40 protein-coding genes (2 of these 40 running past the window's edge) are annotated in these 57,671 nt (G+C 41.1%); 18 read left to right on the top strand and 22 right to left on the bottom strand.

Translation table 11 applies throughout. The annotated features are described in order from the left end of the window. The 6 genes from ACXZ1K_RS18870 to ACXZ1K_RS18895 all read right to left on the bottom strand — a co-directional run. Positions 1-600, bottom strand: the beginning of a protein-coding gene (locus ACXZ1K_RS18870; protein WP_458971239.1) for a RagB/SusD family nutrient uptake outer membrane protein. It extends 771 nt beyond the left edge of the window; only the first 600 of its 1,371 coding nucleotides appear in the window; it begins with the start codon at positions 598-600; the stop codon falls past the left edge of the window. A 55-nt stretch (positions 601-655) separates the two neighbouring features. Beyond that, positions 656-3,745 (bottom strand): SusC/RagA family TonB-linked outer membrane protein, encoded by a 3,090-nt coding sequence (locus ACXZ1K_RS18875; RefSeq protein ID WP_458971240.1) that lies wholly within the window; start codon positions 3,743-3,745, stop codon positions 656-658. A 370-nt stretch (positions 3,746-4,115) separates the two neighbouring features. Next, the gene (locus ACXZ1K_RS18880; protein ID WP_458971241.1) at positions 4,116-5,039 is read right to left on the bottom strand and encodes a cyanophycinase; all 924 of its coding nucleotides are present in this window, start codon (positions 5,037-5,039) and stop codon (positions 4,116-4,118) included. Between the two features lie 7 nt (positions 5,040-5,046). Then, the gene (locus ACXZ1K_RS18885) at positions 5,047-6,018 is read right to left on the bottom strand and encodes a cyanophycinase (RefSeq protein ID WP_458971242.1); all 972 of its coding nucleotides are present in this window, start codon (positions 6,016-6,018) and stop codon (positions 5,047-5,049) included. Between the two features lie 29 nt (positions 6,019-6,047). Continuing rightward, a complete protein-coding gene (locus tag ACXZ1K_RS18890; protein WP_458971243.1) occupies positions 6,048-7,385 on the bottom strand; it encodes a RagB/SusD family nutrient uptake outer membrane protein in 1,338 nt (445 codons plus the stop codon). An 11-nt stretch (positions 7,386-7,396) separates the two neighbouring features. Next, positions 7,397-10,495 carry a SusC/RagA family TonB-linked outer membrane protein gene (locus ACXZ1K_RS18895; protein WP_458971244.1) on the bottom strand — a complete coding sequence of 1,033 codons (3,099 nt, stop codon included), beginning with the start codon at positions 10,493-10,495 and terminating at the stop codon, positions 7,397-7,399. Positions 10,496-10,898: 403 nt separating this feature from the next. On the opposite strand from ACXZ1K_RS18895, the gene ACXZ1K_RS18900 reads away from it, so the two are divergent. Both ACXZ1K_RS18900 and soxC read left to right on the top strand, forming a co-directional pair. Continuing rightward, the gene (locus tag ACXZ1K_RS18900; RefSeq protein WP_458971245.1) at positions 10,899-11,438 is read left to right on the top strand and encodes a c-type cytochrome; all 540 of its coding nucleotides are present in this window, start codon (positions 10,899-10,901) and stop codon (positions 11,436-11,438) included. Positions 11,439-11,444: 6 nt separating this feature from the next. After that, entirely contained in the window at positions 11,445-12,662 is a 1,218-nt protein-coding gene (gene soxC / locus ACXZ1K_RS18905; RefSeq protein ID WP_458971246.1) for a sulfite dehydrogenase, read from the top strand. 35 nt (positions 12,663-12,697) lie between these two features. Here soxC and dcp read toward each other — a convergent pair whose 3' ends face one another. After that, the gene (dcp, locus tag ACXZ1K_RS18910) at positions 12,698-14,842 is read right to left on the bottom strand and encodes a peptidyl-dipeptidase Dcp (RefSeq protein WP_458971247.1); all 2,145 of its coding nucleotides are present in this window, start codon (positions 14,840-14,842) and stop codon (positions 12,698-12,700) included. Between the two features lie 204 nt (positions 14,843-15,046). On the opposite strand from dcp, the gene ACXZ1K_RS18915 reads away from it, so the two are divergent. The 8 genes from ACXZ1K_RS18915 (at position 15,047) to ACXZ1K_RS18950 (ending at position 24,778) form a co-directional block, all read left to right on the top strand. Further along, complete coding sequence (locus ACXZ1K_RS18915) at positions 15,047-16,312, top strand: sensor histidine kinase (RefSeq protein ID WP_458971248.1); 1,266 nt, start codon at positions 15,047-15,049, stop codon at positions 16,310-16,312. Between the two features lie 104 nt (positions 16,313-16,416). Next, positions 16,417-17,262 (top strand): SDR family oxidoreductase, encoded by an 846-nt coding sequence (locus ACXZ1K_RS18920; RefSeq protein ID WP_458971249.1) that lies wholly within the window; start codon positions 16,417-16,419, stop codon positions 17,260-17,262. Positions 17,263-17,279: 17 nt separating this feature from the next. Continuing rightward, positions 17,280-18,179 (top strand): helix-turn-helix domain-containing protein, encoded by a 900-nt coding sequence (locus ACXZ1K_RS18925; protein WP_458971250.1) that lies wholly within the window; start codon positions 17,280-17,282, stop codon positions 18,177-18,179. 39 nt (positions 18,180-18,218) lie between these two features. Further along, on the top strand, positions 18,219-18,995 hold the full coding sequence (locus tag ACXZ1K_RS18930) for an SDR family NAD(P)-dependent oxidoreductase (RefSeq protein WP_458971251.1): 777 nt from the start codon (positions 18,219-18,221) through the stop codon (positions 18,993-18,995). A gap of 267 nt (positions 18,996-19,262) precedes the next feature. Next, a complete protein-coding gene (locus ACXZ1K_RS18935) occupies positions 19,263-20,069 on the top strand; it encodes a phytanoyl-CoA dioxygenase family protein (protein WP_458971252.1) in 807 nt (268 codons plus the stop codon). Positions 20,070-20,286: 217 nt separating this feature from the next. After that, positions 20,287-20,676, top strand: a complete 390-nt coding sequence (locus ACXZ1K_RS18940) for a BlaI/MecI/CopY family transcriptional regulator (protein ID WP_458971253.1) — start codon at positions 20,287-20,289, stop codon at positions 20,674-20,676. A gap of 25 nt (positions 20,677-20,701) precedes the next feature. Then, positions 20,702-22,516 carry a M56 family metallopeptidase gene (locus ACXZ1K_RS18945; protein WP_458971254.1) on the top strand — a complete coding sequence of 605 codons (1,815 nt, stop codon included), beginning with the start codon at positions 20,702-20,704 and terminating at the stop codon, positions 22,514-22,516. 30 nt (positions 22,517-22,546) lie between these two features. After that, positions 22,547-24,778 (top strand): outer membrane beta-barrel protein, encoded by a 2,232-nt coding sequence (locus ACXZ1K_RS18950; protein WP_458971255.1) that lies wholly within the window; start codon positions 22,547-22,549, stop codon positions 24,776-24,778. On the opposite strand, the gene ACXZ1K_RS18955 is transcribed toward ACXZ1K_RS18950, so the two are convergent. Both ACXZ1K_RS18955 and ACXZ1K_RS18960 read right to left on the bottom strand, forming a co-directional pair. Next, positions 24,775-26,973, bottom strand: a complete 2,199-nt coding sequence (locus ACXZ1K_RS18955) for a multicopper oxidase domain-containing protein (RefSeq protein WP_458971256.1) — start codon at positions 26,971-26,973, stop codon at positions 24,775-24,777. The two genes, ACXZ1K_RS18950 and ACXZ1K_RS18955, sit on opposite strands and share 4 nt — an antisense overlap. A 3-nt stretch (positions 26,974-26,976) precedes the next feature. Continuing rightward, entirely contained in the window at positions 26,977-27,447 is a 471-nt protein-coding gene (locus tag ACXZ1K_RS18960; protein WP_458971257.1) for a DUF3347 domain-containing protein, read from the bottom strand. Between the two features lie 155 nt (positions 27,448-27,602). Here ACXZ1K_RS18960 and ACXZ1K_RS18965 point away from each other — a divergent pair, with 155 nt between their 5' ends. Beyond that, a complete protein-coding gene (locus ACXZ1K_RS18965) occupies positions 27,603-28,163 on the top strand; it encodes a YeeE/YedE family protein (RefSeq protein WP_458971258.1) in 561 nt (186 codons plus the stop codon). Next, entirely contained in the window at positions 28,163-28,576 is a 414-nt protein-coding gene (locus ACXZ1K_RS18970) for a DUF6691 family protein (RefSeq protein WP_458971259.1), read from the top strand. Before ACXZ1K_RS18965 ends, ACXZ1K_RS18970 begins: the two co-directional genes overlap by 1 nt. A gap of 41 nt (positions 28,577-28,617) precedes the next feature. Here the strand turns inward: ACXZ1K_RS18970 and ACXZ1K_RS18975 are convergent, their stop codons facing one another. The 8 genes from ACXZ1K_RS18975 to ACXZ1K_RS19010 form a co-directional block, all read right to left on the bottom strand. Next, positions 28,618-29,517, bottom strand: coding sequence for an AraC family transcriptional regulator (locus ACXZ1K_RS18975; RefSeq protein ID WP_458971260.1), 900 nt, complete (start codon positions 29,515-29,517; stop codon positions 28,618-28,620). 128 nt (positions 29,518-29,645) lie between these two features. Continuing rightward, on the bottom strand, positions 29,646-30,893 hold the full coding sequence (locus ACXZ1K_RS18980) for an NAD(P)/FAD-dependent oxidoreductase (RefSeq protein WP_458971261.1): 1,248 nt from the start codon (positions 30,891-30,893) through the stop codon (positions 29,646-29,648). 10 nt (positions 30,894-30,903) lie between these two features. Then, positions 30,904-31,905 (bottom strand): 4-hydroxyproline epimerase, encoded by a 1,002-nt coding sequence (locus ACXZ1K_RS18985; protein WP_458971262.1) that lies wholly within the window; start codon positions 31,903-31,905, stop codon positions 30,904-30,906. Beyond that, positions 31,906-33,444, bottom strand: coding sequence for an aldehyde dehydrogenase (NADP(+)) (locus ACXZ1K_RS18990; protein ID WP_458971263.1), 1,539 nt, complete (start codon positions 33,442-33,444; stop codon positions 31,906-31,908). After that, complete coding sequence (locus tag ACXZ1K_RS18995) at positions 33,441-34,376, bottom strand: dihydrodipicolinate synthase family protein (RefSeq protein ID WP_458971264.1); 936 nt, start codon at positions 34,374-34,376, stop codon at positions 33,441-33,443. The genes ACXZ1K_RS18990 and ACXZ1K_RS18995 overlap by 4 nt, the downstream gene beginning before the upstream one ends. Before the next feature lie 42 nt (positions 34,377-34,418). After that, positions 34,419-36,116, bottom strand: coding sequence for a M1 family metallopeptidase (locus ACXZ1K_RS19000; RefSeq protein WP_458971265.1), 1,698 nt, complete (start codon positions 36,114-36,116; stop codon positions 34,419-34,421). Positions 36,117-36,126: 10 nt separating this feature from the next. Next, complete coding sequence (locus tag ACXZ1K_RS19005) at positions 36,127-37,524, bottom strand: aminopeptidase P family protein (RefSeq protein ID WP_458971266.1); 1,398 nt, start codon at positions 37,522-37,524, stop codon at positions 36,127-36,129. Positions 37,525-37,566: 42 nt separating this feature from the next. Continuing rightward, entirely contained in the window at positions 37,567-40,272 is a 2,706-nt protein-coding gene (locus ACXZ1K_RS19010; RefSeq protein ID WP_458971267.1) for a DUF5695 domain-containing protein, read from the bottom strand. 208 nt (positions 40,273-40,480) lie between these two features. Between ACXZ1K_RS19010 and ACXZ1K_RS19015 the strand changes: the two genes are divergently transcribed. The 6 genes from ACXZ1K_RS19015 to ACXZ1K_RS19040 all read left to right on the top strand — a co-directional run bounded on the left by ACXZ1K_RS19015 (position 40,481) and on the right by ACXZ1K_RS19040 (position 51,281). Continuing rightward, positions 40,481-42,745, top strand: a complete 2,265-nt coding sequence (locus tag ACXZ1K_RS19015) for a S9 family peptidase (protein ID WP_458971268.1) — start codon at positions 40,481-40,483, stop codon at positions 42,743-42,745. Between the two features lie 273 nt (positions 42,746-43,018). Beyond that, the gene (locus ACXZ1K_RS19020) at positions 43,019-46,198 is read left to right on the top strand and encodes a SusC/RagA family TonB-linked outer membrane protein (protein WP_458971269.1); all 3,180 of its coding nucleotides are present in this window, start codon (positions 43,019-43,021) and stop codon (positions 46,196-46,198) included. Positions 46,199-46,209: 11 nt separating this feature from the next. Further along, a complete protein-coding gene (locus tag ACXZ1K_RS19025; protein ID WP_458971270.1) occupies positions 46,210-47,742 on the top strand; it encodes a RagB/SusD family nutrient uptake outer membrane protein in 1,533 nt (510 codons plus the stop codon). A gap of 33 nt (positions 47,743-47,775) precedes the next feature. Beyond that, positions 47,776-48,459: a hypothetical protein gene (locus ACXZ1K_RS19030; protein ID WP_458971271.1), complete on the top strand. Its 684-nt coding sequence runs from the start codon at positions 47,776-47,778 to the stop codon at positions 48,457-48,459. A gap of 15 nt (positions 48,460-48,474) precedes the next feature. Then, the gene (locus ACXZ1K_RS19035) at positions 48,475-49,464 is read left to right on the top strand and encodes a hypothetical protein (protein ID WP_458971272.1); all 990 of its coding nucleotides are present in this window, start codon (positions 48,475-48,477) and stop codon (positions 49,462-49,464) included. Positions 49,465-49,574: 110 nt separating this feature from the next. Continuing rightward, positions 49,575-51,281, top strand: a complete 1,707-nt coding sequence (locus tag ACXZ1K_RS19040; RefSeq protein WP_458971273.1) for a DUF885 family protein — start codon at positions 49,575-49,577, stop codon at positions 51,279-51,281. A gap of 10 nt (positions 51,282-51,291) precedes the next feature. Here the strand turns inward: ACXZ1K_RS19040 and ACXZ1K_RS19045 are convergent, their stop codons facing one another. From ACXZ1K_RS19045 to ACXZ1K_RS19065, 5 genes are all read right to left on the bottom strand, one after another. Further along, entirely contained in the window at positions 51,292-52,710 is a 1,419-nt protein-coding gene (locus ACXZ1K_RS19045) for an APC family permease (RefSeq protein WP_458971274.1), read from the bottom strand. Between the two features lie 112 nt (positions 52,711-52,822). Continuing rightward, the gene (locus ACXZ1K_RS19050) at positions 52,823-55,813 is read right to left on the bottom strand and encodes a beta-L-arabinofuranosidase domain-containing protein (RefSeq protein ID WP_458971275.1); all 2,991 of its coding nucleotides are present in this window, start codon (positions 55,811-55,813) and stop codon (positions 52,823-52,825) included. A gap of 69 nt (positions 55,814-55,882) precedes the next feature. Beyond that, positions 55,883-56,836: a hypothetical protein gene (locus tag ACXZ1K_RS19055; protein ID WP_458971276.1), complete on the bottom strand. Its 954-nt coding sequence runs from the start codon at positions 56,834-56,836 to the stop codon at positions 55,883-55,885. Positions 56,837-56,990: 154 nt separating this feature from the next. Continuing rightward, the gene (locus ACXZ1K_RS19060) at positions 56,991-57,197 is read right to left on the bottom strand and encodes a helix-turn-helix domain-containing protein (RefSeq protein ID WP_458971277.1); all 207 of its coding nucleotides are present in this window, start codon (positions 57,195-57,197) and stop codon (positions 56,991-56,993) included. Positions 57,198-57,201: 4 nt separating this feature from the next. Continuing rightward, positions 57,202-57,671, bottom strand: the 3' portion of a protein-coding gene (locus ACXZ1K_RS19065) for a DUF2975 domain-containing protein (RefSeq protein WP_458971278.1). It continues 520 nt past the right edge of the window; 470 of the gene's 990 nt are visible here — the last part of the coding sequence; its start codon lies off the right edge, out of view; its stop codon occupies positions 57,202-57,204.

Consider the following 57,671-nt stretch of genomic DNA (forward strand, 5'->3'; position numbering starts at 1 on the left):
GGTTTCTGTAAGCAAGGGTTCTGCTTTTTCAAGATCGCTCAATGCTTGAGCATAAACCTCGGCTTGGGTGCTTCGTGGAATACCGCTATTGTCTGTGGCAGACTCGGTAGGTTTGGTGATGATGGGTACCCCGCCCCATGTACGGGCCAAATCGAAATATGCGAGTCCGCGAATGAAATAGGCCTGACCAACAATTAGATCTTTATTGGCTTGTGTTAACAAGGGGTCTGTAACCAACGGTACTTTTGTGATCACCTGATTAGCACGACTAACAGCAATATATATCGCGCTCCAGGCACCGCTAATGGTGCTGTTATCTGCACTTACATTATGATTGATAAACTCTTGTACCTGAGATTGTGAGCCGGTCCAGGCTATATTATCTCCGTTGAGGTAACCGATTGATTGAAAGGTAGTGCCATAATAACCCCCACTTGCCAATGCTGCATAAACACCCGTTAATGCAGTTTGTGCCGAAGCGTTGTCGAAAATGGTACTCTTGTCTGAAATTGAGGCCCGTGGCTCCACATCCAGATACTTTTCACAGGATGAAAAAGAAAGTGCTGTTAGCACCGAAAGTGTATATAATACTTTTTTCATGGTTGCTCTTCTTGATAAATTGTTCTCTGATTTAATAGCTAGATTCTTCATATGGCTAGAGTGAAACGTTTATACCAAATTGAAAACTGCGTGGCGAAGGTGGTGTACCTAAGTCGATACCCTGCGCATTTTGAGAACTGCTTGATGAAGACTCAGGATCAAGACCCGTGTATTTTGTGATCAGGAAAAGGTTACTCCCAGTAACTGTTAACCTTACTTTATCCAGCTTAATCTTTTGGGTTAAGAGTTTTGGAAGTGTGTATCCAAGCGTTAGGGCACGAAGGCGGATAAAGGAACCATCTTCTAACCAGCGACTACCATCATCTTTGTAATTGTTGTTATTAATCCCATCAGGTCTTGGCGTATCGGTTATGTCGCCAGGTTTCTGCCATCTGTCAACATTACTTGCAAAAATAATACGTGCAGCATCCCTGGCACCACCCGCTTCACCAAAGAACCTGTTGTGGTTATAAACCTTATTTCCATAAGAGTAAGATAAAAATACGCCAAGATCAATCCCTTTGTAATCGAATGTATTACCAAAGCCGCCAAAGAATTTAGGCCAAACGCTACCATAAATCTGCCTGTCGGCCGCCGTGATCACTCCATCTCCATTATGATCATCATAGCGGGTATTACCTGTTTGCGGATCTACTCCCAAATCCTTATACAAATAAAAAGAGTACAGCGATGAGCCTTGAACATTCCAGATCAGATCACGACTCCCAAACTTAACCGGTGAGGCCAACTTTTCAATGGTATTCTTGTTACCTGATACATTGAAGTTGGTCGTCCACGAGAAAGAATTGGTTTTAATATTGGTAGAATTTATGTTTAGATCATAACCTCTGTTGCTAATTTCAATATCGTTCTTCGTAAAGCTACTGAACCCTGTAGTTGCAGCAAGCGGACTAGATATGATACCATCACTGGTATATTTCCGGTAATAATCAAACGATAAAGACAGCCTGCCTTTTAATATTGACAAATCAAAGCCGGTGTTGAATTGGGTGGTTTGTTCCCATCCCAAATCAGGATTAGCAATTTGCTGTGGTGCTGTTCCCGGTGTTCCCTGATAAGATGAACCGCCAGACCACAGGCCTAAGGATGCAAAATCGCCTGCGCCATTTTGACTACCAGTTATACCATAACTGGCCCTAATTTTTAAGTCGGTAATGGCATCTACATTTGTAAGGAAATTTTCTTCTTTAACTTGCCATGCTGCACCTACACCGGGGAAATAGCCCCATTGTTTGTCTTTACCAAATGCAGAAGTTGCATCTGCACGCAGACTAAAATCAAGTAAATACTTCCCGTTAAAATTATAGTCTACCTTAGCAAAGAAAGAAGCCAGGTTTCTCCTTGACCAGCTTTCAGAACCTGTAGTTACCGCAGCTGATGATACCAGTTTATAAGAGTTGTTGGCAAATCCTGTCCCTCTTGCAGATGTAGTACTACTGATATCGCTTTGCAGGGTATTTCCTAGCAAGAAACCGATGGTATGTTTTGTGTTAACTTTGAAGCTGTAAGAAAGTGTTTGTTCATTGAGTAATGAAGTACGCTGACCGATAGATGAGGTTGCCAAACCTGCCGGACTTCCTGAGATCAGGAAGGTATTCCAGTATTCAGATTCCGGGTAATTGGTGTAATCCAACCCAAAACTGCTGCGGAATTTTAACCCATGAAACAACTCAGCCTCACCATATAAGTTACCGATGTAACGAAGACTGGTAGAATGGATATCATAATTCTCTAACAGCAACTCGACATTGTCAAAACCTGCGCGGCCGACTAAAACGCCTTGGTCGTTATAAGGCGACAGGTAGGTTGGGGTATGTAAGGCTGCCTGAAGCAATCCACCTGCAGGACCGTCGCCAGCCCTACCCTCGTTACGGAAGGTACGTCCCAGGGTATTACTAATTCCAATATTGATTTTATCAGTTATTTTTTGGTCGAAGTTTGCTTTAAAACTCGCACGGTTAAAAGAGATTGGCGCCAGTATAGATTCCTGATCATTATAACCTGCCGATATATAATACTTGTTACCTGCGTTACCACCAGCTATAGAGACGTCGTAGTTTTGGAGTTTAGCTGTGCGAAAAACCTGGCTTAAGCGGTCATAGGTTTGCTGCTCTTCCGGAAGGCCCCTGCCAGCTACTCCGTTAACAACTTCAGAAACTGGTCTGAAAGGACGGCTGGCAAATGAACCGCCTGTGTTGATCCAGTTTTCATTGATCAATTCCGCGTGTTGCGGACCGGTAGCGAGATCCCAAAGTTTTACTGCTTTGGCGAAGCCATTTGACACATTGAAATCTACTTTGGCTTTTTGTCCGAATTTACCGCGCTTAGTAGTAATGATCACTACTCCATTTGCGCCCCTAACCCCATAAAGAACAGTTGCCTCTGCATCTTTCAATACAGAAATACTTTCGATATCATTTGGATTAATGTCTGCAATTGGAGAGGTAGAATGTCCGCCAGTATCAAAAGTCTGCAAACTGGAATTGCTAATAAATACGCCGTCAATAACATACAGCGGATTATTGTTTCCATTAATACTATTGGCACCGCGCAACCGTATATTTACCGTTTCACCCGGCACACCGGTGTTGTTCGTAATCTGCACCCCTGCAACTTTTCCCTGAAGCTGAGATTCAAAGCTTCCCCCAGGAATGTTCTTTACATCTTCGATCGAGACTTTGGCAACGGAACCGATTACGTTTCTACGCTCCTGAGATCCGTAAGCAACGACAACTACGTCGTTAAGCTGGTTTGTACTTTCCTTTAGTTCAATTTCTATGGTTTCGCCATTGGCAACTACTTGTCTGGTTTGATATCCGATATAACTTACGGTTAAGGTATAAGGGAATTTTTGTCCTGTTACGAAATTGAACTTACCTTCTTTATCGGTTTGAACAGCGTGTGTGGTACCTACAATAGCGACGTTTACACCTGGAATGCCTAGTTTATTAACTGCATCCACTACTCTGCCCTTAAGCGTTGAGTTAACAATAGGTTTTGTCTGTTGAGAAGAGGAGACAAATGGAAGACTTAAAAGGAGCCCTAAGACTGCACCCAGCAATCGTATCCTTTCAAATAGGCGAGAAACATGAGATACATGCCCAGCCTTTTTAAAATTTTGCATATTTTTAAAAAGTTTTAATTAATTCTAATTGATTGAGACTAATTGCTTTCAGTAAGTGATTGGCGTTGCGTACTGATCGCATCTATAAAGGCAGGGTTTAATACCCTGTCTTTTTGTTTATAATAGAAGCACTCTATTTCATTGGACAACAACAACAATAAGTTGTAGTCGGAATTCTGAAGGAAGTAAGCGCATTTTTCATTTGTTTTCGTAAAGTTGTTTCCATTTCAATTTTTTAAATATTTATACTTTGCTTGGCAAATGTAAATGCATTTTCAATAATAAACAATTAAATCTATCAATTTAGTAGATTATTATTTAAAACAGCAATTATATGCGTCTATAGGGCATAAGGGCATATAATTGTAACTTATCTAATACTTTCTATTCTTATTCTTTTTGGCGGAGGTATTATTTTTCGGTTGCGGAGGTCATATTTTTGTCCTTCACCCAAAAAGAAGAACGGTCCTCCGATAGTTCCTGAATCTTCAGATTCTCCGGCCACCTGAGATTTCTTTGGAGCTGTTATCGTTTTGTAATCGTACACTGCTACGTAAGATTTTCCGATTACTTCAGCTGTGTCTCGCTGAACAAGAATGGCTGTTGCTTCATCAGGTCCAAACCCAATAAGTTCGGGAGTTTGTCTTACCACTTCAATCAGATCAAATTGACGATTACGCTTTAATACATGCTGATCAATTACCGAATTTTTAAGAAAACCCAATCCTTGCGTATGGTCGCCCAGGAAAATACCAGAACCTTTGGTGTCGCCCCGCCATAGCAATGACCCTTGGATACTGGCTCCCGCAGAACTACCTGCGATGACTCCGCCCCTGTTTAGTACATCGAAAAATGCCTGATGCGCAAGTGTATTTAAATAAGCATCAGCAATGCGCCATTGCCTGCCACCGATAAAATAAACCCCTGTTGCTTTTTTTAATGGGGCAATGAACTTTTCACTATTTGCTTCTGCCAGATCTCTTGGATGCAGCAATACCACATCCTTTGCACCCGTTTGTTTTTTCACTTCATCAACTGATTTATTATCGTATAACGCGGAATCCCCTCCTGCTGCCGTAACCACAACGATGTGGGCTTTGACTTTACCCCCTGCAAGTTCTGTAAATTTATTCCAGATAGAAGCCGTGCTTCCAACGTTTCCTCCTATGATGATCAATGATCCTTTTTCCGGGCCATGTTTAGTTGTAGATTTTTGATTGATGGTAACGGGAGTCTGCCCGGCGGCACTGAGGCCAGCCAAAACCAACAAAATATATAAAAATATCTTTTTCATGTTTGTATTATTTATTACCAGAGTTGACAGCTGCAGCGGTTGGTGTTGTCTTACGCGGCGGTGCCAGCACTATCCTGTTCCGCAAATCGTATTTCTGGCCTTCACTTAAAAATATAAATGGACCCGATGATGCCGAATAATCTTCTTTCCCATCTTTAACATGGTCCGGGCCTTTGCCGATAATGGTATTGTAATCGTAAATTATGGCGTATGATTTACCGATTACTTCAAGGGTATCACGTTGTACCAAGATTGAGGTAGCTTCATCTAATCCTATGCCGATTAACTCTGGCGACTTCTTAATGAAATCAACCAAATCAAATTGCCTGTTCCTTTTTAATAGGTGCTGATCTATGGCTGAGTTTTTAAGAAATCCGAGGCCCTGGGTATGATCGCCTACAAGAATCTGAGGTCCTTTTGTATCACCGCGCCATAAGAATGAACCCTGGATACTTGCACCAGCCGAACTGCCAATAATTACGCCGCCTCTATTCAGCACGTCAAAAAATGCCTGATGAGTAAGGGTATTTAAATACGCATCGGCAATGCGCCACTGGCGTCCGCCGTCAAACCAAACTCCAGTTGCCTTTTTTATTGGGGCAATAAACTTTTCGCTGTTGGCTTCTGCCAGATCATTGGTATGCAGAACTGTTACATTCTTAATCCCCAATTCCTTTTTGATTTTGTTTGCACTACTCAGGCTGAACGCAGCTGAATCGCCAGTCGCAGCAGTAATGACTACGATATTGGCCTTATCCTTTCCGCCGGCAAGCTCAAGGAACTTAGTCCATATTTGTGGGGTAGAACCTCCTCCTCCGATAATGATGAGTGACCCTTTTTCAGGGCCATGCCTCGTAGTAGATTTTTGATTGATGGTAACAGGGCTGTTCGCCCCACCTACTTTTGATACTGAACTTTGAGCGAATGTTCCTGCAGCAGTAAACACAACAGAGGCTGCCAATAATAAAATCTTGTTCATGATTATTTATTTTAAATGAGTTAATGAATCTAGTATCCTTTGTTCTGGTCACCTGCCAGGTCCGGATCAGTTATGATTTCTGACTGCGGGATTGGAAATATCCAGAAATCTGGGTTTTTAAGGTTGGCATTCACAGCGCCAAACACTTGGGCAGCACGGCCGGTACGCACAATATCCAGAAAGCGGTGCCCTTCAAAAGGCAACTCAAATCTGCGTTCGTTTTCTATAGCCGATAAGATATCGTTGACCGTCAATTGTGAAGTATAAGTTAGTAAAGGGACATCTGCGCGACCTTTGATCTTATTTAAGTCATCCACCGCACCTTGCAAATCTGGCGTAGCTTTATTAGCCCTGGCCTCAGCCCTGATCAGGTACTGCTCCGCAATCCGCAAAACAAATATAGAGCTGGTGCCATCTTGATTTCCATACTGGATAAGGTCATACACTCCTTGCGGGGTTTGAAACAACAAACTTTTCCGAGATCCTCCTAAGTTTGCGTTTAGCAATAACCCAACAAAACCGCGTTCAGGAATATAATCATGGCGACCGCCCTGCTCCGGCGAACGCCAGTTGGTGTAAAAAGAACTTTTATCAGCCGTACTAAAAGCGATTTCGAAAATAGACTCTTTGGTGTTTTTCGAAGTAAAGAAAGTAGAATAGGGTTTTACCAGTTCGAAATTTGTACTTGCGATGGATTTACTCGCAAATTCTTCTGCCAGGTTCCATTGCTTAGTGTATAAATACAAACGGGCTTTGAGCGCATAGGCGGTAAATTTATTGGCGCGGTTGCGATTTACTGTAGTAGACAACAATTCTTCTGCCTTGTTAAGATCGGCAAGCGCCTGTGCATAGGTCTGTTCCAATGTACTTCTTCTTATACCTTTATGGGCATTGGCCGATGTTGCGGGTTCCAGGACAATTTGTACTCCTCCATAAGTCTTCCCCAAATCGAAATAAGATAACCCACGCAAGAAATAAGCTTCGCCAAGAATCTGATTTTTGTCTGCCACCGGCACTAAGCCATCAGAAAGCTGGGATACTTTATTCAATATAAAATTCGCCCTGTTTATGATTACATAATAGGTTGAAAAACCACCACCGCCTCCAGCGGCCGTTTTATCTGCAACAACACGATTTTGCGCGTTGAAATTTACTACATTATCCCCCGCCAGGTCTAAGGAAACTATATTCGATCCCACCTGTCCTTGTAAAGCATCATATGCTCCAATTAGTGCAGCATTAGCAGATTTCTTGTCTACAATCACAGCTTCATCTGAAATATTTGCCTGAGGTTCAGTTTCCAAAACTTTTTCGCAGGAGATTGTAAATAAACCTGCGATCAACAATAATATATTTATCTTTTTCATTTCCCTTTTAATTAAAATGTGAAATTGATTCCGAGATTTAAACTCTTTGTCTGTGGCACTCCGTTGAAGTCGAGCCCCTGAACCAGACCATTTGCGCTATCTCCTGCAGAATTGGTTTCAGGATCTGGACCTGAATATTTAGTAATGGTAAACAGGTTGCTTCCAGTAAGATAAAATCTTGCATTATTGATTTTTAACCTGGATACAATTCCTTTAGGAAGACTGTATCCAATCGTAATATCACGCAAACGGATAAAAGAAGCATCTTCAAAAAATCTACTGGTATTTCCCTCGTAATTAAGGCTTCCGTCAGCATTACGAACCGAGGTAGGTCTTGGTAATACATCTACATCGCCGGGATTCTTCCAATAATTCAGCGAGCTTTTTTGAATGGACCGGGTTACACCACGCGTGCCTCCCGCTTCCAGGAAAAGCGCGGTATAATTAAACAGGTGGTTACCGGACTTATAAACGAAGTTAACATTCAAATCAAATGCTTTATAGTTGAATGTATTTTTAAAGGCTCCCTCAAAGTTTGGCCAGGCATCACCTACAATTTTCCTATCGTCGGCCGTTATCTTGCCGTCGCCAGTAACATCTTCAAAACGGGCATTACCGGTTTGCGGATCTACCCCAAGATAATTGTATACCCAAATGGAATAAAGCGGAAAACCTTGCTCGGTACGATACATTCCGTAACTACCGGTTATGGGATTGTTAATCTTTTCAACGATATTTCTATTGTGAGAAATTGTCAAGGTGGTATTCCATTTAAAATCAGTTGTTTTCACATTTTGGGAGCTCAGCAATAGTTCTACACCGGTATTGCTAATCTCTCCTACATTCTGATAAACAGTAGAGAAGCCCGTTTTGGCCGCAACGGGGACATCCATTAATAGATCGGTAGTATATTTGCGGTAGTAGTCAAATTCGAATGAGAGCCTGTTATCCAGTAAACCGCCTGACAGACCCGCATTGAACTGACTGGTAGTTTCCCATTTAAGGTCTTTATTTCCAAGCTGACTTGGCGCAATGCCCGGTTGCTCAAGGTAGTTCCTGCCACCTGCCCAAAGACCTCTTGCTGCAAAATCTCCTATATCCTGATTACCCGTATATCCGTAACTGGTTTTGATCTTAATATTTTTAACGACGTCTGTTTTTGGAAAAAAGGACTCATTGCTGATGTTCCAGCCCAAACCTATAGAAGGGAAAAAGCCCCACCTGTTGTTAGAACCGAACCTTGAGGAAGCATCGTATCTTGCATTTACATCCAGAATGTAACGGTTATCGTGCGTAAAATTAGCCCCTGTAAAAAAGGAGATCAATCCATAATCGGTTCCGGTTGAGGATGCTGTTTGCACCGCAGCCGAAGTGATTCGCTTAAACTGATTACTAGGAAATCCGGTCCCTGTAAGCGTTTGACGCTCCTGACTGGTATATTGTATGGAGTTTCCAAGAAAAAACGAGAAATCATTTTTCTCCTTAAACAAAGAATAATTGATCAGTTGCTCTGCAATAAGGGATTGTTTGGAGGTGAGTACATCATTTGCTTCTCCAGCCGGCTGACCATATACAAGATTGGTATTGTAATAGGCATTTTCTTTATACAAGTTATAATCATTGCTCAACGAAGATTTGAAAGACAGGTTTGGCAGGAAATTATAAGTTCCATACAAGTTATTGATGCTTCTCAAACTGTTGGAATGGGTATCTGAATTCTCCAAAATAGCAATATGATTATCAAAGACGGTAGGTTTCGTAAATGTGCCGTCGGGATTGTAGAAAGGATAGAACGTAGGCGTGTGTAATGCAGCCTGGAATAAACCGGCAGGTCCATCACCCACCCTTACCAATCTTCTGGGTACACTACTGAGGTTATTGCTGGTCCCTATTTTAAATTTCTGGTTTACGGAATGATCCAGATTTATCCGAAAAGAATAACGGTTAAAGTCCTGTAGCTTTAGTGTAGATTCCTGATCTTGATACTCAGCCCCGATATAAAAATTAGTCTTGGCATCACCTCCGGATATAGAGAGGTTGTAGCGCTGTGATTGTGCAACCCTGAAAATATCACTTAAACGGTCGTAAGTCTGCTGATCTTCTGGATTACCGTATGCGGGGAAGCCTGCGATTACTTCTGTAACTGGCCTAAAGGGGCGTCGCTCGTAAGGAAGGCCATCATTAATATGAACCAGATTTACGAGCGCAGCATGCTCAGGCCCGTTAACGAGTTCCCAAAGGTTATATGCCTTGCCCAAACCATAATCAGCGGCGAAATTGAACTTTGTTCTGGAATTTTTAGCACCTCTTTTTGTGCTGATCAAAATTACCCCATTAGCACCTCTGGCCCCATATACAGCTGTAGCATTTGCATCTTTTAACACCGAAACACTTTCTATATCATCCGGATTTAAGTCCGACAACGGGTTAGGTGTTTGTCCACCGAGACCGCGTGAAAGTCCCTGCAAGTTTTCATTGTTGACAAAAACACCGTCCACCACATATAACGGATCATTACCTCCAGTAATAGATATGGCGCCCCTTAGCCTTACCAATACGGAAGTTCCGGGTACGCCACTATTGCTTGAAACGAGTAATCCAGGCACCTGGCCCTGCAATTTCTCAGTTACACTGGTATAAGATGCCTTACCAATATCTTCAGCAGACAACGTTGTAATTGCCGATGTTTTTGAACCTTTCTTGGTTTGCGTGTAGCCCACAACCTGGACTTCATTTAACTCATTCAGATCTTCTTCGAGAATAATGGTGACCGGACTTCCATCGGCAACATATTCTTTCGTCTTGTACCCAGTATAAGATACAATGAGTGTATAAGGAAAAGGCTGACCGGTTTTGAAGCTGAAAGCACCGTTTGCGTTTGTTTGCACAGAATGAGTTGTACCTTTTATTTGCACCGTAGCCCCAGGCACAGAAATATTAGTTTTGGCGTCGACTATCTGGCCATTTAATATGGAATTGATCAAGGGTTTGTCTTGGGACTTTGAGATTTCGGGCATCAGAAATGACGCGAGGAAAACGCTGCTTAACAGCAGTGCTTTCACAAAGGAGCAGGCAGCAAAAACATGCCTGTCCTTTTTAAAATTTTGCATAACTTTAAAAAGTTTTAATTAATAAATCGTTGATTGAAACTGGCAATTCAGTAAGTGATTGGCGTTGCATACTGAGTGCACAATAAAGGCAGGATTTATCCTGTCTTTATTTTTTTAATACTTTAAGGATTGGCTATTGCCCGGATCAGCAACAACAACGAATGGAGAACTCCATCGTACTGCGGAAAATTGAATGCTTTTGTTCGTTAAGTAATTTTGTAACCATTGCTAGAATTTTAGTTAAATAACCTGTGATCCTGCAAATCTAAAAGCATTTTCAATAAAAACAAATTAAATCTACTGATTTAGTAGATTATTCTTATTATTGTCTGCACAAATAGTATTGCAGCCTAAAATGAAATTTAAGGACTTCCTGGTAACCTGCTTAATAATACTGACAGCGATGGCAAAAGTCTCAGCACAACAGCCTCGCAATGTCGAGAAAAAAGAAATTAAGACACCGTCAAAATATAGCTTTGGACGTTTAGCTACGCTAAAGGAGATTTCGGTATGGGATATCGACGTAAGGCCAGATGGCAAAGGGTTGCCGGCAGGCCAGGGTGATGCCCTAAAGGGAAAGTCTTTATACCTATCTAAATGTGCGATGTGCCACGGTAACAATGACACTGATCTTGCTAAATTAAAATTGCCAGCGCCACTGCTGGTTAGTGATACCTCTGCAAGAAGCCGTCCGAAGGCGATTGGAAATTATTGGCCTTATGCAACTACAATATTTGACTACTTAAGGAGAGCCATGCCATATAATGCGCCAGGTACGCTCACAAACGATGAGGTATATAGCATCACTGCATACCTTCTCCATGCCAATAAAATCATTAAGCAATCCGATATTCTCAATGCTAAAACATTGCCCAAGGTAGTGATGCCTGCAAAAAAGCTTTTTATTATGGATGATAGAAAAGGCGGACCTGAAGTTAAATAATGTATCATGGAAGAAAACAAAATGAGTAGACGTACCTTATTGGGCGGTGTAGTTGCTGCAGCCGTTATACCAATGAAGGAAACATTTGCGAAACAGATTCAAAAAGGTTTACCAATTGAAGAAGTGATTCCCGATGATCCGACAAAAGTAATTGGGCCCGGTCCAAGTGCTGTGGGAAAACGCTCCACGTTTGAAGCGCCTGTCCGCAAGTTCTCAGAAACGTCTTCACGAACTCCGTTGCAGGATTTTTATGGAACCATCACTCCTTCAGATCTTCATTACGAGCGGCATCATGCAGGTGTTCCAAAAATAGACCCAAACAAATATGAGCTGCTGATCCATGGAATGGTAGATACTCCTATGAAGTTTACTTTGGCAGATCTGAAACGCTTCCCTTCAGTTACGCGTGTTTGCTTTTTAGAATGTGCCGGTAATTTCCGCACAGGAAAGGAAGAACTAACCCCGCAAGATGTACTTGGCTTAACCAGTCAAAGCGAATGGACTGGCGTAATGCTTTCTACCCTGTTTAAAGAGGTTGGAGTAGATCCTAAGGCTACCTGGTTCTTGGCAGAAGGATCTGATGCTGCAATAATGACAAGAAGTATCCCAATGGAAAAAGCCTGGGATGACGCCATGATTGTTTATGCGCAAAATGGGGAAGCCATGCGTCCAGAACAGGGATATCCTGCCAGGTTGCTACTTCCCGGCTGGGAAGGCAATATGAATATCAAGTGGTTAAGAAGACTAGAGGTATCAGATGCGCCGTACATGACGCGTGAGGAAACCTCTAAATATACTTATCCTGTTAAAGACAAAATCAGGATGTTCAGTTGGGAAATGGACGCAAGATCAATTATCACCTATCCATCCTACCCGCAAAAAGTACAAAGGGGATGGATAGAAATCAGGGGAATTGCCTGGAGTGGACGGGGAGTGATTACACGGGTAGAGATTAGTACCGACTCTGGAAAAACCTGGGCAGACGCCAATTTGCAGGGTCCTGTGCTGAGTAAAGCGCATACCTATTTCAGATACTTGTGGAGCTGGGATGGGGTTCCCACAGAAATATTAAGTCGCGCAATAGACGAAACAGGGTATATCCAGCCTAGCCTAAAGCAACTGACAGAAGCACGGGGTGCCGGAGGCGGGTACCACATGAACCCGGTAACGGCCTGGCAAATTAAAGCCGATGGTACAACTTGGTTTAAGCCAGAACAGATTTAAAAAAGCCCTGGTGAATTAAACCAGGGCTTTTTTTTCTATTTAACGGGTAATCCCCTATTTCGTTGCATTGGCGCAATGCTTGGATCGTGCCCCCTAAACGCTTTGAACATTTTATTATAATCTTCAGTATTACCTTTTGAAAGTATCATGTCACGAAAGCGCTGACCATTTGCGCTGCTTAACCCACCATTTTCTTGAAACCAGGCAAAAGCGTCGTTATCAAGCATCTCAGTCCATAAATACGCATAATATCCGGCAGCGTAACCATTAGCCCAGATGTGCAGAAAATAACTGGAGCGATAACGAGGCGGAACGTACGATAGATTTAGCTTAGTCTTTTCCAATGCCGCAGTTTCAAATTGATCTGCATCTTGTACAGGATCATTGCTGGTCAACTTGTGCCATTGCATGTCCAATGCGGCAGCTGCCAATACTTCAGTAAGTCCATAGCCCTGATTAAATGTTGCTGCTTTTTTAATTTTATCCACCAAAATCTGCGGCATCAATTCACCTGTCTGATAATGCTTCGCATAGTTTTTGAAGACTAAAGGATCTACTGACCAGTGTTCGTTGAATTGAGATGGAAACTCCACGAAATCCCGAGCCACGTTAGTACCTGATAAGGTTGGATATTGCTGATTTGCAAAGAATCCATGGAGTGCATGTCCAAACTCATGGAACATGGTGGTTACGTCGTCAAAACTAATGAGTGCCGGTTGGCCTTCAGCCGGTTTGGTGAAGTTGCAAATATTATAAATTACTGGCTTAGTGCCAAGAAGTTTGGATTGCCCAACAATATTACTCATCCAGGCGCCACCGTTTTTATTGTCGCGTTTAAAGTAATCGCAATAGAAAATACCGATCGAAGTGCCATCTTTTTCGAAGAGCTCGTAGACTTTCACATCTTTGTGATAAACTGGCAAATCAGTGCGCTGTTTAAATGTAATACCATATAGTTGTGTTGCAGCATAAAAAACTCCATTTTGGAGTACGCTGTTCAATTCAAAATAAGGCTTAACCTGACTCTCGTCCAGATCATACTTCTCTTTGCGTACCTTTTCAGCGTAATAGTCCCAGTCGTAAGCCTCCACTTTAAATCCGCCTTTTTCGCGGTCGATTACTGCTTGAATATCCGCGGCCTCCTGATTGGCCTTAGCAGTTGCAGAAGGTACTAGTTTCGCGAAGAAAGTCTCAACAGCTTCTGGTGTTTTAGCCATTTGATCTTGCAGTTTCCAAGTTGCATAATCCCTGAAGCCCATTAATTTTGCTTTCTGGGCTCTAATCCTCGCTATTTCAACAATGATTTTTCGTGTATCGTTGGCGTCGCTTTTTTCAGTACGATTCCAGGAGGCATCAAAAAGTTCCTTGCGTATGCTGCGATCTGCCAGCGATTGCAATGCCGGCTGTGTGGTGGTGTTTTGCAAAGGAAGCAGCCATTTACCCTCCATTTTATTATCTTTCGCACGTTGCGCTGCTGCACTTAGGTCCCCTTCTGACAAACCTGACAACTTAGACTTATCGCTTAGCACTAATGCGCCGGCTTTAGCAGCTGCCAGCAATTGATTAGAGAATTTTGCGCTTAGTGAAGCTTCTTGTTCATTGAACTTTTTAAGGCTATTTTTATTCTCCTCAGATAACTTGGCGCCAGCAAGTACAAATGTTTGGTATTGATATTCTAAAAGTCGTGCAGATTCCGGATCCAATTTTAGCCCTGCCCTATTGTTGTATATGCTTTCAATACGTTTAAAAAGATCCGCATTTAAAAAGATTGCATCCTGATGAGCGGCAAGCTTTGGTGCAATTTCTTCCTGGAGTTTTTGTAAAGTATCGTTTGTATTTGCTCCAGTTAATAAATTAAAAACATTGTTAACACGGTTTAGTAGCGCTCCAGAACGCTCCATAGACACCAGTGTGTTCTCGAACGTTGCAGCTTCAGGATTTGCGGCGATCTTTTCGATCTCCTGCAAATGGATTTTCATGCCTTCTTCAAAGGCCGGTTTAAAATCACCATTATTAATCTTCGTGAAATCAGGTGCCTGATAAGGCAGTTTGCTTTCAGCGAGAAATGGATTGGCAGATGAAAGTGTATCAGTAGTTGCAGCCGATTGCTTCTCGCTACTATTACAGGCGCTAAAAATAGCCAGCATTGCCAAAAGTGGCAGTTTCAAAGATTGTTTCATGTACTAATATAGCACAAACCGTTCAATACAAGATATATCAATAAGAAATCTTAATTGGCAGATTGAAATAATCTTTTAAATTTGATAGTTCGAGCGACTTATCTATTCATGCCTAAATATAACTTCAGCACGCTTAACTATCGAAATTTAAAAAGACAGAACCTGTCTTGGCGCCAATTAATTGGAGACTCTTCAAAATTTTCCTTGGAAAGCCGCATCTTCCATTCCATCAGTATTTGCTTAATTGCATTAAACTGCTTTTATGTACCCTATAATTTCTGTGCGGGATTGTATGTTGGCTCCATATCAGCGTTGATCATAGCCTTGTTCTTTACGCATCAGTACTATTACTCCAGATTTGAAGGCAGAAAACATAGCAATACTTTATTTGGGTTAGTTGGCTTAATCATATTCGGAGTTAACTACTTTACCAACTCAGGTATTAATGGATCAACTGATCTGATATGGCCAGTTTACTTATTATTGGTTTTTGCAATATCGCCATATCGCCAGCACCTGAAATGGCTTCTTATATACATGACAGCCTTTTTGGCGATACATGTAGTTGAATATCAATATCCCTTTTTAGTAAGATATCCATTCACAGCCGGCAGAGGACAGTTCATAGATCGTATTACGGCTTTTCCTATTCCTGTTATTGCTATTTTTATCATTATCAAATTCATCAGGCGGAGTTATGACATAGAAAAAAGAGCCGCCGAAGAAAAGACGATCGCAATCGAAAAAAATAATGAGCAAATTTCATTGCAGAAGGCGCAATTGGAAAAAAGCAATATGGAAAAAAGCAAACTCATGTCGATTATTTCACATGATCTGCGTACCCCATTGATGCACATACAAAATTATTTAGAGTTGCTTGCAGACAACGGGGTTGATAAGGAAGACAGGCTTATGCTGGAGAATTCGCTACTTAAGGCAACGAATGGCGCGGCCGACATGCTCTCGAATCTTTTAAACTGGTCGAAATCTCAAATGGAGGGATCATCTGTACACCTAACTGAGCTCGATTTGCTTCCTGCATTACTGGCTACATTAGAAATGGAAAGAACGCATGCTGCAAAAAAAGACATCGGACTTTACTACGACATCCCACCTTACCTGATGGTTCTTGCCGACCCGGATATGCTACAACTTGTGGTGCGCAACTTAATTAGCAATTCTGTAAAGTTTACGCCACAAGGTGGACTCATTAATGTTGATGCTAAAATAGTTGGCGATGAATGTAAAATATCTATCCGCGACAACGGCAAGGGTATTGACTTGAAGGAGCAGGAAAAAATATTTTCTATAAAAGCGGAACATACGTATGGTACGAATAATGAAAGAGGTGTTGGATTGGGTTTGGTACTTTGTAAAGAATTTATAGAACGCCAAGGAGGGCGCATTGATTTTGAGAGCAAACCTGGAATTGGTTCCAGCTTTTTCATCTTTATACCGAGACTACAATAAGTAATCTACCATAAAATTGTTTGAATTTTGCAACTATATGTTTGAACACAGCTAACTGGGCAGCTCCAATTACCTCCAACTTTGTGTTATAAAAATTATCAATTATGAACACAAGAAAAACATGGTTTATTACGGGAGCCTCTAAAGGCTTAGGCCTTACTTTAACAAAAAAATTGCTGGAACAAGGCTATAATGTAGCCGCGACTTCAAGAACCGTTGACGTACTTAAGAGTGCTGTAGCTACTGAAACCGCTAACTTTTTACCATTGGCAATGAACATTGTAGATGAAGAAAATGTAAAAAAAGCATTATGGCAAGCCATCGCACATTTCGGCAGCATTGATGTGGTGGTGAACAACGCCGGGTACGGATTAATGGGTGGGCTTGAAGAATTGTCTGACGAAGAAGCTAGAACAAATTTCGACGTTAATGTATTTGGATCATTGAATGTGATACGTCAGGCACTGCCTCAGTTAAGGTTACAAAGGAACGGTCATATCTTTAACATCTCTTCGATTGGTGGTTTTACAGGTGGCTTCCCTGCTTTTGGAATTTATTGCGCTACTAAATTTGCAGTACATGGGTTTACTGAATCCTTATCACATGAAGTGAAACCATTTGGAATCAATGTTTCCCTGGTAATGCCAGGATATTTCCGCACTAACTTTCTGGACGAGGGTTCAATAGTAACGCCAAAACATGAAATTTCGGCCTATGAAAACGTAAGAGAAATGCAGGCTGTGCATCAGCAGAATATTAATTCCAATCAGCCGGGAGATCCGGAAAAAGCTGCAGACTTGTTGATTGCAGTTGCTAAAGAGGAAAATCCTGCATTACATTTGTTCCTGGGCGCTGACGCCTACCAAATTGCGGAAAATAAAATTGCATTGATACAAAAAGACATGCAAACTTACAAAGCGTTAGCTACTGCAACAGGATTTGAGAATTAATGCTTTAAATTTACAATATGGAAGGGACAGAGACGCTGGAGGATTTCTACCAGAATAAATTTAACCTCAAATATGATGGAGTAAACCGCGATCTGGGACATTTCAATGTATTTAGAATGGAAGAATGTTATCTGCCCGGCAGACCTCCTATACAGTACAGTCGCCGTGACTTTTATAAAATAACACTGATGCGGGGCCGACATCTGTACCACTATGGTGATAAAACACTGGAAGTAAACGGAAGTACCCTCATCTTTTTTAATCCAGAAGTGCCTTACACTTTTGAACGATTAACTGAAGATGAGGGCGGCTACTTCTGTATCTTTAAGGATGCCTTTTTCTCGGAACATATCCGCGGCAGTTTAATAGACCTCCCTATGTATTCGCCTCAAGGAAAACCTGCCTACATACTCAACGAGCAGCAGGACGAGGCATTTGAATTGATCTTTAAAAAGATGCTTAATGAACTTGATTCAGAATATGTATTCAAATACGACTTAATACGTAATTACATCATGGAACTGATCCATGGTGCTTTAAAGTTACAACCTTCTGAAACTTTATATAAGCATGCCGACGCCAATGGAAGGATTGCATCTGTATTTAGAGAGTTGCTAGAACGACAATTCCCTATTGAATCCCGCGATCAACAATTCTCGTTGCGATCAGCGAGGGATTTTGCAGACAAACTAAATGTACATACCAATCACTTAAATCGTGCAGTAAAAATTGCCACGGGGAAAACTACAACCGCTCACATTTCAGAGCGGTTAACCACAGAAGCGATAGCCTTGTTAAAACATACAGATTGGAATATATCAGAAATTAGTTATAGCCTGGGATTTGAAGCGCCGTCGCATTTCAGCAATTTCTTTAAAAAACACACCAGTTTTGCACCAGGTGCTTACCGCATATAAAGACTCAGTTTGTTAAACATTAATTACATTTGAAACATCATGGATAAATATGCTTTAGTTACAGGTGCGAGTAAAGGAATCGGAAAGGAAATAGCTATTCAACTGGCTGAACTTGGATATCACTTATTACTAGTTGCACGTTCAGAAACTGAGCTTTCGTCTCTCGCCAGCTTAATTCAAGAAAAGTACCAGGTAAAAGTTCACTATTTATCGAATGACTTATCAATGCCAGGTTCATCATATCGTGTAGCGGAATGGTGCACCGAACATACTTCAAACTTTTCTATATTGGTTAACAATGCCGGTTTTGGAATTTTTGGGCAATTTGATACGCTCAAGCTGGATGAACAGATGGAGATGATCAGACTTAATGTAAATGCAGTTGTGGAACTAACCCATATTTTATTACCTAGATTACATGAGCAAAACCAGGCTTATATTTTGAACATCTGCAGTACCGCGGCTTATCAGGCAATGCCAGCTATGGCTATATATGCAGCCACCAAATCATTTATTTTATCTTTTACCAGGGCGCTGAGGTATGAGCTAAAAGATAGTAATGTATCCGTAACCTGCCTATCACCAGGTCCAACTGATACCGGGTTTGCTAGTCGCGCCGGATTAGACATGTTGGCTGAACTTGCGGATAATTTCAATATGAGCCCAGGCACCGTTGCAAGAATTGGCCTTCATGGAATGTTCCAAAAGAAAGCTGAAATCATACCAGGCTTCATCAATAAACTTTCCGCTGCGGGCGCGACATTTCTACCAAAACGCCTTGTAGAACGTATTAGTGCCAGTATTTATAAGAAATAAAAAATATTTTAAAATAATTTGATATTATAAATATTTCCATACATTTGTAATGTCTACTAAAATAGTAGATTTTATTTAAATGACTAAATCGCAACACATATTCTACGCATTCCGAATGCGAATGCCCAACCCCAAAGGGGCGGCTTGTTGCTGTTGTTGTTGTTGATCTGTAAATAATACTGATCCAATTTCTACCTCCCCTGGCTATTATTATCTGATCAGCACGGAGCGTTAATCAACATCTTTTTACTATTAACAACATCAACAATGGAAAAGTCATATCCAAAATTCATATTAGCCGACACTATAACTCAGGAACAATACGATTTCTTTAACAAGAATGGATTCATACATTTTAAGAATTTTATCAAGTCAGAAACTGTTACAGACATCATTCAGGCTTCAAAATCCGTACAAAAAGATTGGATAGAAAATCAACGGGTAAAAGTCAATGGTATACCAGTTAAATACGGAAAAGATCTGGACGGTACCGAAATTGTACAGCGCTTTGCTTTTATCAATCAGCATCACAATCTTTTCGCCGAATTGGCAAAAGATCCCCGCTTTGATGTATTGCTCAGTCTTATTGGCAATGGAGCTAGACTTGGTACTGAGGAAAAAGACGGTATGGTGCTAAATCATTATGTAAATGGACCGGAAAGTAAGTTTACCCAAATGGGATGGCACACAGATGGGCTAAGGGACATCTTTCAAGGACAAAAGCTCAATCCAATGCTCAATGTTGGAATACACTTAAGTACTTTAAAACCGGAAAATGGCGGACTAAGAATACTTCCCGGCACACATAAACAAGGAATTTACAATATGTTGTTTCGTAAAAGATACTTTCTTGACAACAATGCAGATAAAGAGGAAATGGCCATTACTCCAGAGGCTGGTGACCTTACCATACACGACGGAAGGTTATGGCATAGGGTGGCTCAATCAAGAATTATTGGCGAGGAAAGCCGCAGAAGGGTAATTTATATTCCCATTATCGCAGGCAAATACGAGCCTAAAAATGAGAACAGTCCGACTGCTTTTTACCAACGCTTTGCTGGTTTAGTAAAATAGTTGGGTATGCTGATCGCTATGATAATTACCTGGATGGTACGTACAGGAAAATTGGAAGCCGGCAGGCAATATTTCAATTCCTTAATAAGAAAATAGATGTTTGGTTAGATCTATATGTTTGGTTCTGAAAAACCCGGATTGGATAGTCCGGGTTTTCTATTTAAAAAAAATATCAAATAATATTTGTTTCGTACGAAAGTTATCCTACCTTTGGAATATGAAACAAAAAGATATCATCATAATACCTGCTCCTACCCCGGCCGAGTTGGAGATACTCCAAGTTTTATGGGAATTTGGTCCCTCTACAGTACGCTTTGTAAACGATAAACTGAATGAGCAACGTGATGTAAATTATACTTCTACACTGAAACAAATGCAGATTATGGCAGATAAGGGTATCCTTAAACGCGATGAGAGTCAAATGAAACATATTTATATCCCGGTAGAGGCGGAAGAAAAAACAAAGGATCAGTTACTAAACCGATTTGTAAATACCTTATATAAAGGATCAGCATCTAACCTGGTCATGCAAGTTCTAGGGAATACGGAGACTTCTAAGGAAGACCTGGACGCAATTAAAGAAATGTTAAAGAAACTAGATCAATAATTCGAATAATTAATCAATAACAATTATGGAATTTCAAACTGCCATTTACCGCACTCTTCTTCATTCTCTATGGATGGGATTGACCCTGGCCTTGCTAACCAGCGTGATCATTGTTGCCACAAAGAAAAGTACTGCAACACTTAGGTATAACCTGCTTACAATGGCGCTTACGTTATTTATGATCAGCATTGCTATTGTGTTCTGTTACGAGCTAAGCAACAAAACAGTTGAAACTTCTGGGATAAATCAGCATACAGCAATTGCTGAAGTGAATAGGAATTTATCACCAGCCGCAACAAAAGGAAATACAGATAGTGGCTATTTAATAACTCTTAAAGCCATGATTGGATTTTGGGGCCATTATTCCAATCAAATTGTCCTGATATGGTTTCTAATTATCTGCGCAAAGTGTGTTCAGCTAATGGCAGGATTGCATACGATTTATTATTTAAAGAAAACGAGTGTCATCAGAGCAGGGTCTTACTGGGAAAATAAAGTAGCTGAACTGGCTTTTAAATTAGAAATAACAAAACATATTCAGATACTTCATTCAGGTCTGGCAAAAGTACCTATGATAGTCGGGCACTTTAAACCAGTGATACTGGTTCCCCTTGGTATGCTGAACGGCTTGACACTTCAGGAGGTAGAAGCCATATTGAGCCATGAACTGGCACATCTTAAACGAAACGATTACTTGGTGAACCTCTTACAAAGTCTGGTAGAAATTGTATTTTTCTTCAACCCTGGAGTGCTGTGGTTGTCGAAATTAATCAAGGAAGAACGTGAAAACTGCTGTGATGATCTTGCGCTCTCCTGCACAGAGAGTAAACATCAATACATCAAGGCTCTTATTTCCTGTCAAGAATTTAAAGCAAATCAACCAGTGCATGCAATGGCCATAACCGGAAGAAAAAACTCCTTAAAAGAGCGTGTGGGCCGGTTGGTTTTTAATAGCAATTCCTCTCTTAACAGAGTTGAGAAAGTAATACTGGCGATAGTCTTAGTTTCATCGTTAGTTTTAACAGCGGCATTTAGCAGTATAAAGAGCAGCGAAACAAGGGCAGACCTTACTTTAAAACCAGCTTCGGTAAAATTAGGAGCCTATAAAAATGTCAACACACAAGACACCACTAAAAAGCCTGTTGTCAAAAAAGCAATTACTACTAAGTCAACTCTCAAAAAAGAGCGTACAACTAGGAATGACCCAAAGACCACGCAAAAAGTAATAGACGGGAAGATTTCTGATGCAGTTAAAGCAGAAATTGATGCAGCCAGATATTCCGCGAAAGCGAAGGCATACGATGACGAAGCAAAGAAATATGATGATGAAGCGCGCCGGATAGACACGAAAAAATACCAGGCTGATGTTAAAAAGTATCAGGCTGACATAGCAAAATACCAAGCTAAAGTAAAGAACTACGCTGCAAATGTAGATAAATATGCAGCAGAAGCAGCAAGGCATGCTGCGGATCCTGATAAATATCCGGAACCAGCGTTGCCAGTGGTTCCTTCTGTCCCTTCCGTACCAGCCAGGCCGACATCGGCGTCTGTTCCGCCGACAGCTCCTACCCCTCCTGCGCCACCTGTAAACGTAACCACTACGGGTAATGTAAATCTAAGTAACTTGAAAGTTGATATCGCTCCTTTGAAACAAGATATGACCACAGACCTGCGTAATGAAGGTCTACTAAAGGACACCAAAAACTTTAAATATCAATTAAATAGTGAAGCATTGATCATTAATGGGATTAAACAAACAGATGAGATTCACCAAAAATATTTGAAGAAATACCTAAAAAATAAAAAAGGTACCATAACAACTACGGTCAGTAGCAACTAGCAAGTCCGGTCACATAGCATTCTCCTCATCATGAGTTCCAAACTTATTACCCTCTTAACGATTGTGGTGCTGACTGCTGGTGCAGTAATATCCCCTGAAACAACCAATGCTCAGCAGTCAGATAATACTAAAAAGCAACAGACCGACACTGTCAAAACCCTCAAAGAAGTAAGTGTTAACTCTAAAAAAGCATTCAGCGTCAAGAAAATGGACCGTGTGGTTGTTAACGTTGATGCACTCATTTCCAATGCTGGAACCTCTGCATTAGATGTCCTTGAAAAGTCGCCAGGCGTGCAGGTAGATCAAAACGGCGTAGTTAGTTTAAAGGGAAAGCAAGGTGTACTCATATTTATAGACGACAAGCCCACCTATCTGGCTGCAGACGATCTTCAAAATTACCTGAAATCACTACCCTCTTCCTCCCTTGAACAAATAGAAATTATGAGTAACCCACCGGCGAGATACGATGCCGCTGGTGGAGCAGGCGTCATTAATATCAGAACGAAAAAAGGAACTGCCAAAGGCTTTAACGGTGCACTTAACTTAGCCATTAATCAGGGAAAGAGGACAAGGCTACCAAATAGTTTAAACTTTAACATACGCGACAGAAAAATGAACTATTATGGGATCATAAGTGATACCTACAACAATAGCTTTACTGATCTGGACATCAACAGAACTTATAAAAATTCAGATAATAGTCCGCGTTCATTTTTTAATCAGAATAGCTTTTTCGACCGCAACGGCAATACCCTTAATGGAAAATTTGGAGCAGACTACTATCAGTCTCATACTACAACATGGGGCTTAGTTGTTACTGGCATGAAGAGAAAATCCACTCAGATCAACAACAATACGAGTAACCTTTTTAACGCAAACAACCTATTGGACTCGATCATAACTGCGAACAATGTTGACAAGATTAATTTCAATAATGGTGGATTAAACTTTAATTACAGACATCAGTTTGACAGCACAGGCCACGGTATTACAGCTGATGCTGATTACTTGACCTATCAAAACCAGACTGATCAAACTTATTACAACCACAGTTATTTTGCAGGCGGAGGATTAAAGTCAGAAGACATTTTAAGTGGCGACCTCCCTTCTACCATCAATATTTACTCGATAAAAACAGATTACACATTACCGATGCGTAAGGGTTGGAAATTTGAATCCGGCTTGAAGACAAGTTACACCACCACAGACAATCAAGCCGGATACGCGACTACAGTTAACCAGACTACCAAACCAGACTATGATAAAAGTAATCATTTCCTTTTCCAGGAACGTATTAGTGCGGCTTATATAAACTTAAGCAAGGAAATGAAGCGCCTTTCATTGCAGTTGGGTTTAAGAGCGGAGAATACCCGGTCTAACGGTCACCAGTTGGGAAACATCATGAAGCGCGATTCCACTTTTACAAAATCTTACACCAGCATCTTTCCAACTGCCTATTTACTGTACAAGTTAGATTCGGCGAGCAATCACCAGATAGGCCTAAACTATGGACGAAGAATAGAGCGACCATATTACCAGGATTTGAACCCCTTTCTATCGCCATTAGATAAATTTACGTACTATGTTGGCAATCCATTTCTAAAGCCTTCGTATATCCAATCACTGGAGCTCTCTTATACACTTAAAAACAAGTACACCCTAACTTCCAGTTATTCAAACGCTAAGGACGATGTGAACGAAACAATAGAAATCACAAATGGAACCTATTATAGTAGACCTGCGAACCTTGGTAGGCAAACAGTAAAAAGCATTTCATTTAACGGTGATTTTAATCCATTTAAATGGCTAAATATCAATATTTATAGTGAGTTGACTAATATTGCAAGTAAAAGCGCATTTTACACAGGTACGTTAAATACAAGTGGGACTTATATTTACAGCAATGCCAATGCAAGGATAACATTCGGCAAAGGCTGGGATGGGGAATTGAGCGGCAATTACCGAAACAGAATGATTTCTGCGCAGTTTGTATTGGGTGAAATTTGGGTAGCAAATGTTGCTCTGCAGAAAAAACTATCCGCAAAAGCAACATTAAAATTGAGCCTGAACGACTTGTTTTACAGCCAGGTACGTACAGGTGTAATCAATAATCTAGCACAAACAGAAGCCAATTGGATTAACAAATCGGATACCAGAACAGCGATTTTATCATTTAATTACCGCTTCGGGAAGACCTTTACCAGTCCTGCAAAACATGAGAATAATGGAGCAGATGCAGAGAAGAACAGGGTTAAAGGCTAATAAGTAACCGTCAGACCACCTCCATAACCCATATCGCTATCGTAATGGGTACTTAAAGACATGTATTTGGTAACCACATAACGCAGTCCTGCCATATACTCTTTGTCGGTGTTTCCTGTTAAGTTTAGACGTAATCTGCTGGTCAACGGAATATCTTCCCGTTTTAGTTGCACTCTAAATTTGCCCTTGCTGTCTAACCTCGCTTCTGCAACAAATAACATAGGCAAAGTATATTGCACACCAGCCATAAAGGCTTTCCTGTTCTTTTGGTTACTTAACTGACCAAATAGGTTATGTTCAATTTCGTTATTAAGGATATCGCGATGGTAATCAAAGCCAATGAACGGAAACAGCCACTGCATTTTTCCTAAATACCGACCCAAATAGGTTTCACTTTCTAAGCCATGGGCTGATTTTAAGCCAATGCGCCATTCCGTTGAAAAACGATACCTGGTATTGGAAAGGGCTGCTTCTCCGTCAGTTCCATTGCTTTCCAAACCAAGATTTACCATGGGGTGGAATTTACGGTCATCACTATACAATTTCCTTCGTGCGTAGGCCAAATTTTTAATCTCCGGATTGGGCATTGATCCTTCATAACTGAATATTCTTCCCATACCACTCATCATGTGGTACAAAATGTGGCAGTGAAAAAACCAATCCCCACTTTCTGTTGCGGCGAACTCGAGGGTATCTGTTTCCATTGGCATAATATCAAGGACATTCTTTAGGGGTGCATATTCTCCCTGTCCATTCAACACCCGGAAATCATGCCCATGAAGGTGCATTGGATGCCTCATCATCGAATTGTTGTATAAAATTATTTTTACGTTTTCACCCTTTTTGATCAGGATATTATCGGCCTCAGATACCGTTTTATTATCTATAGTCCACACATACCTGTTCATGTTACCTGTCAACTCAAATCGAAGCAACTTCTCTGGCCCTTGGCTTAATGTTGTTTTTTCTGTAGCTCGCAGCATGCTATAATTAAGGGTAACGGGCATTGCAGCGGAACTGTCTGGGGTTGCAACTTCCGGATACATCACATTATTCATATCCATTTGCTGGTTACTCATTTGCATACCCATGGGAGCCATGTCACCATTCATCTTCATCATACCGTTCATCATTGCCATGCCTTCAAAGTATTTTAATTTACCAAGAGGCCTTACAGCAACACGGGACCCCTTACCTATCCACATCGATGTAAAACCGGTACGGTCTTCTGCGGTGGAACGAAATTCGTAAGCCAGGTCATCAGGAATGTCAACAATCAAATCATAAGTTTCTGAAGGCGCGATAATTAAACGGTCTACCTCGACCGGTTGCACATCGTTTCCATCGTTACCGACAACAGTGATCTTACTCCCGGCATAGGTAAGCCAGAAATAACTGGAGCTTCCACCATTAACTACCCGCAACTTCACTTTTGTTCCGGCTTTAAAGCTGTGAGACTCTGTAACGTGCTTACCATTCGTTAAAAACCGCTCATAATACACATCACTCACGTCCATGGCATTCATACGCTTCCACTCGTTAGCAACTTTAGTTTTAAAATAGCCCTGGTTAATCGCTTCCGCATAACTTTGAGTGATACGCTTTTTTATAGCAAACCAGTCGTTAGCATTGTGCAATGACCGGTCCACCTCTTCCGGCTTCATGTCCGTCCAATCACTCAACACAACTGGAATGGCGGGCATATCCGGCTCATTTTTTTTCTTAAAAATTAAGGCTCCATACATACCACTCTGTTCTTGTAGCATGGTATGGCTGTGGTACCAGTAAGTTCCGTTCTGGATCACCTTAAATTTATAAACATAGGTCTTTCCTGGCATAATTGGCATTTGCGTAAGATAAGGTACACCATCCATGTAGTTGGGTAAAAATACACCATGCCAATGTATTGAAGTCTCCATATGCATCAAGTTATGCACATGAACTTCTGCAGTATCTCCTTCGGTGAAAGTTAATGTGGGACCAGGTATAGCACCGTTGACAGCTATTGCATGAGCTGGCTTACCGGAATAATTTACGGTAGTGTCACTAATATACAAATCGTAGCGAACGGTATTCTTTCCGGCCGAGGATGACGCTCTGTCTGTCTTAGGAGTAGGCATCGACATTTTGTGCTGGGCTGGAGCACGTGAAAGCCAACCCAACAGAATGATGAGCACCAAAATTCTACAGCGCATAAATTATTTGCTAATCGTCTCCTGTACCGACCCGCATGTTAGCATTGCGCTACCGTAATATGGATTTTTAACTGCTTTCTCGCTACTTAGCCAACTGCTTTTTTTCATCGGGCAATACATCACGTATGCCGGCTCTGCAGAAAGTTTGGCAGTTTTAGCAAGCGCTATGATACCAGTTGAAAGAGCGGAGAACTGTTCCCGCTGCGCTTTTATATCTTTGCTCTTGGCAATAACAGCTGTCTGTTTTGATAGCACTGCCTTAATGCTTTTATCGATTAGCTTCTCGTCTGCACCGTTAATGGCTTTCGTTAACTCTTCAGCTTTAGTTGATGCAATTGCAGCATTACCAACCACTAAAGCATCTTTTAGACTATAATAAGAAGGCAAAATTGCTATTCCTTTATTCTCCTGTGTAAATCCGGCCTGTACAAAAATTGTTGCAACAAACGCAACGATTAGCATAATCTTTTTCATGATGTAATAGTTTTTATGTCTTGTAAAGATCGGTACAACATGCGAAAAGCCTATTATATAATTTTGGGAAAAGTTTATAATTTATCGTCGACATCCCAATCGTTTGTATCTTTATAAAGCCATAAAAAACATAGTAATGCAACTATTGGACGCGTATGATAGAACTAATTAAACAACCCTGGCCTTGGTATACATCCGGTGCGGCAATTGCACTGATTATGATCATGCTACTCTATTTTGGAAAATCCTTTGGTTTTTCATCAAATCTAAGCACCATGTGCAGTATGTTGGGTGCGGGAAAGAAAGTAAAGTTTTTTGACTTTAACTGGAAGGCACAAAAATGGAACCTGCTATTTTTAGTTGGTGCCATTATTGGCGGCTTCCTGTCATCAACGGTATTAGCAAGTAATGCACCTCTTAAATTATCACAATCCACTATTCACGATCTGGCTTTGTTGAGTATCAGGTTTGATGGTGGGTTAAACCCTTCAACACTGTTTGATTTTAAATCTCTGTCATCGGTAAAAGTTATTTTAATCCTTTTAGCAGGCGGCATCATGGTGGGTTTTGGTACAAGATATGCCGGCGGTTGCACTTCCGGACATGCCATCAGTGGCCTTTCGAATTTACAAATCCCCTCATTGATCGCTGTTCTCGGTTTCTTTGTAGGGGGATTAATCATGACCCATTTCTTATTTCCATTAATCTTTTCGTAATGAAATTCATTAAATATATATTAACCGGTATTTTCTTCGGGGTTGTGATGACGAAATCGGAGGCAATCTCCTGGTACCGCATTCAGGAAATGTTCCGCTTTCAATCTTTTCATATGTACGGGATAATTGGAACCGCAGTGATCATTGGCGCAGCCGCCGTTTACTTGATTAAAAAATTCCAGATAAAAGATGTAAAAAGCGAAGCAATAGTTTTCTTACCCAAAGAAGCAAGCTGGCGCAGATACCTAATTGGAGGCATTATATTCGGTTTAGGATGGGCGTTAACAGGAGCATGTCCGGGCCCAATTTTCGTAAACATTGGATATGGATATCCCGGGATGGTAATAGTGGCTGTTGGGGCCGTAGCCGGAACCTATCTATATGGGGTGATCAGGGACAAGCTACCTCATTAATCTTAGGAACTGGCCTGGGCCAGTCCTAAGATTAAATATGGTTACATGCCTATATAAGACACATTGTTTAATTTGTTATAGGAGCTGATATAATCTTTTGGAGAACTACCAATCACACTCTTAAACACACGATTGAAATTCGTAATGCTATTGAAACCTGAACTGTAGGCAACTCCGGAAATACATTCCGCTTTTTTACCTGCCACAAGATTTTTACAAGCCTCGTTGATTCTTACTTCGTTCAAAAAAGAGATGAATTTGCGGCCTGTATGTTTTTTAAAGTACCTGCAGAAAGCTTGTGGAGTCATATATGCAATTTCTGAAACATCCTCTAACGTAATTTGGTTATTAAAGTTTTGCATAATGAAATTAAGAATTTTACTCAACCGCATGCCTTCATTTTCGGATATATCTGATGAATAAACAGAAGGGCAAAGTTGGTCTATCTCTTTCATCTCTTTAAAATCATTTAACAACTCAATAAACTTAAAGATCAAGTCAGTTCCAGAGGAATTGTGTATGGACAGCATCTTGTCGGAAATAGGATTGGTATCCTTTGCAGCTATTTTAAACCCGTGTCTGTTGTGCTGCAGGAATGACTTTGAATTCTTCATTTCAGGTAAGTTAAAAAGGGGGCCCATCATTCCTTCCGGATTGAAGTAGATAGAACATGCCTTAATCAATTTACCGTTGTCGGAAACGAAGTACTCAGGGTTACTTTTGAATAGGTGTGGGAGATTTGCGCCAATTAGAAAAACATCACCAGCTTGAAAATCGTGCATACTATTTCCGGCAATTAGAGTCCCTTCACCTTCCTGAACCCATGTAATTTGACACTCATCGTGTCTGTGCAGGTAAGGATAGAAATGAGGAAGCTCTACATGCTCAGTAATAACACTTTTATCATCTGGTACTAGCAGTGTGAATGGTAAAACTTTCATGATGTAATTGGTTTGGATAACAAAATGTACGATTTTTAACAATCACTCCAAAGAAAAACATCAAATAAGGTTAAAATATGGTTACATGTGATCAATATTAACCTAAACTTGCTCAATTTTACCAGCTTTTAACCAAATCTTGATGGTAAAAATGCCTTAACATCTACATCTGTTTTATCCTCATCTATCAATTGGCTTATCAACAATCCGGTAGCAGGTCCCAAACCCAGGCCCATCATTCCATGTCCCGTTGCAATCAATAAATTACCAAAATCTTTGCTGCGCCCAATGTAGGGTAACCCATCCGGCGAGGCTGGTCTGAAGCCATACCAGATTTTACTTAGCTGAGGTAATGCAGGCCGTAAATTGGTCATATATTTTGGTACCGACTCTACAATTCCTTGCACCCTTTTCATGTTTACCTGATCATTGATCTTCGCAAGTTCCATGGTACCACCATAGCGGATTTGATCATTCATAGGAGTTATGGCAACTCTTGCCTCACATAAAAGCGCTGGAATTTGCAACTTGTCTTCTACATTGTCTTCCATAAAAGAATACCCCTTACCTGGCATTATAGAAAGCTTAATACCTGCAAGTTGAGCTAAAGCCGGAGAATAGGAACCTGTGGCCAATACATATTGGTCCGCCTTCCAAACTTTCCCACCAGCTCTAACGGAATTAATTGCCCCATTAACGTGGTCAATCTCGGTAACTTCATGATTTCTAACAATTTCTACCCCATCATTTTCCAGAAAACGGATCAATGCCTGCATCAGTTTTGTTGGATACAGGTGGGAATCGCACTTATAATGTACAGCTCCAAGGACGTCCAATTCTATCTCCGGCTGTAATGCTTTGCACTCTTGTGGACTTAATACCACCATATCCAAGCCAAGCGCCCTGCCCTTTTCTGCAAGATGTGCTTCTTCTTCACCCGCTTTCTCCGTTTTGTAAAATGCCAGGATTCCGTTGTTTTTAAGGCCAAAGTCAAACCCAGGCTCCTTAGCCAGATCCTGATATAGCTTTTTACTTAATAATGCCAGATCCCTTAAAGGTTCTGCTGAATGGGCCACATGGTCATCATTCGCATACTTCATGAATTTTAAACCCCAGCTGATGAGGTCTTTGTTCAAAGAAGGCTTAACGTAAAAGGGGCTTTTACTATTAAACATCCATCTAATACCCTGTTGTATCATGCCAGGAGCAGCAAGAGGAACGAAATGACTTGGAACAATCATCCCCGCATTTCCGAAAGAACAGTTATCTTGTATATCACTCTTGTCCAGGATCACTACCTGATGTCCCTGCTTCCGCAAATAGTAAGCAGAGCTAAGTCCAACTATTCCAGCACCAATTATTAGTATATCTGCCATTTATTTTCTTCTAGATCACCTGAAACCCGTGGGCATAAGGATCGTCATCATCAATTTTAATTGTATTGTAACCGAATACTTTAGCCCACCCTTCCACACTTGGAATGATCGCATCGAACTGCGCTACTTTTGTTACCGCTTCAACCCTGCCAATAAACTTACTGCCAATAATACTTTCGTGTATAAAATCCTCTCCCTGTACCAACTTTCCTTTCGCGTGTAATTGAGCCATTCTGGCTGAAGTTCCTGTGCCACATGGGGAGCGGTCTATTGCTTTATCCCCGTAAAAAACAGCGTTTCGTGCTGAAGAAGTTGCATCAAGTGGCTTACCGGCCCATAGCACATGACTGCAGCCATTTATAGTGGCATCCATAGGATGTACAAAGGAATATTTTTCGTTGATTCTCTTTCTAACTGCCTGACTCCAGGTGATGAGTTGAGCTGCAGTATAGTGTTCTATCCCAGGGAAATTTTCCTGGGGATCAACGATCGCATAAAAGTTTCCTCCATAGGCTACGTCAAAGATCAGCACACCTAAATCAGGACATTCTACCTCAAGGCTCTCCGCGGCTAGATAGGCTGGCACATTCCTTAATTTTACAGAATGGACCTTACCTTCCACTTGTTTATATTCGATTAACACCAAGCCGGCAGGAGCTTCCATTCTCACAATTCCCGGCACTTTAGGCTGTATCAACCCTTCCTCGATTGCGATAGTAATGGTACCAATAGTACCGTGACCGCACATGGGTAAACATCCACTAGTCTCAATAAATAACACCGCCACATCATTTTCAGGATCATGCGGTGGATAAAGTATGCTGCCAGACATCATATCATGTCCTCTTGGCTCAAACATTAACCCTGTTCTGATCCAGTCATATTCTTTAAGAAAATGCTGCCTTTTTTCACTCATATTTGCTCCTCTGAGCACTGGGCCACCGCCCGCCACCAACCGTACCGGATTTCCGCAGGTATGTGCATCAACACAAAAAAATGTTTTACTCCCCATTTATTTTGTCCATTTGTTGTCTGTTAATCTGAATATTCCTAATGGGTTCTCTTCTTTAAGTTCATCAGGGAGCAATTGCTGTTCCCAATCTTGCCAGGCTACCGGCCTTACAAATCTGTAGATAGCGGTTGCTCCTACAGATGTAAACCTGTTATCATTTGTTGCAGGAAATGGTCCTCCATGTTGCATGGCTGCACAAACTTCAACACCTGTAGGTACACCATTCAAAATCAGTCGTCCCGTTTTATCGGTGAGTTTGTTTATAAAACTTTTGTAATTGCCTAACTCATCCTTTTCCGCCATAATAGTGGCTGTTAACTGACCTCCCAAAGCATCAATTGCTACTTCCAGCTCATTCATATCGTTTGCGATAACCAGTAAGGAATATGGACCAAATATTTCTTCCTGAAGCTTGGGGTTTGCGATAAACACGGAAGCAGGAACACTAGCAACAGTGGCCAGCGACTGGTTTTCCAAATCAGTATTTAGTACGTCTGAAGTCGTAATCAAAGAAACACCGTCTTCAGCTAATATCTCCTGAGATAGTTTTTGGTAGTTATAATGTATACCTGAAGTGAGCATAGTGGCGGACGGGGTTGAGGCAATCAATTCTCCGAGCTTACTAATAAATGCATCTAATCCTGGTGATTTAACTGCGAAAATCAAACCTGGATTCGTACAGAATTGTCCGGCACCCAGCGTGATCGAACCTGCATAAGCAACCGCGGTTTGCTCTGGTTTCGACTTTAAGACTCCTGGTAAAAGTACCACCGGGTTAACACTTCCCATCTCGGCAAATACCGGTATTGGAGTAGCACGTTGCTGTGCAATATTTAGCAAAGCCATTCCTCCTTTGAATGAACCAGTAAAAGTTACAGCTTTAACCTTAGGATGCATTACCAATGCAGCTCCTACCTGATGGCCGTCATCAAACAAGAGTGTGAATACGCCCTGCGGCAACCCAACTTTTCTAACTGCAGCAGAAATTGCGGATCCAACAAGCGCGCTCGTTCCTGGATGTGCAGGATGTGCCTTTACTACAACAGGGCAACCTGCTGCCAACGCCGATGCAGTATCACCCCCCGCCACGGAGAATGCGAGCGGAAAATTACTGGCTCCAAAAACCACTACAGGCCCGATAGGCACCAGCATTCTTCTAATATCAGACCTGGGAAATGGTTTCCTGTCAGGTTGTGCATGATCAATTACTGCATTTACCCATGATCCTTCTGCAGCCTGATTTGCAAACATGCGCAACTGACCAGTAGTACGTCCTACTTCACCTTCTAATCTACCAGCTGGTAATCCACTTTCTTCACCTGCCCGTTTTACCAGACTTTCTCGTATAGACTCAATCTCATCAGCAATCGCATTTAAGAACTCGACCTTTTTATCTCTGCTAATATTCTTATATTCCAGATGTGCTGCTTCAGCAGCTTCTAATGCCTGCCGAATATCTGAATCAGTTGCGCATTGGTATTCACCATCCAACACTGCACCCGTAGCCGCATTTATTGCATTAAATGTTCTTCTAATCATACTGTTTGAGCTGCTAACACACCCCAACTGTTTTCAGGCAATTCCGGACGAACCGCCAATGCATCGTTGATGATCTTTAGCACGCGCTCACGTTCCTCGCCTTTAATCGGTAACCTCGGGGCCCTAACGTTTTCTGTACCTATTCCGGTTGCAACCTCAGCCAATTTAATGTATTGTACCAATTTTGGATGAATATCCAATTCTAATACTGGCAGGAACCATCTGTAAATAGTTAGTGCTTCTGCAATTCTGTTTTCTTTAACCAACCTGTAGATGGCTACAGTTTCCTTCGGAAACGCATCTACTAAACCGGCAACCCAGCCATCAGCACCCATTACCAAGCTTTCCATCGCTAAAGGATCTACACCGGTAAAGATTTTAAAACGATCGCCAAAACGATTGATCATCCTGGTGATATTAGAAATATCCCTTGTAGATTCTTTTACTGCCTGAATGTTTGGAAGCTTTGCCAGCTCTTCAAACATATCCAATGTAACCTCTATTTTGTAATCTACTGGATTATTGTAAATCATTATTGGCAGTGGAGTAGCCTCTGCTACTGCTTTGAAGAAAGTTAACGTCTCTTCAATATCTGCATAATAGCGCATTGGAGGTAATAACATTAGGCCGCTAGCACCTAAACTATAAGCCTTTCGGGCTGCCTCAATTGCTTTTTTAGTTGTTGATTCTGCAATGTTCAATAAAACTGGAACTTTGCCTTCGACAAACGCAATTGTATGTGAAAGCAATCCAAACTTCTCATCATCAGTAAGAACACTCGCCTCACCTAAAGATCCACCAAGAATGATGCCTTCAGCACCAGCCTCTAACTGCGCCTCTATATTTTTATCGAAAGCATCAAAGTCCAATTCATCATTGTCTGTAAACTTTGTCGTCACTGCAGGGAATACACCTGACCATATAATACTCATAATCTATAATTTTTATCAAAAATAGCCTTAAGGCCGCGCGGTTTAAATATGGATATTAACAGGTGTTACCAATATCTTAACATCATACATCTTTTCCACCTCAGCCTTTTCGAAAAGCTTTATTTGGGCCGGTTTTAGTTCCTGGTGTTGCCATATTTCAGAAGGAATAATCCTGACTTTAACAACTCCGTTATTCATCACAATCGGTAAATTAAAACCAGCCACACAGTTTGTCCACCTATAATAAATCTTACCCTCTGTTATATAGTAATTTAACGTTGGTGTTTGTACAGTACGCAAATATTGATCAAAGACTTTACTATAATCATAACCTGCTTTCTTTGAGATATAAGATTCTATCTGACCGGTATTAACAGTCTGATGATAAAAATCCTTATTCAAGCCTCGCAATATATTCCTAAATAACACATCATTATCTATGCTGTGTCTAATGCTATGCAGCATGTTACCACCCTTCGGGTACATATCTCCACTACCTTGTGCATTTACATTATATTCCGGGATGATCGGCTTATCGTTTCTGATGCCCTTCCTGATCCCGTAATTATACTCGTTGCCTGCTTGCTTGCCAAAATGATATTCTGTAAAAAGAGTCTCGCTATAATTGGTAAAACCTTCATGCACCCACATATCCGCAAGATCATTTGTAGTGATGTTGTTCCCAAACCATTCATGGCCGCTTTCGTGGATGATGATGAAATCCCATTTCATCCCCCAGCCGTATCCGGAAGCATCGCGACCGCGGTATCCAAATTTATAGCCATTGCCATAAGAAACGGCCGACTGGTGCTCCATCCCTGTATGTGAAGCGTCAATTAACTGATAGCCGTCTTCATAAAACGGATACGGACCAAACCAGTATTCCAGGGCTTTGAACATTTTATGTACCTGGTCTGGCATATAGGATTTGGCTTTTTGCATGTTGTAATCCAAAACCCAATAATTAACGCTAAGCGGGCCTTTCTCTCCTTTATATTGCTCCTTAAAATTAACGTATTTGCCAATGTATGGGATAAGGCAATAGTTGCTTATCGGGTTTACCACATTATATTTATAAGTATCCGTACCATCGCCATTGGTGTGTTTAAAAACCATCCTGCCGTTCCCTATTGCAGTAAGTGTATCGGGAATGGTCATGGTTAACGAGGCACCTTTATCAGGCTCATCACTTTGGTGATCCTTATTCGGATACCAGACCGAGGCACCTAAGCCCTGACAAGCTACGGTCATCCATGGGCGTTTGAGAGAATCAAGACCGAATATAAAACCACCATCCCATGGAGCTCTGATGGCCTGGTGTACTTTCCCATGGTAGAAAATCCTGACATTATTTATTGCAGACAATTTCTGAGCGGGAACATTTAGATACCAAACTGATTGAGACTTCTGGAAAGAAATAGGCGTTTTGCCGTTGTACAAAACACTGTCTATAATCAGCGGCTCCTGCAGGTCAATCTGCATCTTTATCGAGCCAGCGTTATTTTTAACCACCTTATAACTGATGATATTGTCACCCGAAATCGTCTTCGCATTAAAGTCTGGTTTAAAAGAAAGCTCATAGCGCTGCACATCCCACCATGTCCTTTCTTTGTTCAAACCGCCACGTAAGGAATCCGCATGTGAATATTTGTTGACTTTAACTGATTCAGTCTGAGCATTGGAGTTAAATAACAAAAGACAGCTCAGAATAACGATTAATCCTATTTTTATTGGAAACATAATGGGCCTATTAAAATGCATTATATCTAATTTGTTCTATTTCTTCAATGTTTAAGGCAAGTGGTTTACCTAAAATTTGAGAACCGTTTGCTGTGATCAAAAAATCATCTTCTACACGGATTCCACCAAACGACTTAAACTTATTTACCTGTTCGTAGTTGATAAACTCCGACAGGAATTTTTCAGATTCCCACTGTTCTATCAGTTCCGGTATAAAGTAGAGGCCAGGTTCTACAGTCAATACATACCCTTCCTCTAAAGCCTTACCTAGACGTAGGGATTTCAAACCAAACTGGCTGGTATTTTTAAGGAGTTCATCTGAATAACCCACATATTGTTCTCCCAGGTCTTCCATATCATGCACATCCAATCCCATCATATGGCCGGTTCCACATTGAAAGAAAAGGGCATGTGCACCTTGCTGTACCGCATCTTTCATATTCCCCTTCATTAGTCCCAAAGTCTTCAAACCTTCTGCCAACTGAAGACAAGCTTCCAAATGCACATCTAGATAACGCACACCCGGCTTTAATAAGTTTACCGCGCTACGGTAAGAATTTAGCACAATGGAATACAGCTCTTTTTGTACGGAAGTAAACGTTTTCCCGGCAGGGAATGTACGGGTAAGATCACCAGCATAACCTAGTGCAGATTCCGCACCAGAATCATTTAATACGAGATCACCTTCTTGTAATAGGTTACCATGGTAATGGTTATGGAGGATGTGACCGTTAATAGTCAAAATAATTGGATAGGCGATGTTACCACCGGCAGTACTGGCCACTGCTTGTAACGCTGCAGCGATCTCCCGCTCACTCATCCCTGGTCTGGCCATCTGCATTGCTAAAAGCTGCATGTCAACAGATGTAGAAACCGCTTTATGGATCTCCTCTATTTCAACAGCAGATTTAATTGAACGTTGAGCAATTACAGCCTTTATAAACGAGAGTGACGCTGAAGAACTGACTGACTGAATATTTAAAGAAAGTAACTGTGATAACTTTATTTTATTTTCCGCCCGATATGGAGGAAGAAAATGTATTTCTATTCCTTTCTGGGCAGCATTGGCCAACACAACAGATAACTTTGATGAGGGTGCTAACAACTCAACACCAACTTCCAGAGCCTTTTCGTTCAATGTCTTCTGTCTGCCCATCCAAACAATATCATCCATACTCATCTCGTCACCAAAGAGTATCGTTTTACCTTCAGCAATATCCAACACCGCAGCCAGATTGGGGCTGCTGATACCGAAATAGTATAAGAAGGTACTATCCTGCCGAAAGTGATAGGTATTATCCAAATAATTCATTGGACTTTCTCCATTACCTAAAAACAATACGATTCCAGATTTAAATTGGTCGGCTAGTTGTTGCCTTCTTTTGATATATTCTTCTTTATTGAACATATTCTGCGATTAATAAATTGCCAATACTCCCATTAGCTACCATCATTTTAACTTAGTTAATTTGAGTTTCACTAAAGTACGGCCCAGTGGAATCTCATATGCTCCTTTTGAACTGTTGTAATTCCCTTCCAACTTGTATTTTGAGCTCTGCTCCAATCTAAGATAAGCTTTTGTGGTGTGCAAATCAGCGGGGTTAAGCGAAAGCTCAACCGCACCAGTTGAAGAATTGAAAGATACTTCGCTAATTGTCCCCGCATCTAAAGTGATCCATAAAGCAACAGGTGCGATAAAGACTGCTGATTTTGCGGCAGTGGTGATTTTTACAGAAACAACATCACCTTTTTTAGTCAAGTTACCACCAAAAGATAACCATCCATAAGTCTTGTCATTGGCAATATAAGTAGAGGTATTAACGGCATAGCCATAGAAATTGGAACCATAATCGCCAGATAAGGCATCAATTTTTAAAGTAGATGGAAATGCATGAAAGGCTGCCGGACCGAATCCGTCCTCGGTAATATTGGAAACTGCACCCAGCAAACCGCCATAGCCAACCCGCAATAAATAAAGGTCATCTGGTTTATTTCTAAATTCATTCAATACCGGAATCGCGTTCAGACCAGATCCATAGTGATGAAGTTGCCGTTCCACCCTTGATAATTTACCTCCATATAAGAAATCCCAATACCTGCGCGCACTACCGTTATATCCCCAGTGTGGCACAGTAGGCATATAGCCCAGAATAGCATTTAATGTTACCTCTGCTTTATCATGGTAGTTGAAATAGTCTGACCACATATACACCTCCTCTTGTCCGGTGGAATCCCATGGCATTTCACTACCAAATGGATAATTCAAGGTACGCCAATGATCTGCCCTTTTTTTCATAGCGGCCTCGAGCGATGCTGCCATTTCCACATAACCCTCATGTTTCAAGTCTTTAAGAATATATAAAAACACAGAGCCTTCCATCTGACCGAACTGCGCATAATAAGGGGCAAGGTTTACCATGGCCATACTGGTGTAGTAGGCATTTTCCAGGTACCATTTCCAATCTTTTTCTGTTACCAGACCCTGATGATAACGTGCTTCACGGTACAATACCCAATGTGCTGCCGCTACGTGAGGATAATTATAGGATCGCCCCAAATTATTGGCTTCTTTCAGTGGCCATGCAGCCCAGCTTTTGTAGTTGATGTCCTTACTATAAGTACCCTCAGGCATTGTGCCAGGCTCATAATAGAAAAGACTTTTCTTTACTCCATACTTACCAGAGTCTGCACTTACCTGAATCTTACCCCAAATGGTCTGGTTCACAAACTGCTGCAACTTTACCAGCTCCGCGCTGTCCGGCGAGACGAGTTGTTTCATCATCGCACCCAACCAGCTTCCGGCACCGCCTTCATCACTTAAACCTGCAATCCAGGCCCTGCTATCTTCAGTTACTTGAGTTTTCGTATCGTAATCGTAAGTAATTACTGATGGTGCTCTTTTAAATGGATCATTTGGATTGGTATACCACTGTTTGGTTGTCAGAAAATTTCCATAATCACTTACGAGCTGAGCCTCTGGCTTGATGACTTTATAATGCACCGTTTGCATCAACCCATCTTTATAAACAATAGTGAGCCTGGCTCTTCCCCAAATCTTACCGTTCACCTGAAAGGCTTTAATACCTGTTTTAAGTGAGGGGAGTTTTTTAAGCTCCAATGCTCCTTCGGGATAAACACCAATCGATTCGATCGGCGACTTATAATTCAAAAAGAGCTTGGCATCAACGTCCTGCGGAACTACGTAGCCAGGGATTCCCACCGCAACAGGCCGGTTGGCAGCAGTTAAAGTTTTTTCAATTGCTCTAATCTCGGGCGACAACATAAATTTCAGGCCATACTCATGCACCTCTCCTGGTTTTAATAGCAATGAACTTGGTGTATTCCATGGCTCAGTACTTTTCCAATCTATTTCTGCAGTTGCTTTTGTCAGGGGCATCCATTCATAAAACCCTTCAAAGGTGGTTCCTCTTGGCGTAGGATCATCTAACAAAGGACTGTAAGCCTCAAAAGGCGTTTTGCCTAGCGGCAGAACCAGCAAAGCCGGACCTTTTCCACTCAATCGAGTTGCTTGAAGATATCCGGCATCAGCACCGATGTAAGGATCATAAAACACATTTTTAGCATGGGCCTCATCTAGAGAAGTTTCATGCATAATGTTATTAAAAATCAGAGGTATTCCCAATGAACCTATCTCAATAGTGGCGTTGCTCTTATTTTTAATTTTGAACCTTAAAACCAATGCCCCATTCTCCTGCTCCCAGTACCTTTCTATAAGCAATGGAATATCTGCAGGTAAGGTGTTACTCAGGTCTGCAGCCGCCAAAACATTTCCTGTTGTTGGCAATGCAGATACAACAGCACGCTTTGTGGCAGTACTATATTTTTTCCACTCCGCTGTTCCAACTTTAATTCTCAAGTTAAGATCTCCAAGCTGATACATCCCGTCGCTGCTCCTTAGCTTTAGAAATTTCTCTGGACTAAAGTTAAAAGCCGTGTCTGAGCTGGGACGTAATGAAACTAGAGTCTGTGATGACTTTAGCAACTGAATATCAAAGGACGTACATTTCACATTCAAGAAACCTTGATCAACTCCGAGCGTTGATGGGCGCTTAGCAAGATTCTCCCAGGGATTTTGTGCCATTAACACAACCGGAAAAAGAAAGGATAACAATAGAACACTTTTTTTTAACTGCATAGACCAAGTTTTATAGCACATTCTTGCACTAATTTCAAATGTATTATTATTAATTACTGTTCGAAGCAACATAGGTAGATTCTGCAAAAATGTGATAAGTAATGGTTCATTTAGGATAATCTCTTGCTACAATAGGCTAATTCTTAGAAAAATCCCTCGCTTTAATGTTTCTATTTTTACCATTCAACCCTTTTAAGCTTAAAACACGATGAGATTTTTACTTTTACTTATTATTTGCAGCACCTTCTTAATTTCAAATGCACAACAAGCCTACAAACCAAACCACCAGGAACTGATCGCTGCCTATAAAAGATCAGCAATGCTGGATACTACAGCATCCAAGAAAGTATTCCGGGCATCAGTACGTCCAAATTGGAACCCAGACGGCAAATCCTTTTGGTACAGGGTTGCCACTGCTTTCAATACAACAGAGTTTATGCTGGTAGACTTGATTAAAAACACTAAAAGCAAAGCATTTGATCATGAAAAACTGGCAGTTGCTTTTAACAAGGCAACTGGTAAAAGTATAACAGCAGGCACACTTCCCATAGAAGACATGATTGCTAAACCCGGACAGCCGAGCATCATGTTTATGTCTAATAAGGTATGGTATCAATGGCCATTGAATAGCGATTTGGTTACTGTAATGAGTACGCCCCCAAAAACGACAATAGATCCTGCAGAGCGATACAGGAGACAAAGAAACTTTGGTCAGCGGGAATTTGTCTCTCCAGATAAAAAACACACTGCTTACATTAAAGAGGGAAACATCTTTGTCAAAACAGAAGGTATAAAAGAAGAAATACAATTAACAAAGGATGGCAAAACAGGCGAGGAATACGGCAGAATGAGCTGGTCACCAGACAGCAAAAACTTAATTGGGTATAAAATAGATTTCAAAGAGACTAAAAAAGTATATTACATTCTAAGCTCGCAACCTGGAACATTTAGAGGTGAGTTGAAATCTCAGGACTACATGCAGCCGGGTGACGACTTTACCAGCTTTGAAATGTACATTTTCAACATTCAGGATAAGACGGCGAAAAAGGCGGCGGTAGATAAGATAGACTTTTTCGGTCCGGCGCAACTCCATTGGAGAAAAGGCGACAATAATATCTTTACTTTCGAAAGAAGAGACAGAGGCCATCAGCGCTTCCGCGTTATTGAAATAGATGTAAGAACCGGATCTTCAAAGAATATTATAGACGAAAAGACCAATACCTTTATATATGAACAAAAGATATTCACAGAATATCTTCCGGAAACCCATGAAATTGTCTGGGCAACTGAGAAAGACGGATACAGGCATCTTTATTTGATTGATGAGCTAACAGGAAAGGAAAAAAACAGAATCACTAGCGGAGAATGGGTTGTAAGGACCATAGATAGTGTAGACGTCAAAAAACGGGAAGTATGGTTTAGTGCCAGTGGCATGAACCCAAAAGAAGACCCTTATAATGTTCATTACTATAGAATCGGATTCAATGGCAAAAACTTAATTAAGCTAAGCCCTGAAATTGGTAACCACACCCTCAGTTTCTCGCCAGATAAATCTCATTTTGTTGATACCTACTCACAAGTCAACGTTCCTCCTGTATCTACACTGAATAGAACGAGTGATGGTAAAAAGATTATGGATATAGAAAGAGCTTCCCTTGATGAATTCCAAAAAATAGGCATTAAACTACCAGAGGTATTCGTGGCGAAAGGAAGAGATGGTAAAACCGACATCTGGGGAATTATGAGTGTTCCATCAAATATGGACAGCACAAAGACCTACCCTGTCATAGAGTATATATATGCGGGTCCACAGGACTCCTTTGTTCCTAAAAACTTTTTACCCTACAGTGAAATGCAAAGTATTGCAGAATTAGGATTCATTGTGATACAATGTGATGGTATGGGAACATCCAATAGATCCAAAGCATTCCATGATGTATGCTGGAAAAACCTGGCAGATGCAGGTTTTGAAGATCGGATCTTATGGATCAAAGCGCTTGCACAAAAACACAATTATATTGACGCGACACGTGTTGGTATTTACGGCACCTCGGCCGGCGGACAAAATGCGGGTGGTGCTGTCTTATTTCATCCGGAGTTTTATACCTCTGCAGTTGCAGCCTGCGGTTGTCATGACAATAGGGTTGACAAACAATGGTGGAATGAACAATGGATGGGTTATCCAGTGGGTCCGCATTATGAAGCACAATCTAATATCACCAATGCAGGAAAATTGAAGGGCAACCTAATGTTATTAGTTGGCGAAGCAGATACTAACGTACCACCTGAGTCAACATACCGATTTGCAGATGCACTCATTAAAGCAGGAAAAACTTTTGAACTAATAGTGGTTCCAGGACTTGGCCATAGTGATGGTGGAATATTTGGAAAGAATAAAAAGCGAGATTTTTTTGTTAAAACGCTCCTTGGAGTGGACGGACCTAACAGAAATTTAGATGAATTAACAAAATGACATCAAAAAATGATCAAATAGCCTCAATAAATAAGATAAAAGAAAAAATAAACTAGAAATAACACTTCCAGTTAATAATAAATCGCTTAAAAATTATATTATCGCAAAAATACCGGCAAATAAAATAGGCTAAGTGTAATTATAACACTAAGTAGCCATAATTTAACATAAAATACAGTAAAATACGACTGACAAATGTTAAAATATGCTAATTGTTTGTAAAATAATGGATATACTTTTAGACATCTGTTAACTAAGCTAACTACTAATTTTATGAACCAAAATTTTACCAAAATTACGACCAAAGTTTTATTTGGAATTTTCTTCTACCTGCTTATACCTTGGCATGCCTTTGCCCAGGGCAGTCTTACGGGTACCGTTCTTGATGAAACGAAAAAACCAGTTCCCGGTGTTACCGTTATGGAAAAGGGAACAAAAAATGGAACAATGACCAACGCTGATGGAAAGTTCGCGTTAAAATTGACAAAACCAGATGCCATCGTTGAAGCAAAGATGATCGGTTACGTCACCAAAGAACTTTCCGCAGCAGGAAAAACAACCCTAGTTTTTAACATTGCTGAAGACAACCAGACATTGAGTGAAGTGGTGATGGTTGGATACCAGACCATCAGCAGAAAGAAATCAACTTCAGCGATCTCTAGTATTTCTGGTAAAGAGTTAGCCAATTTGCCAACTGCAAGTTTCGACCAGTTACTACAAGGTCGTCTCGCTGGGGTAAACGTACAGAATTTCACTGGGCAACCTGGCGCGGCACCAACAGTATCGGTAAGGGGTAACTCGCAGATTAACAGCAGCTACAATGAATATAACGTGATTAACACTCCATTGTACGTAGTTGATGGAATTCCACAACCAGCAGAGGAATTCACTGCACCAGGCGCCGGTACAGGTACCAATTATTTAGCGGGCATAAATCCGGCTGACATTGAAAGTATTGACGTACTTAAAGATGCAGCAGCAGCAGCTATTTATGGGTCAAGAGGCGCCAATGGGGTAATCATGATCACTACAAAAAAAGGAGTTAGCGGCGAGCCTAGAATTACATTGAATTCATTTGCAGGCTTTGTTGAACGTCCAAATCTAAGAGATGCCACATTGGGTACCACCGAAAGGAGACAGAAATTGGACATTTTACAGAGACAATTGACTTATGACCAGTTAAGAAATCTGCCTGCAATTCTTACTGACAGTCTTAACCCTGCATACAATGCAAATACTGACTGGCAGGATTTGTTCTACAAGAGAGCATATACACAGAATGCCGATTTAGGTATTAGCGGTGGTAGTGACAATGGAATAACTTACCGTTTTAGCGGCGGCTATTATAATGAAGAGGGTGTAGTTAAAGGCACAGGATTCAAACGTTACTCCACAAGATTAACTATGTCTACTCGCGCGGCAAATCAAAAACTATTGATCAGCCCAATGTTTTACTTTTCAAGAACTGATAGAGCGAGAGGAAACGGTGATCCGAATGACCCGGCAAATCCAATAAGACTGGGTGCTGGAAACATGCCATCTTCTTTAATTAACTTATCACCAGAAAAAGCAGCATTTTACTTGGATCCGACAAGCGGCAACCTGGATAAGAATATCGGCAACCAGTTGACCATTAACTTGAATTTAACTTATGAGTTCGGGAAACACTTGGTCTTTAATTCGCAAAATTCGATGTTGTATAATAACACCAGAAGAGACAGGAGTTTAACGAGTCTATTGAACAACGGGCTGGGAAATTCATCGTATAGCTTTACCGATGTAACTTTGAGCCCAAGAACGTCAAATTACTTTACCTACAATAACCAGTTTAGCAAACACAGTGTGAGCTTTGTTTTGGGCCAGGATTTAGATTATACTCAAAACCAGTCCACTACCGCAGCTGGCTTTGGTGGGGCTTCCGATAACATTCAAACAGTTTCAGGGTATCAACAATCAAGAATATTAGCAAATTCCGATTATCAGGCATTCGGCCAGGTATCTTATTATGCGAGAGGAAACTATGACTTCGACAGCAGGTATTTTGTGACATTCACTGCAAGGACTGATGGGTCTTCTAAATTTGGAAAGAACAATAAATGGGCTTACTTCCCATCAGCTACTTTAGGATGGCTTGTTACGGAAGAGAAATTCATGAAGGACATGGAGAATAGCCCATTAACTAAAATGATGATCAGAGCCAGTATCGGCAGATCCGGGAATTTACCTAAAGGATTAGGACAAAATTACCTTCAATACAACATATACAATGTTAATAACGGAAGCTATAATGGCAACCTTGGGGCGACTTCTTATAATGGAGTAACAGCCATCACTCCGAACTTTGTTAACGGTGCGGCACAAAATAGCCTCAGTTGGGAGAAATCCTTACAATGGAATATCGGTACTGACATCGAATTTAAAAATGGCAGATACGGAATAAGTCTTGATGCGTATAACAAAGAATCAACAGATTTGCTATTTGACGTATTGTTACCGGTAACAACTGGTTACGATCAAGCCAAAACAAATGCTTTAGGCGTACGTAACAATGGTTACGAGCTTTCCTTAAGAGCTACCCCAATTGAAAAAGGATTCAAATGGAATACCAATTTCAATATCTCCTACAACAAGAATACCATCATGAACCTCCCTAACGGAAACAGAGATATCGTTTTCAGTGGTGATCGTTTCGACAAATCGCACATCCTTTCTGTAGGTAGCCCTCTTAACGCGTTCTATTTATACAGAACTAAAGGGGTCTATTCGAGACTAAGTGATGTTCCTGTAAATCCTTTAACTGGTGCAAAATACAGCAGTCAGGGTGAGTACGGCGCAGGAGATTTCTACCTTGAAGATCTAGATGGAAACTTTATGGTAGATGTTTTCAACGACGGCATCAATCCTGATAAATTGCCAGTAGGCGATCCAAATCCAAAATGGACAGGCGGTTTTAGCAACAACTTCACTTATAAAAACTTTACCCTCGGTGTTTTTGCAACTTTTACTCTTGACCGCGATGTTTTGAACCTATTTGATTCAGATCGCTTCGCCAATTCTCAAGATGGAAATGCGATAAGTAACTTCGCGAGCTATTCAACTCCTGATTTTAGCAAAATCAATATCTGGAGACAGCCTGGTGATGTTGCAGATTATGCGAAATATGACATTGGAACTTACAGATACTATTACACATCTGCGCAAACTTTCTTCTTAGAGAAGGGGGGCTATCTAAGGATCAAAAGTGTTAATATAGGATACAACCTTCCATCAAACACACTTAAAAAAATGGGCTTTGGCAAATTCTATGTCTATGCACTTGTGGATAATTTAGCGATGTTCCAGCAATCAAAAAAATTGCCAGATGCAGAAGCGGTAAATCCGTATGGAGAGTATAAGGGAACTGGATATCCTATTCCAAAAAAATTCGTTCTAGGTCTTGATATTCAATTTTAACACGAATAATAATGAAAAACATAATTAAAAATATAGGTATAGCAAGCTTGTTGCTGGTTGTTGCAGCCACCAGTTCATGCAAAAAATTACTTACACAAGAACCAAAAAACTCAACCTACCAACAAGTATTCTGGAAAACTTCATCGGATGCAAAAAGCGCCATTGCAGGCAACTATGCCTTGCTAAGAAATGCATTCACAGATAAGGAGAATAGATACTACATGTATGGTGATGCAATTGCTAAGAATTATTTTACCATCCAATACAATGGTGATGGTTTAGAAGGAATACAAAATGGGGACTTTACGTTCCAGTATAACTTAAATACCCTTGGTAACTACACCGTTTATTATAAATCGATAGCTATGTCTAACATCGCGCTATTAAACATCGGTAAAATGACGGAAGAGCAATTAAAAGATGCGGAGAGTCCAGCTCAATTTAAAAGAGACATGTTGGGCCAGGCATATTTTCTGCGTGCCCTTGCCTACTTTTCGCTAGTTAGAGTTTGGGGAGATGTACCAATTGTAACTGAAGCTTATGAAGATCCATTGACGGCACCACAATTGCCAAGGAGTCCTAAAGTGGAGGTAATGAAACAAGTTGAAGACGATTGTCATAAAGCTTATGAGTTGTTAACCTGGTCGTATTCAAACTCCAGCGATGCGAAGGTTACTGCTAATCGTGGTTCAGTTTATGCATTATTAGCTCACCTTTACCTTTGGAGAGCAACCATGACCACGGTTACAAGCACACCGATCATGACAGATGTAAATAGCGCGGACACGACCATTAATGCACTAATTTCTAAAGGCGGATATGCGAACACCATTACTAAGCCTGCTGATGCAGCAAAATACAGAGACATATTTGTGGGCAGATCCAGCGAAGGCATCTTTGAATTTAATATGAGCGAAAACACGCTGGAAGGCTCTTCTTCAAATATTGGAACGAGATTTCTGAACAGCACGTACATCAATAACTACGGCAGTGAGGGAAGATTCTTTGTAGTTCCGAGATACTTCAGCGATAACTTTGGTGCAGACACATTAGACGTGCGTTTTCAAGAAGGCTTTGCTTTGAGAGGTGCCGCTAAGCCAATCACTGTTAAGTATTCTAATGTGATCTATCGCAATCCAGGTCAAAAACTGGATGCTTACCTGAGCAATAACATGGTTGTTTTCAGATTGAGCGACATGCAACTTTTAAAGGCAGAAATTGCATTATACAAAGGTGATGCGCCTACAGCCAGAACCATTATCAACGGTTTTAGAACGAGAAATAGCCCAAATCCGACATTGATCCCTGCCGGACAAAGTGTAGACATTGTCATGAATGAATACATCAAGGAGCGTAGTAAAGAATTATTTCTTGAAGGACATCTTTTCTATGATTTATTAAGGACTAGAAAATATGGAACGACGGTCGACTGGCTTACTCTGGACAGGTTCAATAGAGAAGGTTTTTACTTCCCGTTAGACCCTGCATTATTCAGGCAAAACCCGAATCTAAAACAGACTAGTTACTGGTTAGGCAAAGTGTAAACTAAGTTGATGGTATTCAAAAACATAAAAATTATGAAAAAATATATAGGCATTTGTATTATATTTTGTGTGGTCATACTTGCCTCATGCAAGAAAGACGATTACAAAAATGACGGGGGCGTAAGTAAAGCATATGTGGACATGACCACATATGATTACTTAAAATCAAACCCAAAATTTGACTCCCTGGTAAAGGTAATTGACAGGGCTGGACTGAAAGACGCGGTTAACGGAAATGTGACCTTCTTTGTGACCACTAACTACGGAATTGTCGATTATGTAAAGGCTAAAAAAGGCGAAAGAGCTCAACAGATTGGCAATGAAAACTTTGATTTTGGCATCAAAGACATTCCCGTTAAAGAGCTAAGCGATTCATTAAAAACTTACCTGTTTGCCGGACAAATCAACAGAGACCAAATTACTGTTTCAGGTAAATTATATAATAGTTTATTGGGAGCTCAACCCAATATTCAATACATGATTAGAATGAGAAGATCCTTTGAATACTCGAATTACCTAAACTATGTTGATTATGTGAATTATGTAAAAGTGATTGGCACAGTTGACGCGAATGAATTGGACCCTAACAGCATACCTGACGACCAAATTGACAGAGTGGTTGAGGTTCAAACTTCTGGAATTGTCACGAAGACCGGGATCATTCACGTACTGAGCGGAAATCACCGCCTATTCTTTAACGCAATGTCCCTAGACTAATTAAATCTATACAATATGAAATTCAAATACACAATTGGCTTTATGATGCTGGCTAGCATTGTTGCCTGTTCAAAAATTGATAAAGGTTTTCAGAGTACTAATGTCCGCTACAAGAACGGCGATCTGATCGCAAAACGCGGATTAACATTGTACCAGTCAGATCAACTCAACGCAGATGGCTCAACACCGCCATATTCCTTCAAATTATTGAATTTGAGAAATCTGGATGGAAGTCCTGCACCAAAGGAGTTTACAACTGAGTATGAAATCACTGTATTTAAACCTGGTCAGTCTTTTAATGCGGAAACAGATACCTCTGTTGCACTGTTAAATAAAAAAAGGGAGACCATAAAAACACTTCCTATGACGTTTAATGAGAAAAGTGGTCAGCTTTCTTTCAACAAAGCATCAGCGAATATTCCGTTAGGGAAATATACGTTTGATATTGAAATGACTAACCAAACGCGGGTAAATCTTTTTAAGTCGATAGCAACAGTTGACGTTCAAGACCCAAAACCGGAAGATCTATTTGTAATTACAGACGCTGTAGCGAATGGTTTTAGCGATCAGACTGGAGCTGCAACTGCGCATAAGAATCCAATAATCACCTGTACAAAAATTGCAAATACAGGAGCGAGAGCTATCCTGAAAATGGTAGATAAAAATGGCAGAACGTTTAACCCGAAAGCAGGTGAAATTATTAAAAGAGGTGATAGACCTGTGTTTGAAAACTACGCTAAATTTAATAAGGTGATTCAAACCGATACCGCATTAATCTGTGATTTCGAGATTGCTCCATTTCCTTTGGTTAAATACGTTGATTGCTGTACTGACTGGGGCTTCTTGATGTATTACAGAATTCCAAGTCAGTTCGTAACGATAGACGGTCCTCAATTTACTCCCGATAAAGGAACATTCTCTGTAAACCCAAGATGGTCATGGCAATTGAAACTGGAAGGCACCTATGTGATCCAGGTAAAATTCACTGACGTAACGCACAAATAAACGCACATATAGACTTAGGTTAGTAAATATGTTAGTCCTACGGCTTTTCCTGGAGAGGAAAGGCCGTTTGGATTTTTAGCCCAATATGAAAACCATCAATTACAATCAATATGCTGAAAATCAAATCCCTTTTAACTACAGCACTTGTGCTCACTGTAATCTTACAGAGTGAGGGACAAACCAAGAAGATTGCTGTCATCATGGAGCACTATCAGGCAGACACGTACCTGCTCCGTGACTTTTACACCATACAAACAGCCCCAGAAACCAGAACAAGATTTAAAACACTAGCCAACGACTACCTCAAACAGCTTGAAGCAGAAGATTTCAATAGCTTTACCGTAGGTGATAAGGTTGATTACCTACTGTTCAAAAGAGATTTACAAGAATCCTTATTGCAGTTAAGCAAAAGCGAAACGGAATACGAGAAAGTAAAAGGCCTGTTTCCATTCGCTGATCAACTCTATTCCCTGGAAAAATTAAGCCGGAGGGGAACAACCGTTGAAGGTCAGAAGATAGCCGAACAACTCAACACCATAAATAAGCAACTGAAAACCTTAACTGCCACAGGAGCAGTGAGTCCAAAACTAGAGCCGGCAACTGCAATGTATGCAGCAACTATTGGTCGTGATCTAAGAAAAGCGAACAAGACTTCATTCGATTTCTACAATCAATATGATCCGATGTACAGTTGGTGGGTACCTGCTACCTATAAGGTAACGGACAGCTTATTACACGTCTATTCGAGAAACATAGCTAAAAACGTTAAGACACCAGAAACCGCTAAAAACGAAGACCCCACGCTGGTTGGAAATCCTGTTGGTCGCGCAGAAATAGTGAGAAAGCTAAACCAGGAAATGATCGCCTACACTCCTGAGGAACTCATTGAAATGGCCAATAGAGAGTTGGCATGGTGCGATAAAGAAATGCTGGCTGCCACAAAAGAAATGGGTTTGGGTACTGATTGGCGGGCAGCAATGGAAAAGGTAAAAAACACCTACGTTGCACCAGGCAAACAGCCGGAGCTCATTGTAAAACTATACAATGATGCCCTCGACTTTATTAAACCAAAAGACCTGATCACCATCCCTCCTCTTGCAGAAGAAACCTGGGGCATGATCATGATGACACCACAAAGACAACTGGTAAACCCATTTTTTACAGGTGGAAGCGAGATCAGCATTTCCTACCCGACTGCGGGTATGGAATACGACGACAAGATGATGAGCATGCGCGGGAACAATCCATACTTCTCCAGAGGTACGGTTCAGCATGAGTTAATTCCGGGTCATAACCTGGAGTATTTCATGATGCGCAGGTACAATACCCATCGCAACTTCGACACGCCATTTTGGATGGAAGGATGGGCATTATACTGGGAATTATTGCTTTATGACATGGGCTTTGCAAAAACCCCTGAAGAGCGCATCGGTATGCTTTTCTGGAGAAAGCATCGCTGTGCAAGAATTATCTTCTCCTTAAATTACCAACTGGGCAACTGGTCGCCAAAGCAATGCATCGACTTCCTGGTAGACCGTGTAGGCCATGAACGTGCTAACGCAGAAGGAGAAGTAAGACGTTCTATCGCACCATGGACAGATCCATTATACCAGGTTGGCTATTTAACCGGCGGACTACAGATCTGGGCACTAAAGAAAGAATTGGTAGATTCTAAAAAGATGACCTTTAAGCAATTCCATGACGCCATCATGCAAGAAAACAACATGACAATAGAAATGCTTAGGGCCATCCTTACGAAACAGAACTTAACGAAAGACTTTAAAACCAGCTGGAGGTTCTACGACCTCAAAAAATAAGGGTATAATATTAAATCGTGTCTTCTTTTATAATTTTAGTTCGAATTAAATAATATATTGGGATACCGGCCAGGGTTATAATTAATCCTGGCCAGGTAAACTTAGGCTTAAAGATGATCAGCAAAATACAGAAGGCCAAGCCCATTAATATATAGAGGATGGGCAAAACAGGATATCCTACTGCCTTATAAGGCCTATCGGCATCTGGCCTCTTCTTTCTAAGAATAAATATGCCGGCTATGGTTAGCATGTAAAATCCGACTACCACAAAGGAGATCATATCTAATAAATCACCATACTTTCCGCTAAAGCACCACAAGCAAGCAAAAATACACTGAATCCATAGTGCAAAGCCAGGAACCGAATTCGTATTCAAGGTACCTGCCTTTTTAAAGAATAAGCCATCTTTTGCCATGGTATAATACACTCGCGCACCGGCCATAATCAAACCATTGTTACAACCAAAAGTAGAGATCATGATGGTCAATGCGATGATCATGGTACCAGAGTTACCAAAAATAACACTAGAAGCCGTAATGGCCACCCTGTCTTTTTCCGCAGCGGCGATATCCTGCAAAGAAAGTACGCCTGTGTACATAAAGTTGGTAGCCACGTATATAATGGTCACAATCAAGGTTCCAAGAAAAAGACTCAAGCCAATATTCCTTTTGGGGTTCTTTACCTCACCGGCAATAAAGGTTACGTTATGCCAGGAGTCACTGCTAAAAATAGAGCCTACCATGGCGGCGGCAACAGCACCCAATGCCGGCACAAAAGTGTAGCCTTCTTTAAGTCCGGAAGGAAGTAACTTGTGCATATCCCACACGTTTTGCCAGTTACTTTTCAATATGGCTGCTTTTGCAGCAAAGAAGCCAAAAAGAAGTAATCCACCAAGACTTAACAGCTTTACTAAGGTGAAACTGGTTTGGATATTTTTACCGCTCTTCACCCCTCTTGTGTTTAAGAAAGTTAAGCAAATCACGATAACAACAGCCAGTATTTGGGCAGGCGATATGACTACAAATCCCAAATCGGCAAAGACCAGATCTTCACTGAACATTGGGAATACATAAGCAGTAAATTTCGCAAAGGCAACGCCTACCGCAGCAATGGTTGCCGTCTGAATTACGGCAAAGAAACTCCAGCCATAAAGGAAGCTAATCAATGGGTTGTATGCCTCTTTTAGATACACATATTGCCCACCTGCCTTTGGAAACATGGCACTCAGTTCCCCATAACAAAGTGCCGCAGCTAAGGTCATAAACCCGGTAATGACCCAAACCAAAATTAACCAGCCAGAGCTGCCTACATTTCTAACAATATCAGCACTTACTATAAAGATTCCGGAGCCAATCATACTGCCGGCTACCAGCATCGTTGCGTCCATTAAAGACAGAGAGGGTTTGAATGATTTAGAAGTTTCAGTCATCTGGGAGTTTTTGTTTAATTCAAAAATAAAAGTTAAACAACCAGAAACCACCCCTGAATTAACCAACGTTCCACCGATATTAACAAGAAGTTTTATCGGCAGAATCTAGCCGCTACTTCAACGTCACATCAAGATAAACCGAGTGCCTGCCATAAGTGTCGTAGAAGGGCTTAAAGACTACGTCATCTATGGTAAATTCCAATTGCTTAGGATCACCTTTTATCGACTTGCTGATGTCTGAAGCATCTAAGCTTACTTTACGCCATTCCTTTCTCGCCTCTGGCTCCTGAGCTGCCAGCAAGATAGGTCCATAGAATAAACTGGCAATGTTCTGCTGATCCATAATCGGATCCAGGTGAAACTGAAAAGGCATCCTCAATTCTACCACATCACCATCTTTCCAATTACGGCTTATTTCCAGGTAGCTTCCTGGATTGGCCTGTAGATTTTGCGCCACTCCATTAATGGTTACAAAATACCCGTTGGTTGCCCACCCGGGCACGCGAACATTAAGCGCAAACTTTCCACCTCCTCTGATGGTCAACTTGGTATGGTCTTCCTTCGGAAAATCAGTAGTTTGCTCAACCTTCACTTTTCGTTCTGTCCAATCAAGAGTAGAAGCGATAAATAAGTTTACATAGAGTGCTTTGTTGTCATTACTTTTGAAATAGATGGAATTCTGCAACTTGGTACTACTTTCTATTGCTGTACCATTGCAGCAAGTAAAACCGGTCATGTCTGCATTACCAAACTGCTTCAATGATCCTGGTCCCAGCGGCACATGATAGGTATTGGCAGGACTGTTTTCTGCTACTGAAGCTAGAATATCGTTATACAACCCACGCTCGTAATAGTCCATTAATTCTGTACGCTGATCAAACAGAAACAAGTCGCTGGTCAATTTCAACATATTATAAGTCGCGCATGTCTCATTCTGCCCGCCTGCAGAAAAGCCGTTTTCATACAGTGTTCCTGGCTGTGCAATAAAGCACTCCGCATTTGCAGGATTCCGCGCCCCTGCCACTCCTCCAATACTGTACATATAATCGTTCACAATCTTATACCAAAAGTTATCAGCTATCTTATAATATTCTGGCTTAAGAGAGGCGCGGTACATTTCTATACTCCCCACAATTTGAGGGATGTGCTGGTTGGCATGCAAGCCACGGAAATTGTCTACATTTTTTGCCAGCCCATTGGAATGTGCAGGATCACCAAAAAACACCTTGATGTTATCAAACAATTGAGCAGTTTTCAAGTACTGAGGTTTGTTGGTGATGCGGTATAGATGCGCCATAACTTCATTCATCCCACCAAATTCTCCGGCTATATAGGTATTCCACATCTTTATTAGTGTTTCCTGAGGCATTACACTTAAACGCGCATATACCCAATCGCTCATGTTTGTGGCGACTTCAAGCGCCTTTTTATTACCACTCACTTCATACACATCAATTAATCCTGCTAAGATTTTATGCAGGGTATAATATGGAGCCCAAATCTGTGTTTTTTGTCCACCGTACTTAGCTCCGTTCTCTAACATGATAAACTGATCCGGAGGATAAGCGCTAATGAAACCTTTGCCCCAATTCCAGTAATCATTACGGATGCCAGCATCAGTAAGATCGGAATCGTAGGCTGTTTTACCCGGACCATAAGGTACAGCCTTAGGATCAGACACGAAGCTACCTCCTGCGGTTTTTGGCTTTCCGGATAATTGCGACAGTTCATAGAGGCTATTTACCATATACTCCATTTTTTTTGCAAAGTTGGCCTGCAGTGCCTTATCATACCCTGTACCCGCATAGGCCTGAGCAATCGCTGAAAGATAATGACCGGTGGCATGCCCCCTCAATTTGGTATCCTGACTGTCCCATACACCCAGAGGCTTTGCACCCTCGGGTTGTTTCTGACCAAAGGCACTTCTAAACATATATAGAAATGAGTTCGGGTCGGTTTTAGCTAAGGTCTCAATAAACTTATCACGGTTCTCAATAAACTTAGTTTCATGACCATGAGCATCAGCCGTTAAAGCAACATGATCTAAATCAAAAGTCTGCAACTTAATAGCTGGCGTGGCTTTGCTCTTTGAATCCTTTACAATTATAAGTGCCTTAGGCCTTAAATCTGTTCCCGGCACACGTCCTGTAACTGTATATTCTCCAGTCTTAAGTACCGACGAATTGTCTGTATCGACAGGCCATAGCACGCGTACTTTCGGGCCTTTCATCTCATCTTTATAAGTGCCATCCACATAGCTAGGTAACCTTGGCAAGTTCCCAACCTCTGTTTCTAATTTCACATCGGCAACCTGAGTTAAATAGCCATTGTAAAGTTGAGGTTGGGTATCAGGAAATTTTGGAAGCTCGTCTACCGACTTTCCCACATTGACCGTACTTTCCTGCGTGCCTTTCAGGGCATTGTAATAAATACCTGCAACCTGCCTCCTGCTCAATGCAACCCTGTAAATACGAAAATCATGTAACATGGCATTGAGGTTGGCATCTCCGGCTGATAGGGATTTACCGATATAGAGTGTTTTACTGCCTCCCGATTGCAGGCTAAGCATTTGGGTAACTTCCGCAGGTATATCTTTTGTTTCTACAGGCTTGCTATCAATATAAGTAATTATAGATTTTGAAGGAACATCAACTACCAGGGCAAGATGTACCCATTTGTTAAGGGCTATCGCCGGTGTAACCGCAGCAAAAAGATGCTGTTTAGCGTCCTTTCCAAAATCAAAAATATGCTGACCTTGTTGGGCTGAAAGCAGGTAAACCCATCCTGAGATGCTGATCGATTCTAAATCTGTTAATGTGCCCCCTGGGAGCATTATAAAAGAGTTGCTTTCTCCAGAGAGCGACAAGACTTTTCCAAACTTATTGTCGGTAACAAACTTTGATCCTGCACCCCGTAGATTTCCGTGCAAATTATTACGGGACCAGTCTTTCGCATCCCCGTTAAATAAATAACGAGCAATCATCCCAGTTTCACCAATTCCATCCAATATCTGATCACCACTTTGTGCCCGGACGCCGCTAAGACTCTGTCCAAAAACAGCTAAGAACAGCACGATACGCAAGAATACGCTATATATTTTCATAATTGTAAGACTAGAAAGAATCCCTGTGTTTCTTTGTGTACATTTTAGCTAATAGCTACATGATATTGATCAATTCTTAATTGGCCCGATATACCCTTTTGCCATTACTAAATTGGCATATTTAATATAATGGTTTTCGCCGCGCGGACTTTTATCATCATAAAATTCAATCCAAAGGTAATTGATGTTCAGCTTTTCGGTTGTGCGCCATTTAAACCCGCCAAAGGCGCGATGTTTTGAGTCGTTGATCCATGAGTCCACGTCCCAATACCCATTAGGAAAACCAGGCCCCCAATATCCAACCTCTACACCGTCTTGCCACACTCTTAACTCGCCGTTGGAAGCAGTTACCGGATTATTCAATCTAATCATCAGTTCTACACACATCCATTTGTCCCAGGTTAATTGTTTTGCCGTTGGGCTTCCGTTAACCATATCATTGCCATAGCATTTATCTCCTTTTGTACTTTTGCCCTCACCCCAATAGAGGTAGGTGTCCATGTTAGGCTCATTCACTGGTTCATAAGCAATTGAAATACGCTGATCGCCCAGTCCGCATACACCTGCTCTTGGGTTTGGATAAAAAGTTGCAGGATTATACCCACCAAGCCAGACCGATTCGTGGTGAATATAGCCTTTGGATACAGACGGGTACTTTACATAATAGCGAAGATATATGGTGCCATCAAAACCCGTGTGGAATTGCTTGTACAAATGACCGCCATCGTTTTCAGTACCTATGCTTGTCATCTTTATCGCATTACCAGACTTGCTTCCCTTAGGCAGGTCTTTATGGTCCAACACCATCCCCTCGCCATTTTTAACATCATTATAACGCTTAAGAATGCTAGCCATTCCATCACTAAAATTTTCAGCGTACAACACATCTTTATCTTTTTCTATTCCGATATCATGAGGATAGGCATTAGCAATTGCAGGTTGAAGGTTTGCATGTTGGATAGGCTTAAAGCTTGTAAGCAATATGATTATCATTGCCGATGTAAGGTATTTTTTGATGCGCATAATAACATCAAGTTAGCATAATTAATTGTATGGTGAACACTTGGTCTGTGCCGTAGTATTTAACTGTTCTAGTACTCCGCAAGTACGTTGCATATCCATTTTTAATACAATTTGAATGACTTTTAGACTGCAGCACAACCAGAGTACAACTGCATTATTCTTCCCTGTATTCCAATACGTCTCCGGGTTGACAGTTTAAGGCTCTGCAAACTGCATTCAGCGTTTCAATTCTAACGGCTTTTGCCTTGCCTGTTTTCAAAATAGAAAGGTTAGACATCGTAATCCCTACTTTTTCGCAAAGTTCCGTAAGCGACATTTTGCGTTTGGCCAGCATTACATCAATATTTATAATTATCGCCATGTGGTTATACCGTTAAGTCGTTTTCTTCTTTTAGCGCTTTTCCTTTTTTAAAAGCTCTATAAAGGGTTGCAAAAATAAGACATAAAATTGCGGGTTTGCCTAAACTCTTCCAGGATTCAGCATCCAGTTTAATGTCAGATGTAAAATAGGAATGGAAAATTAAAGGTAGTACAAGCAAATCAATTAAAAATAAACCTAGCGGTATAATCAACAGGTTAAGTGTAATGAATCTTAAACGCATCACATTCCTTTCAGAAAATGGTGTACCCTGAGCAATTTCTGCCAGAAATTTTATAAAACTACCAATCACAAAATAAACAAAGTAGATAAAGAATGATACGCCCAACCCTATACCGATACCCCTGGTAATCATAAAAGTGGTTTCCCCTACAGGAACCATAAGCCCCCTGTTATTCACACCAATTCGAAAAGGCACAGCTTGATCTACATCATGACATGTAAAAGATCCTTCGC

This window comes from Pedobacter jaeyakensis (assembly GCF_054461315.1).

What these genes read in the sequence shown, in the direction of transcription:
- ACXZ1K_RS18985 (WP_458971262.1), bottom strand. Translation starts at nt 31,905, where the DNA reads ATGGGGAGTAAAACATTTTTTTGTGTTGATGCACATACCTGCGGAAAT.
- ACXZ1K_RS19025 (WP_458971270.1), top strand. Translation starts at nt 46,210, where the DNA reads ATGAAAAACATAATTAAAAATATAGGTATAGCAAGCTTGTTGCTGGTT.
- ACXZ1K_RS18980 (WP_458971261.1), bottom strand. Translation starts at nt 30,893, where the DNA reads ATGGCAGATATACTAATAATTGGTGCTGGAATAGTTGGACTTAGCTCT.
- dcp (WP_458971247.1), bottom strand. Translation starts at nt 14,842, where the DNA reads ATGAAACAATCTTTGAAACTGCCACTTTTGGCAATGCTGGCTATTTTT.
- ACXZ1K_RS19050 (WP_458971275.1), bottom strand. Translation starts at nt 55,813, where the DNA reads ATGAAAATATATAGCGTATTCTTGCGTATCGTGCTGTTCTTAGCTGTT.
- ACXZ1K_RS18995 (WP_458971264.1), bottom strand. Translation starts at nt 34,376, where the DNA reads ATGAGTATTATATGGTCAGGTGTATTCCCTGCAGTGACGACAAAGTTT.
- ACXZ1K_RS18940 (WP_458971253.1), top strand. Translation starts at nt 20,287, where the DNA reads ATGAAACAAAAAGATATCATCATAATACCTGCTCCTACCCCGGCCGAG.
- ACXZ1K_RS18990 (WP_458971263.1), bottom strand. Translation starts at nt 33,444, where the DNA reads ATGATTAGAAGAACATTTAATGCAATAAATGCGGCTACGGGTGCAGTG.
- ACXZ1K_RS18920 (WP_458971249.1), top strand. Translation starts at nt 16,417, where the DNA reads ATGAACACAAGAAAAACATGGTTTATTACGGGAGCCTCTAAAGGCTTA.
- ACXZ1K_RS19045 (WP_458971274.1), bottom strand. Translation starts at nt 52,710, where the DNA reads ATGACTGAAACTTCTAAATCATTCAAACCCTCTCTGTCTTTAATGGAC.
- ACXZ1K_RS19035 (WP_458971272.1), top strand. Translation starts at nt 48,475, where the DNA reads ATGAAATTCAAATACACAATTGGCTTTATGATGCTGGCTAGCATTGTT.
- ACXZ1K_RS18970 (WP_458971259.1), top strand. Translation starts at nt 28,163, where the DNA reads ATGAAATTCATTAAATATATATTAACCGGTATTTTCTTCGGGGTTGTG.
- ACXZ1K_RS19060 (WP_458971277.1), bottom strand. Translation starts at nt 57,197, where the DNA reads ATGGCGATAATTATAAATATTGATGTAATGCTGGCCAAACGCAAAATG.
- ACXZ1K_RS18975 (WP_458971260.1), bottom strand. Translation starts at nt 29,517, where the DNA reads ATGAAAGTTTTACCATTCACACTGCTAGTACCAGATGATAAAAGTGTT.
- ACXZ1K_RS18875 (WP_458971240.1), bottom strand. Translation starts at nt 3,745, where the DNA reads ATGCAAAATTTTAAAAAGGCTGGGCATGTATCTCATGTTTCTCGCCTA.
- ACXZ1K_RS18930 (WP_458971251.1), top strand. Translation starts at nt 18,219, where the DNA reads ATGGATAAATATGCTTTAGTTACAGGTGCGAGTAAAGGAATCGGAAAG.
- ACXZ1K_RS19005 (WP_458971266.1), bottom strand. Translation starts at nt 37,524, where the DNA reads ATGTTCAATAAAGAAGAATATATCAAAAGAAGGCAACAACTAGCCGAC.
- ACXZ1K_RS18950 (WP_458971255.1), top strand. Translation starts at nt 22,547, where the DNA reads ATGAGTTCCAAACTTATTACCCTCTTAACGATTGTGGTGCTGACTGCT.
- ACXZ1K_RS18895 (WP_458971244.1), bottom strand. Translation starts at nt 10,495, where the DNA reads ATGCAAAATTTTAAAAAGGACAGGCATGTTTTTGCTGCCTGCTCCTTT.
- ACXZ1K_RS18885 (WP_458971242.1), bottom strand. Translation starts at nt 6,018, where the DNA reads ATGAACAAGATTTTATTATTGGCAGCCTCTGTTGTGTTTACTGCTGCA.
- soxC (WP_458971246.1), top strand. Translation starts at nt 11,445, where the DNA reads ATGGAAGAAAACAAAATGAGTAGACGTACCTTATTGGGCGGTGTAGTT.
- ACXZ1K_RS18965 (WP_458971258.1), top strand. Translation starts at nt 27,603, where the DNA reads ATGATAGAACTAATTAAACAACCCTGGCCTTGGTATACATCCGGTGCG.
- ACXZ1K_RS18880 (WP_458971241.1), bottom strand. Translation starts at nt 5,039, where the DNA reads ATGAAAAAGATATTTTTATATATTTTGTTGGTTTTGGCTGGCCTCAGT.
- ACXZ1K_RS18900 (WP_458971245.1), top strand. Translation starts at nt 10,899, where the DNA reads ATGGCAAAAGTCTCAGCACAACAGCCTCGCAATGTCGAGAAAAAAGAA.
- ACXZ1K_RS19040 (WP_458971273.1), top strand. Translation starts at nt 49,575, where the DNA reads ATGCTGAAAATCAAATCCCTTTTAACTACAGCACTTGTGCTCACTGTA.
- ACXZ1K_RS19015 (WP_458971268.1), top strand. Translation starts at nt 40,481, where the DNA reads ATGAGATTTTTACTTTTACTTATTATTTGCAGCACCTTCTTAATTTCA.
- ACXZ1K_RS18890 (WP_458971243.1), bottom strand. Translation starts at nt 7,385, where the DNA reads ATGAAAAAGATAAATATATTATTGTTGATCGCAGGTTTATTTACAATC.
- ACXZ1K_RS18935 (WP_458971252.1), top strand. Translation starts at nt 19,263, where the DNA reads ATGGAAAAGTCATATCCAAAATTCATATTAGCCGACACTATAACTCAG.
- ACXZ1K_RS19000 (WP_458971265.1), bottom strand. Translation starts at nt 36,116, where the DNA reads ATGTTTCCAATAAAAATAGGATTAATCGTTATTCTGAGCTGTCTTTTG.
- ACXZ1K_RS19030 (WP_458971271.1), top strand. Translation starts at nt 47,776, where the DNA reads ATGAAAAAATATATAGGCATTTGTATTATATTTTGTGTGGTCATACTT.
- ACXZ1K_RS19010 (WP_458971267.1), bottom strand. Translation starts at nt 40,272, where the DNA reads ATGCAGTTAAAAAAAAGTGTTCTATTGTTATCCTTTCTTTTTCCGGTT.
- ACXZ1K_RS19055 (WP_458971276.1), bottom strand. Translation starts at nt 56,836, where the DNA reads ATGCGCATCAAAAAATACCTTACATCGGCAATGATAATCATATTGCTT.
- ACXZ1K_RS18925 (WP_458971250.1), top strand. Translation starts at nt 17,280, where the DNA reads ATGGAAGGGACAGAGACGCTGGAGGATTTCTACCAGAATAAATTTAAC.
- ACXZ1K_RS18960 (WP_458971257.1), bottom strand. Translation starts at nt 27,447, where the DNA reads ATGAAAAAGATTATGCTAATCGTTGCGTTTGTTGCAACAATTTTTGTA.
- ACXZ1K_RS18955 (WP_458971256.1), bottom strand. Translation starts at nt 26,973, where the DNA reads ATGCGCTGTAGAATTTTGGTGCTCATCATTCTGTTGGGTTGGCTTTCA.
- ACXZ1K_RS19020 (WP_458971269.1), top strand. Translation starts at nt 43,019, where the DNA reads ATGAACCAAAATTTTACCAAAATTACGACCAAAGTTTTATTTGGAATT.
- ACXZ1K_RS18945 (WP_458971254.1), top strand. Translation starts at nt 20,702, where the DNA reads ATGGAATTTCAAACTGCCATTTACCGCACTCTTCTTCATTCTCTATGG.